Source organism: Methylobacterium sp. Leaf113 (genome assembly GCF_001423325.1).
In the GTDB taxonomy this organism is placed as follows: domain Bacteria; phylum Pseudomonadota; class Alphaproteobacteria; order Rhizobiales; family Beijerinckiaceae; genus Methylobacterium.
The window spans coordinates 57,072-112,394 of sequence record NZ_LMNJ01000003.1 but is presented as its reverse complement, the minus strand read 5'-3'; the positions used below and the strand labels follow the sequence as shown (position 1 = coordinate 112,394).

At 66.9% G+C, this 55,323-nt stretch carries 55 protein-coding genes and 2 pseudogenes (2 of these 57 running past the window's edge); 37 read left to right on the top strand and 20 right to left on the bottom strand.

The genetic code is table 11. The annotated features are described in order from the left end of the window. The 4 genes in view from ASF60_RS04125 to ASF60_RS04110 are tightly spaced (at most 2 nt apart) and all read right to left on the bottom strand, a layout consistent with a single transcriptional unit that may run on beyond the window. A protein-coding gene (locus tag ASF60_RS04125; RefSeq protein ID WP_056180811.1) for a hypothetical protein crosses the window boundary here: on the bottom strand, positions 1-597 show its 5' portion. 36 nt of this gene lie to the left of the window's left edge; the window shows 597 of its 633 coding nt (coding positions 1-597); its start codon is at positions 595-597; its stop codon lies beyond the left edge, outside the window. Next, positions 594-995: a hypothetical protein gene (locus ASF60_RS04120; protein WP_056180809.1), complete on the bottom strand. Its 402-nt coding sequence runs from the start codon at positions 993-995 to the stop codon at positions 594-596. The genes ASF60_RS04125 and ASF60_RS04120 overlap by 4 nt, the downstream gene beginning before the upstream one ends. After that, entirely contained in the window at positions 988-1,191 is a 204-nt protein-coding gene (locus ASF60_RS04115; RefSeq protein ID WP_056180805.1) for a hypothetical protein, read from the bottom strand. Before ASF60_RS04115 ends, ASF60_RS04120 begins: the two co-directional genes overlap by 8 nt. Before the next feature lie 2 nt (positions 1,192-1,193). Beyond that, the gene (locus tag ASF60_RS04110) at positions 1,194-1,520 is read right to left on the bottom strand and encodes a hypothetical protein (protein ID WP_056180802.1); all 327 of its coding nucleotides are present in this window, start codon (positions 1,518-1,520) and stop codon (positions 1,194-1,196) included. A gap of 196 nt (positions 1,521-1,716) precedes the next feature. Between ASF60_RS04110 and ASF60_RS04105 the strand changes: the two genes are divergently transcribed. From ASF60_RS04105 to ASF60_RS04080, 7 genes are all read left to right on the top strand, one after another. Next, on the top strand, positions 1,717-2,238 hold the full coding sequence (locus ASF60_RS04105) for a hypothetical protein (RefSeq protein ID WP_056180799.1): 522 nt from the start codon (positions 1,717-1,719) through the stop codon (positions 2,236-2,238). An 88-nt stretch (positions 2,239-2,326) separates the two neighbouring features. Further along, the gene (locus tag ASF60_RS04100) at positions 2,327-3,895 is read left to right on the top strand and encodes an AAA family ATPase (RefSeq protein ID WP_156633842.1); all 1,569 of its coding nucleotides are present in this window, start codon (positions 2,327-2,329) and stop codon (positions 3,893-3,895) included. Between the two features lie 11 nt (positions 3,896-3,906). Further along, entirely contained in the window at positions 3,907-4,074 is a 168-nt protein-coding gene (locus ASF60_RS24250) for a hypothetical protein (RefSeq protein ID WP_156633841.1), read from the top strand. Beyond that, on the top strand, positions 4,064-4,303 hold the full coding sequence (locus tag ASF60_RS04095; RefSeq protein ID WP_056180793.1) for a hypothetical protein: 240 nt from the start codon (positions 4,064-4,066) through the stop codon (positions 4,301-4,303). Before ASF60_RS24250 ends, ASF60_RS04095 begins: the two co-directional genes overlap by 11 nt. After that, complete coding sequence (locus ASF60_RS04090; protein WP_056180789.1) at positions 4,290-4,637, top strand: hypothetical protein; 348 nt, start codon at positions 4,290-4,292, stop codon at positions 4,635-4,637. Before ASF60_RS04095 ends, ASF60_RS04090 begins: the two co-directional genes overlap by 14 nt. Positions 4,638-4,669: 32 nt before the next feature. Beyond that, positions 4,670-5,278 carry a hypothetical protein gene (locus ASF60_RS04085; RefSeq protein WP_156633839.1) on the top strand — a complete coding sequence of 203 codons (609 nt, stop codon included), beginning with the start codon at positions 4,670-4,672 and terminating at the stop codon, positions 5,276-5,278. Positions 5,279-5,374: 96 nt separating this feature from the next. Next, positions 5,375-5,761: a hypothetical protein gene (locus ASF60_RS04080; protein WP_056180783.1), complete on the top strand. Its 387-nt coding sequence runs from the start codon at positions 5,375-5,377 to the stop codon at positions 5,759-5,761. A gap of 2 nt (positions 5,762-5,763) precedes the next feature. On the opposite strand, the gene ASF60_RS04075 is transcribed toward ASF60_RS04080, so the two are convergent. Both ASF60_RS04075 and ASF60_RS04070 read right to left on the bottom strand, forming a co-directional pair. Further along, positions 5,764-5,964: a hypothetical protein gene (locus ASF60_RS04075; RefSeq protein ID WP_056180779.1), complete on the bottom strand. Its 201-nt coding sequence runs from the start codon at positions 5,962-5,964 to the stop codon at positions 5,764-5,766. A 48-nt stretch (positions 5,965-6,012) separates the two neighbouring features. Next, positions 6,013-6,822, bottom strand: coding sequence for an IS5 family transposase (locus ASF60_RS04070; RefSeq protein ID WP_056180775.1), 810 nt, complete (start codon positions 6,820-6,822; stop codon positions 6,013-6,015). Between the two features lie 471 nt (positions 6,823-7,293). Here ASF60_RS04070 and ASF60_RS04065 point away from each other — a divergent pair, with 471 nt between their 5' ends. From ASF60_RS04065 to ASF60_RS04025, 9 genes are all read left to right on the top strand, one after another. Continuing rightward, positions 7,294-8,811 (top strand): sensor domain-containing diguanylate cyclase, encoded by a 1,518-nt coding sequence (locus ASF60_RS04065; RefSeq protein WP_056180771.1) that lies wholly within the window; start codon positions 7,294-7,296, stop codon positions 8,809-8,811. A gap of 992 nt (positions 8,812-9,803) precedes the next feature. Continuing rightward, entirely contained in the window at positions 9,804-9,893 is a 90-nt protein-coding gene (locus tag ASF60_RS04060) for a K(+)-transporting ATPase subunit F (RefSeq protein WP_036267122.1), read from the top strand. Positions 9,894-9,906: 13 nt separating this feature from the next. Continuing rightward, positions 9,907-11,622 carry a potassium-transporting ATPase subunit KdpA gene (gene kdpA, locus ASF60_RS04055; protein ID WP_056180767.1) on the top strand — a complete coding sequence of 572 codons (1,716 nt, stop codon included), beginning with the start codon at positions 9,907-9,909 and terminating at the stop codon, positions 11,620-11,622. A 1-nt stretch (position 11,623) separates the two neighbouring features. After that, a complete protein-coding gene (locus tag ASF60_RS04050; RefSeq protein WP_056180762.1) occupies positions 11,624-11,845 on the top strand; it encodes a hypothetical protein in 222 nt (73 codons plus the stop codon). A 68-nt stretch (positions 11,846-11,913) separates the two neighbouring features. Continuing rightward, positions 11,914-14,007: a potassium-transporting ATPase subunit KdpB gene (kdpB, locus tag ASF60_RS04045; RefSeq protein WP_056180759.1), complete on the top strand. Its 2,094-nt coding sequence runs from the start codon at positions 11,914-11,916 to the stop codon at positions 14,005-14,007. Between the two features lie 33 nt (positions 14,008-14,040). Continuing rightward, on the top strand, positions 14,041-14,646 hold the full coding sequence (locus ASF60_RS04040) for a K(+)-transporting ATPase subunit C (RefSeq protein ID WP_056180757.1): 606 nt from the start codon (positions 14,041-14,043) through the stop codon (positions 14,644-14,646). A 24-nt stretch (positions 14,647-14,670) separates the two neighbouring features. Further along, positions 14,671-17,391 (top strand): sensor histidine kinase, encoded by a 2,721-nt coding sequence (locus ASF60_RS04035; RefSeq protein WP_056180754.1) that lies wholly within the window; start codon positions 14,671-14,673, stop codon positions 17,389-17,391. After that, on the top strand, positions 17,388-18,083 hold the full coding sequence (locus ASF60_RS04030) for a response regulator (protein WP_056180751.1): 696 nt from the start codon (positions 17,388-17,390) through the stop codon (positions 18,081-18,083). The genes ASF60_RS04035 and ASF60_RS04030 overlap by 4 nt, the downstream gene beginning before the upstream one ends. A gap of 112 nt (positions 18,084-18,195) precedes the next feature. After that, positions 18,196-18,654, top strand: a complete 459-nt coding sequence (locus ASF60_RS04025) for a PTS sugar transporter subunit IIA (protein ID WP_056180748.1) — start codon at positions 18,196-18,198, stop codon at positions 18,652-18,654. On the opposite strand, the gene ASF60_RS04020 is transcribed toward ASF60_RS04025, so the two are convergent. Further along, complete coding sequence (locus ASF60_RS04020; RefSeq protein ID WP_056180745.1) at positions 18,647-19,081, bottom strand: fumarylacetoacetate hydrolase family protein; 435 nt, start codon at positions 19,079-19,081, stop codon at positions 18,647-18,649. The genes ASF60_RS04025 and ASF60_RS04020 overlap by 8 nt on opposite strands. Positions 19,082-19,736: 655 nt before the next feature. Beyond that, positions 19,737-19,970, bottom strand: a complete 234-nt coding sequence (locus ASF60_RS04015; RefSeq protein ID WP_056180742.1) for a hypothetical protein — start codon at positions 19,968-19,970, stop codon at positions 19,737-19,739. A gap of 215 nt (positions 19,971-20,185) precedes the next feature. Between ASF60_RS04015 and ASF60_RS04010 the strand changes: the two genes are divergently transcribed. The 4 genes from ASF60_RS04010 to ASF60_RS03995 all read left to right on the top strand — a co-directional run bounded on the left by ASF60_RS04010 (position 20,186) and on the right by ASF60_RS03995 (position 23,272). Beyond that, the gene (locus tag ASF60_RS04010) at positions 20,186-21,577 is read left to right on the top strand and encodes a TAXI family TRAP transporter solute-binding subunit (RefSeq protein ID WP_443136724.1); all 1,392 of its coding nucleotides are present in this window, start codon (positions 20,186-20,188) and stop codon (positions 21,575-21,577) included. Positions 21,578-21,594: 17 nt separating this feature from the next. Beyond that, positions 21,595-21,789, top strand: coding sequence for a DUF2934 domain-containing protein (locus ASF60_RS04005; protein WP_056180740.1), 195 nt, complete (start codon positions 21,595-21,597; stop codon positions 21,787-21,789). A gap of 119 nt (positions 21,790-21,908) precedes the next feature. Further along, positions 21,909-22,868 (top strand): magnesium and cobalt transport protein CorA, encoded by a 960-nt coding sequence (locus tag ASF60_RS04000; protein ID WP_443136723.1) that lies wholly within the window; start codon positions 21,909-21,911, stop codon positions 22,866-22,868. Positions 22,869-23,026: 158 nt separating this feature from the next. Beyond that, the gene (locus tag ASF60_RS03995) at positions 23,027-23,272 is read left to right on the top strand and encodes a hypothetical protein (protein ID WP_056180737.1); all 246 of its coding nucleotides are present in this window, start codon (positions 23,027-23,029) and stop codon (positions 23,270-23,272) included. 738 nt (positions 23,273-24,010) lie between these two features. On the opposite strand, the gene ASF60_RS03990 is transcribed toward ASF60_RS03995, so the two are convergent. Continuing rightward, a complete protein-coding gene (locus tag ASF60_RS03990) occupies positions 24,011-24,898 on the bottom strand; it encodes a LysR family transcriptional regulator (RefSeq protein ID WP_056180734.1) in 888 nt (295 codons plus the stop codon). 136 nt (positions 24,899-25,034) lie between these two features. Here ASF60_RS03990 and ASF60_RS03985 point away from each other — a divergent pair, with 136 nt between their 5' ends. Beyond that, positions 25,035-26,171 (top strand): aldo/keto reductase, encoded by a 1,137-nt coding sequence (locus ASF60_RS03985; protein ID WP_244478320.1) that lies wholly within the window; start codon positions 25,035-25,037, stop codon positions 26,169-26,171. Between the two features lie 146 nt (positions 26,172-26,317). On the opposite strand, the gene ASF60_RS03980 is transcribed toward ASF60_RS03985, so the two are convergent. After that, positions 26,318-27,073 carry an SDR family oxidoreductase gene (locus tag ASF60_RS03980; protein WP_056180732.1) on the bottom strand — a complete coding sequence of 252 codons (756 nt, stop codon included), beginning with the start codon at positions 27,071-27,073 and terminating at the stop codon, positions 26,318-26,320. Positions 27,074-27,208: 135 nt separating this feature from the next. Between ASF60_RS03980 and ASF60_RS03975 the strand changes: the two genes are divergently transcribed. Further along, positions 27,209-28,099 (top strand): AraC family transcriptional regulator, encoded by an 891-nt coding sequence (locus tag ASF60_RS03975; protein WP_056180729.1) that lies wholly within the window; start codon positions 27,209-27,211, stop codon positions 28,097-28,099. 259 nt (positions 28,100-28,358) lie between these two features. Here the strand turns inward: ASF60_RS03975 and ASF60_RS03970 are convergent, their stop codons facing one another. The 3 genes from ASF60_RS03970 to ASF60_RS03960 all read right to left on the bottom strand — a co-directional run bounded on the left by ASF60_RS03970 (position 28,359) and on the right by ASF60_RS03960 (position 31,773). Beyond that, the gene (locus ASF60_RS03970; protein WP_156633835.1) at positions 28,359-29,432 is read right to left on the bottom strand and encodes an alpha/beta hydrolase family protein; all 1,074 of its coding nucleotides are present in this window, start codon (positions 29,430-29,432) and stop codon (positions 28,359-28,361) included. Positions 29,433-29,555: 123 nt separating this feature from the next. After that, positions 29,556-30,800, bottom strand: coding sequence for an adenylate/guanylate cyclase domain-containing protein (locus ASF60_RS03965; RefSeq protein ID WP_244478319.1), 1,245 nt, complete (start codon positions 30,798-30,800; stop codon positions 29,556-29,558). Between the two features lie 58 nt (positions 30,801-30,858). After that, entirely contained in the window at positions 30,859-31,773 is a 915-nt protein-coding gene (locus ASF60_RS03960; RefSeq protein WP_056180727.1) for an SDR family oxidoreductase, read from the bottom strand. A 100-nt stretch (positions 31,774-31,873) separates the two neighbouring features. Here ASF60_RS03960 and ASF60_RS03955 point away from each other — a divergent pair, with 100 nt between their 5' ends. After that, the gene (locus tag ASF60_RS03955; RefSeq protein WP_056180724.1) at positions 31,874-32,485 is read left to right on the top strand and encodes a TetR/AcrR family transcriptional regulator; all 612 of its coding nucleotides are present in this window, start codon (positions 31,874-31,876) and stop codon (positions 32,483-32,485) included. Between the two features lie 631 nt (positions 32,486-33,116). On the opposite strand, the gene ASF60_RS03950 is transcribed toward ASF60_RS03955, so the two are convergent. Next, positions 33,117-34,109: a catalase family peroxidase gene (locus ASF60_RS03950; protein WP_056180721.1), complete on the bottom strand. Its 993-nt coding sequence runs from the start codon at positions 34,107-34,109 to the stop codon at positions 33,117-33,119. 266 nt (positions 34,110-34,375) lie between these two features. On the opposite strand from ASF60_RS03950, the gene ASF60_RS03945 reads away from it, so the two are divergent. Beyond that, positions 34,376-35,395, top strand: a complete 1,020-nt coding sequence (locus ASF60_RS03945; protein WP_056180719.1) for a zinc-dependent alcohol dehydrogenase family protein — start codon at positions 34,376-34,378, stop codon at positions 35,393-35,395. A 16-nt stretch (positions 35,396-35,411) separates the two neighbouring features. On the opposite strand, the gene ASF60_RS03940 is transcribed toward ASF60_RS03945, so the two are convergent. Together ASF60_RS03940 and ASF60_RS03935 are read right to left on the bottom strand one after the other, a co-directional pair. Further along, positions 35,412-35,810, bottom strand: a complete 399-nt coding sequence (locus ASF60_RS03940; protein ID WP_056180716.1) for an MAPEG family protein — start codon at positions 35,808-35,810, stop codon at positions 35,412-35,414. Positions 35,811-35,983: 173 nt separating this feature from the next. Beyond that, positions 35,984-37,066: a catalase family protein gene (locus tag ASF60_RS03935; protein WP_056180713.1), complete on the bottom strand. Its 1,083-nt coding sequence runs from the start codon at positions 37,064-37,066 to the stop codon at positions 35,984-35,986. A 353-nt stretch (positions 37,067-37,419) separates the two neighbouring features. Between ASF60_RS03935 and ASF60_RS03930 the strand changes: the two genes are divergently transcribed. The 6 genes and pseudogenes from ASF60_RS03930 to ASF60_RS03895 all read left to right on the top strand — a co-directional run bounded on the left by ASF60_RS03930 (position 37,420) and on the right by ASF60_RS03895 (position 42,748). After that, positions 37,420-37,824, top strand: coding sequence for a hypothetical protein (locus ASF60_RS03930; RefSeq protein WP_443136725.1), 405 nt, complete (start codon positions 37,420-37,422; stop codon positions 37,822-37,824). A gap of 124 nt (positions 37,825-37,948) precedes the next feature. Beyond that, a complete protein-coding gene (locus ASF60_RS03925; RefSeq protein WP_056180931.1) occupies positions 37,949-38,518 on the top strand; it encodes a DJ-1/PfpI/YhbO family deglycase/protease in 570 nt (189 codons plus the stop codon). Positions 38,519-38,582: 64 nt separating this feature from the next. Further along, on the top strand, positions 38,583-39,362 hold the full coding sequence (locus tag ASF60_RS03920; protein ID WP_338011492.1) for an SDR family NAD(P)-dependent oxidoreductase: 780 nt from the start codon (positions 38,583-38,585) through the stop codon (positions 39,360-39,362). Positions 39,363-39,471: 109 nt separating this feature from the next. Further along, complete coding sequence (locus ASF60_RS03915) at positions 39,472-40,554, top strand: catalase family protein (protein ID WP_056180704.1); 1,083 nt, start codon at positions 39,472-39,474, stop codon at positions 40,552-40,554. Positions 40,555-40,656: 102 nt separating this feature from the next. Next, positions 40,657-41,130, top strand: coding sequence for an alpha/beta fold hydrolase (locus ASF60_RS25065; RefSeq protein ID WP_056180701.1), 474 nt, complete (start codon positions 40,657-40,659; stop codon positions 41,128-41,130). Positions 41,131-41,396: 266 nt separating this feature from the next. After that, positions 41,397-42,748 (top strand): annotated as a pseudogene (locus ASF60_RS03895) (IS3 family transposase). Positions 42,749-42,957: 209 nt separating this feature from the next. On the opposite strand, the gene ASF60_RS03890 reads toward ASF60_RS03895, so the two are convergent. Then, a complete protein-coding gene (locus ASF60_RS03890; protein ID WP_244478316.1) occupies positions 42,958-43,674 on the bottom strand; it encodes a type 1 glutamine amidotransferase in 717 nt (238 codons plus the stop codon). Between the two features lie 331 nt (positions 43,675-44,005). On the opposite strand from ASF60_RS03890, the gene ASF60_RS03885 reads away from it, so the two are divergent. After that, positions 44,006-44,968: a TIGR03885 family FMN-dependent LLM class oxidoreductase gene (locus ASF60_RS03885; protein ID WP_056180693.1), complete on the top strand. Its 963-nt coding sequence runs from the start codon at positions 44,006-44,008 to the stop codon at positions 44,966-44,968. Between the two features lie 36 nt (positions 44,969-45,004). Beyond that, positions 45,005-46,810, top strand: a complete 1,806-nt coding sequence (locus ASF60_RS03880) for a glycoside hydrolase family 15 protein (protein ID WP_056180692.1) — start codon at positions 45,005-45,007, stop codon at positions 46,808-46,810. A 138-nt stretch (positions 46,811-46,948) separates the two neighbouring features. Here ASF60_RS03880 and ASF60_RS03875 read toward each other — a convergent pair whose 3' ends face one another. From ASF60_RS03875 to ASF60_RS03865, 3 genes are all read right to left on the bottom strand, one after another. Then, positions 46,949-47,323, bottom strand: a complete 375-nt coding sequence (locus tag ASF60_RS03875; protein ID WP_056180689.1) for a response regulator — start codon at positions 47,321-47,323, stop codon at positions 46,949-46,951. 64 nt (positions 47,324-47,387) lie between these two features. Then, positions 47,388-50,576, bottom strand: coding sequence for a PAS domain S-box protein (locus ASF60_RS03870; protein ID WP_056180686.1), 3,189 nt, complete (start codon positions 50,574-50,576; stop codon positions 47,388-47,390). A 136-nt stretch (positions 50,577-50,712) separates the two neighbouring features. Further along, positions 50,713-50,910: a type II toxin-antitoxin system ParD family antitoxin gene (locus tag ASF60_RS03865; RefSeq protein WP_056180683.1), complete on the bottom strand. Its 198-nt coding sequence runs from the start codon at positions 50,908-50,910 to the stop codon at positions 50,713-50,715. 211 nt (positions 50,911-51,121) lie between these two features. Here ASF60_RS03865 and ASF60_RS26125 point away from each other — a divergent pair. The 5 genes and pseudogenes from ASF60_RS26125 to ASF60_RS03845 form a co-directional block, all read left to right on the top strand. Continuing rightward, a pseudogene (locus ASF60_RS26125) lies at positions 51,122-51,281 on the top strand (LexA family protein); the annotation flags it as partial. Positions 51,282-51,843: 562 nt separating this feature from the next. Next, a complete protein-coding gene (locus tag ASF60_RS03860) occupies positions 51,844-52,761 on the top strand; it encodes a LysR family transcriptional regulator (RefSeq protein ID WP_056180680.1) in 918 nt (305 codons plus the stop codon). Positions 52,762-52,871: 110 nt separating this feature from the next. Next, complete coding sequence (locus ASF60_RS03855; RefSeq protein ID WP_056180677.1) at positions 52,872-54,089, top strand: CaiB/BaiF CoA transferase family protein; 1,218 nt, start codon at positions 52,872-52,874, stop codon at positions 54,087-54,089. Beyond that, positions 54,086-55,006, top strand: coding sequence for a hydroxymethylglutaryl-CoA lyase (locus ASF60_RS03850; RefSeq protein WP_056180674.1), 921 nt, complete (start codon positions 54,086-54,088; stop codon positions 55,004-55,006). The genes ASF60_RS03855 and ASF60_RS03850 overlap by 4 nt, the downstream gene beginning before the upstream one ends. Positions 55,007-55,182: 176 nt before the next feature. Beyond that, positions 55,183-55,323: the 5' end (the start) of an MFS transporter gene (locus ASF60_RS03845; RefSeq protein WP_056180671.1), read on the top strand. It continues 1,182 nt past the right edge of the window; the window shows 141 of its 1,323 coding nt (coding positions 1-141); its start codon is at positions 55,183-55,185; its stop codon lies beyond the right edge, outside the window.

The window sequence follows — 55,323 nt, the reverse complement described above, 5'->3', positions numbered from 1 at the left end:
CTTGAGCGCGGCCGCCGCGATGGCCGGGGCCTCCCGGTGCCCGCCGGCGACCGCCTGCAAGGCGAACCGATGCAGCCAGTCCTCGACTACGTGGTCGCCGCCGCCCGAATAGTAGAACACCCTCGTATCCAGGGCGGCCACGATGGCGTCGACCGCCTCGACTGAAAACGTCGGTTGGTCGTCGACGTCAATCCAGCAGACGACGTGGCCGTCCCGCTCCCAGTCGTACCCTTCATGCTTGACCGTGAAAGCCTCCCCATCCCATTTCGAGATGCCTCTGAGCAGGTGGACGGCTTCGTCGTATTGCGAGGCCCCCACGTAGAAGAAGGCCCACACCGGCCTGTCGGTCGGAATGCCCTCGTGGGCGCTCTGCCAGGTCGGACGGTTCCGGTACGCCTCCAGGGCCTTCACGGCGCAGGCACGGCACCGACGGCACCGCTTGTCACCGCAGTAGCCCTCGCCGCAGTCGGGGCAGGCCCGGCAGAAATACTGCCCCGGGGCCCAGCCGAATGGCACCAGGTCATCAACCGAGTTCCCGTCGTCCGGGATGGGGGTGTTCATCGCCCTGGAGAAGCTGGATACGAAATCCTCGGTCATGCCGTGCCCCTGATCGGTTCGGCGGGTACGAGGTCTGCCGGAAGCCGGTTGCGGTACCGCCACGCCAGGGTGGCGGCGACGTCGACCTGCCGGGGCGTGAACGGACGATTCCCGGTGGCGTGCACGGCCAGCGCGCGGGCCTGCCGCTTGTCGGTCGACCCGGGGAGGAATCGGACGTCCCTCAGGGCCTCCGCCCTGCGCTGCGCCATCTCCTGCTTGCGGGCGAAGGCCACGTAGGTCGCCAGGCGCTGTTCGGTCTTCTCGGCTTCCGTCATGGCGGCCTCCCGTTTCGCCGCGCGTAGGAAGTCCGTGGCCGCCTCCTCGTATGGCTGGTCGGCCATCGAGCGGATGTGCTCAAGGTGGTGGGCCACGAAGGCCTGAAGGGTAATCTCAGCCATGGAAGGACCCCACGGCCGGCAGGTCGGCGTCCCGGGTTGGCCTGAGGATGACGACCCGCACGCCGGGATCGGACATCGCCCGCACGATGGCGCGCTGGTACCCGTACAGGCGCAGCGGGGCCCTTGCCTCGGGAGACGTCGCCTGAGGGTAGTGCTTCTCCAGCCAGGTGATGATGTCGGGCTTGGCGTCGGCCATGTTCAGGCGGCCTCACCGTTCGGCTCACGCACCAGGCCCCACGAGCGAACGAAGGCGACCTCGACCCACTCGTCGGGGTTCGGGGTATCCATGCAGCCGCCGAGGTCGATCATGACCTGCTGCTCGATGCTCCAGCCGTCCCGGTCGTAGTCGTAGGACAGGCGGATGCCGTCGCTGGCGCGCACGCTCTCCTGGTTCACATGGATGTGCCGGCAGCCATCGACCGTGATGTTCGGATAGGTCAGCTCCACGTTCAGCGTGTCGCCATAGGCGTTGACGTGGAAGTTGCCCGGCCCGTCGCCGTATTTGGATGCATGGATCTCAGCCACGGCTTCCCCCCTCCAGGAACCCGAAGGGGGTCCCCGCACTTGGCCGGGACCCCCTTCATCTCGGCCCGCATCGGTAGACCCGAACACCTCGTGGCGCATCCCCAGATCGTAGCGTGATCGCGCCGATTCGGGGGAAGGGGGCGCGCGACCGGCGGCGCGAGGCTTCCCGAAACCCTGGACCGTGATATCCGGGGGCATGCCCATCCGCCTCGCCTACGTCGACCCAGGCCACTTCCCCGTCCCCTCCGGCTGGATCGCCGTGGGCTTCCTCGGCGGCGCCGTGGTGCTGGCGTATGACGAGGCGAGACGGCCCCACGCGGTCGTCGACGGCGTTCCCGCCCCCCTCGAACCGGCCGAGGTGAACCCGGCGCTGGCCGAGGCGGTCGAGGCGGCCGCGCTGCGGGTCTGGCCCGACGGGTGGACGCATGCCGTCAGCGACGTCTTCAAGGTCAATCGGCGCTCCCTTGCCCGCGACCGTCTCGCCACCGTGGCGCTGCCCCCGGCGGTGATGCGCGTGCTCGGCTCGATCTCGGACAGCCCAGACGCCGACGGCCTCGGGCGGATCATGTCGGCCATGGCCTGGTACGCCGACGCCTATGGCGAGGGGTCGTCGTGGCCCGACCGCGTCGAGACCGCCGTCCAGGCCGCCGCGAACGTGACGGTCGCCCTGAGGGAAGCCCGCCGGGGCAAGCCCCTCCGCCCGGTGGACGAAGGTTAGCTTTACCTCTCCTTAGGATCTCCGGGCGTAAACCTTCGGCATCACTGTGCGCTGGCGGATGGCCGTCGGCGTCTTGGAGATCCGTCCGATGCCCAGAACCCCCCTCCAAGGGGCGGTCGCGCCCTCGACGCGCGAGCTCTACGCCCTCGCTCCCCTCCTCAGAGATTCCGTCGCGGACGACTGCCTCGTCTCGACGCGAGCCTTCATTCCCGGGACGCCGTGCATCGAGGCGATGCGCGACTTTTTCCAGGACGAGGCCTGCGTCCAATGGGTGCGCGGCCTCCACCTCGCGGCCTACTGGATGCACGTCGGACGCGTCCCCGGGTCCGCCGGCGAGCGCGCGTTCGTCGAGGCGCTGGAGGCCGCGTACGACGTCGCCGCGCGCAATGCCGGCACCCCTGCGGACGCCCTGGATCTTTGGTGGTGGGAGGCAGCCGCCAGGACCCTCGTCTACCTGATCGAGATGGGCCGGGCCGAGTTCATGGAGCCGGCCCGGGAGGTGGCCCAGACGTATGCCCGGGACGCCAATCCCGGCTCGCCCGAGCACCTCCTCGCGTACGGCCTCACGCTGCTGGACCCGGCGTACCTTGCCCTGCGCCGTCGGGGCGAGCCGGCCTACGCCCGCCAGCGCGCCGTGGATCTCGCGCGCGTCGCCCTCGGGATGCGGGAGACCCATGCCGAGGCCATGGACGACGACCGCGCCGGCATCGCACGGCTGCCCGTCAAGGCGCCGACGGCCGCCGAGCGGATCGAGACGGCGCGGGCGGATGCGGTGCCTCCCGGGCACGTCATCGTCATCCCCCGCATCGGCGGGAGCACGACGGGGCAGACCGCCAAGGACGTCACGTCCCAATTCAGGGACGTGACGGGCGTCCCGCTGCCCCTCTACCGATTCCCGACGGACCGGCAGGCCTTGATCGAGGAGCACGCCGCGCAGGCCCCGCATGCACGCCGGTTCTTCGAGGGCCTCGTCGCCCTGCAGGGCCCGGAGGAGCCCCTATCGATGCGCCCGTTCGTCGTCATCGGGGCTCCCGGCGGCGGCAAGACGACGACGGTCGACGGCTTCTTCCGCAGCCTCGGCGTCCACGTGGCGCGCTACGCCTGCGACGGGTCCTCGGACAACGCGGCGGCGGGTACGCCCCGGAGATGGACGTCAACGGAGGTGAATTTTCCGCTGCGGACCATCGTCGAGGCCCGGCACGCCAACCCCGTTTGCCTCTGGGACGAGGTTTCCCGCGCGGGAGGCCACAGGCAGGGGTCTGGGGGGACCCTGCGGGACGCGCTGACGAGCTTCTTCGAGCCGGAGAACGCCCGCCGGTACCGGGATCCCTGCATCGAGGCTGACGTCGACGTCTCCTACGTCGTCCATGCCTGCACGGCGAACGCTACGGACGGGATCGCGCCGCAGGTGCTCGACCGGCTACGCGTGCTCCACTTCCCGCTCCCCGGCCCTCAGCACATGCCCGTGCTCGCCCGCCGGATGGCCCGGGAGATCGCCCGGGCCCAGGGCCTCCCCGACGATCATGGGGAGCTCGACCGAAGCGACCTTCTCGCGCTGGGCGAGAATTGGCCCGGAGGGAGCCTGCGCGGTTTGAGGCGGCTGGTCGAGGTGGCGGTTCGCGTGAAGCTCACCGCCCCGTACGAAACCCGGCAGTGAGGGAGGCGACCATGGAAAACGAGAACCCCTCCCTGGCCGCCCTGCGCGACCTGCAATTCCACGTCATGCGCTTGATCGTCATGCGCGAGCTCGACCCGGCCGACGCCATCGAGATCGGCGAGACCATCGCGCAGCGGATCGCCCTCCAGGAAGAAGAGGAGATCTCCGATGCAGCGTGAGACTTCCCTCCCGGCGATCCAGGACCGCGTCCGCGGGCTCTGGGCGTCCCGGCGCGTGTGCGGGCTCATCGCCCTGGCGTGCGGCCTCCGGATCGGCCGGATCATCTCCCTCCACGCCAAGGGCCGCCTCGGCGAGGAGGAGGCCCTCAGGATGGCAATGGAGACCGAGGCCGTCGCGCTCCTGTTCGCCCCCCTCCCGCGGATGGAGCGGTACGGTGTCTCGCTCTGAGGTGCACGCCTACTGGAACCGGACCGCGAAGGTCTGGTCCATCCGCCGGGGAGGCCTCGTCGTCGACCGACGGGCATCCCTGGTGATGACGGCCTGCCGGTTCCACGCCGGCGAATCCGCGCGGCTGCGCGTGCTCCGGACCGGCGACCGCGACGTCCATGCCTGGGTCGCCGGGGCCCTCACCGACGCGCCGCGGCCACCCTCGACGATCCGGGTCGGCTACCGCCCGTCAGAGCCCGGATTCCGGCGCCGGGACACGAACGAGATCGTCACCACCGCCGCCGGCGTCGCCTTCGAGGCCGACGGATCGGCCTGGGGGTGGTCCCTTTCGTGAGCCCCCGGCAGGATGGGGGGCAGGAGGACGAGATGGCCAAGTACCCGAACGAGGAGGCCCTGCGCCGCATCCGCGCCGCCTACGCGGACCGGGAGCGCATCAAGGCCGGGTGGACGCCCGGGCAGGACGAGCTCGCCGACGCCCCCATGCTCGTCGAATGGTCTTGGACCCGCCATCCGGATCACGGCCTCCGGTGCGTACAGGGGGCCGTCTCGTTCCCCGTAAAGCGGGACACGTCGTTCACGACGACGTCGCCCGTCGTGGCGGTCCTTGTCGACGAGAACGGAGACGGATGGGCCCGGACTTGGTCCCGCTTCTACCGCCTCGTGCGGGCCGACGACCCCAGCGCCCGCCCGGGGCTCGTCGCCACCAGGGACGTCATCGAGACGGACGCCGCGGCCTTCGAGCTCGACTACAGGGCACCCCGGTTCGCCCTGGAGCCTCACTGGCCCCTCTACCAGGGCGACGCAGAGCGGTGGAACAGGCTCCGGACGTGGTTCGAGGAGTTCTACGAGGACGACGCCGCGCAGGCGTTCGACGTCTACCTCGCACGCCGCGAGGGTTGCACCCTCGAAGAGGCGCGCATCCTCGGGCAGGCCTTCGCCGAGGGTTGGGCGGGGCAGCAAAAGACGTTCAACTAGACTGCCGGTACGTAGGATTACTTCATCCGCCCAGGGTTTCGTTTACACCTCTACTGTACGGTCCTTGCATCCCCTGATCAAAGGACCGCCCCCCCGATGCGTTCGCTAATCCTTGCCCTTGCCGTCGCCAATCCTTGCGCCGCCCTCGCCGACGAGGGCCCGTGGAGCGCGCCGAACTGGTACGTCGGCGTCGTCCAGCAGGCCGGGCCGTTCACCCACGTCACGGGGATGCACGTATCCCGGAACGCCCGGGCCGGCCGCGACGACGTCGAGTTGACGTGCTCGGTCACGGATCGGAGGTCGCCCCGGGACGCCGTCATCATCCGGCGTAAGGGGAAGGCGCTGTTCCGCCAGGGCTCATGGTGTGGGGACGCCGGTGACCTCGGCGAGTGGTGCGTCCCCTTGGAGTACGGGGCGAGCATGAAATGGTTCGGAAGGACTCCCTGCGCCGCCGGAATGGCCGAGTTCTCGACCGGGGACTAACCCTAATTGCCCTCGACGGCTTTGATAGCGTCCACGTCGGCTTCAAACGAGTAATGGCCACCTTCGATTTTCTTCCGCGCCATGGCGAAATAGCGTTCAGGAGGAGTGACTGAAACGCTACGGGCGACATCCATCCGATCCATTAACTCGCCGAGAGCCCCCTCGGCCTTGTCCACGTCACCAAGTACGGTGATGTGCGCCAACCTTCGGAAACGGTCTTGGAGCGCCTTGAACTCCGCAGCTAGAGGCTGTTATGAACCGCTTGCCAGTTGAGCGGCCTGTTTGAGCATAAGGCAGACGAAGGCGACGATGTGGAGATCGGCGAGTGTGCTGGGATAGCGCTCGTAATCCTTGACGAGGCGGCGGAAGCGCGTCGCCCAGGCGAAGGAACGCTCCACGACCCAGCGGCGCGGCAGGAGGATGAAGCCGCGCTTGGCCTCCGGGAGTTTGACGACCTCCAGTTCGATGCCTTGCTCGCGGGCCGCCTTGGCTGGCTTTTCCCCGGTATAGCCCTGGTCGACATAGGCCAGATCGACGCTATCCCCGGTAGCGGCCTGCACGGCCTCGGCCAGATGCCCGACCTGGGCACGGTCGTCGACATCGGCGGGGGTGACGTGCAGGGCCAGGAGATGGCCCAAGGTGTCGACGGCCAGATGGACCTTCGAGCCCTTTTTGCGCTTGGCCCCATCGTAGCCGGCCCGCTCGCCACTCTCGGGCGTCGAGCGAAGGGTCCGACTGTCGAGGATGGCTGCGCTTGGCTCAGGAGAACGCCCGGAAGCTAAGCGCAGGAGCGCACGCAGATCGTCGGCCAGTTGCTCGAGGCAGCCTGCCGCCAGCCAGCGCTGCGCCTGCTGATAGACGGCTTCCCAGGGCGGGAGGTCGTGGGGCATCCACCGCCAGGGTGCACCCGTCTTCACCACGTAGCGCAATCCGTTGAACGCCTCGCGAAGTGAATACTCACGCTGCCCCGCATCCTCGCGCAGCAGCGTCAGGTACGGCGCGACCAGCGCCCATTCATCATCGGAAACATCGGACGGGTAGGCTTGGCGCGAAGAGGTCATGCCTCCTCATCTGGATTCCCGATCGCCTAGGTCCATAACAGCCTCTAGTCGTTCCGCCCACCCGGCTCCGCGTCAGTAAGCGAGGGGACGTAGGCGCATCATCCGCATCGACCGGCCTCGACGGCCTGCGGGGAGTTCCACTGGGAGAATTCGGTGCAGCCCCTCAGAACGAACCGGCGGCCCTTGCATGTGGCATGGCCGGCTTGCCGCAAAGGCTTGTGCTTGGATCGCTCCGGGACGCCTTCGAGTAAGGCGTCAACCCGTGATGCTTTCCGGTTCGATAGCCGCGGAGGCTGGGTATCCGTAGACGGTGATCCATGGACCAGACGGGCGCGATCCTGATCGTGACGATGCAGGAATCGTTAGCATGGATTGTTTTGGTGCGCCTTTTACCGGTCCCTTCAAAGGCCCGTTAGGCCCTGGCATGCCAACAATACATTCGCCGGGAACCCCGCTCGCGAAAGGCCGTCGATGTCCCTGCCGCCCCGACTTGCGCGAGGGCTTCGCTCCGCCCGCACGTGGATCGCGCTCGGCATCCTCGCCCCCCTCGGCATGCTCGTCGTCTCCGGGGTGATGCTGCTCGATCTCCGACAGGACGCCTGGGACAAGGCCGGGCAGACCTCGCGCAACCTCCTGCAGGTCATCGAACGCGACATCGCCCGGAACGTCGAGCTGATCGACCTCACGCTCCTGGCCGTCCAGGACAACCTGCGTGCGCCCGGACTGGCGAAGCTCGACGCGTCCATGCGCCAGCTCGTGCTGTTCGACCGCGCAGCCACCGCCAAGGATCTCGGCGTCCTGTTCGTCCTCGACGAGAACGGCGACATCGTCGAGGACGCCGCGGTCTCACCCCCGCGCAAGGGCAACTATGCCGACCGTGACTACTTCCAGGCCCACAAGGCCAACCGGCACCTCGGCCTGTTCATCGGACGCCCCATCGTGTCACGCCTGACCGGCGAGCGCATGGTCAACTTCACCCGGCGCATCGACAAGTCGGACGGCTCCTTCGGCGGGTTGGTGCTGGGCAGCCTGAAGCTGACCTACTTGGGGCGCCTCTTCGACCAGATCGGCCTTGGCCGGGACGGTGCGATCAACCTCTACCTGAAGGACGGCACGCGCATCACCCGACACCCCTTCCTGGAGGCCGACGTCGGCGTGAACATCGCGGGCTCCAGAACCTTCGACCGCTTCGCGCGGGAGGGAACGGGCGCCTTCGTCGAGATCTCCGTCCGCGACGGCGTGCGCCGGCTCTACACGTTCACTCGCGTCGGCGAGCTGCCGCTGATCCTGAACGTGGCGCTTTCGGTCGACGAGGTCGAGGCCGGGTGGCGGACGAAGGCCGCGGTGATCGGGTCGGTCGTCCTCGTCCTCTGCGGGCTGACCGTCGGCCTGTCCCTGCTTTTCGGGCGTGAACTCCGCCGCCGCGCCGCGATGCAGGCCGAACTCGCCCGGCTCTCGGAGACCGATACCTTGACCGGGCTGGCCAACCGCCGTCGCTTCGAGGAGGCGTACGCCCGAGCCTGCGCCGATGCCGGGCGTACGGGCAGGCCGCTGTCGCTGCTCGTCGTCGATGCCGACCACTTCAAGCGCTACAACGACCGCTACGGCCACGCGGTCGGCGACGAGGTGCTGAAGGCGCTCGCCCGTTGCCTGTCCGCGAGCGTGCACAGGCCCGAGGACCTTGCCTGCCGTGTCGGCGGCGAGGAGTTCGTCCTGCTGTTGCCGAACACCGACAGGGCCGGGGCCCGCTGGGCCGCGGGGGAGGTGCACGCCCAGGTCTCGGGCCTGTTCGTTCCGTCCGCCAGCATCGGGGCGGGCGCCGTCACCGTCAGCATTGGCTCGGCCACCGGCGTCGCCGATGCCGCCGACCTCTACGGTCGTGCCGATGCCGCACTGTACGAGGCCAAGGCGGGCGGGCGGAACCGCACGTGCTACGCCCCTTTCTGCGGGGACGCGGCCGGGAAGGTGCCGGCGCTTCGACTGGCGTGACGGTAAGCAGGGACGGTCCCAGGCCGCGACGCGTCAGGCTGGCAAGCGCGACCCCGTCGACGCAAATGCTCTTCTCGACCGCATCACGGACTCGTACATCCCGCCTCGGCGAAGCACGCCCTCGGCTTACGGCTGCCTTGCGCTTCGGGTGACTGCAGACAGGTCGATGGCAGCTTTGCCTATCGGTCGGTCCTGCCGCACGGCGTGCCCTTATGACTTACCTATACGGAGGCTCACGTCTTCGTCTTGTTTCCTCATGGGCAAAGCGAGACGTCTCGCGCCACCGGGCATCCGCTCGGGTGGAGCACATCAATGCGTATGTTTCGGGATATCGCCACCGAATGCAGGGCTGACCGCATCTTCGCTGCCTTGGTCGCCGCCCTGGGCGCTTGGTCGCCCCTATCCGTCACACTCCTGGCCCTGAACCTCCTCGACCTGTTTCCACGGCCTTGAGCATCGGTTCGCGTGCCGGTTTCCCGGATCGCCTGACCAGTCACGGCCTTCGGTCGAAAATACCTTCGACGCCGGAGAACGCCGATGCGCATGTGGCCGTCGAACTTCGGCGGATCAGCGGTCGGTGCCGTGCCTGCGGCATCGCATTCGGAGGCTTCCTGAGGCAGGACACCGGGGTCATCCAGGTCGACCGTGGCCAGTGGCGTGCCTCATGCCCAGGCGCGGGACGCCTCTCTACACCCTGCGCCTGCCGGGGTCTTCAGGACAGCCTCCGCCGGATGAGCGCTCCATAACGCCCAGGGCTGCGCGGAGCCGGCCAATCCTAATGCAATACTTATAAAGTCGGCCTTGCGTCCCTCTCGAACCCTAATGCGGTTCCGGGCCACATCAGGGGGCGAGCGCGACCGGTCACGGTACCGGCCCGCCGAACCGGAACGGACGCTTCATGCTCGACCTCGTCTTCATCGCCGCGGGCCTCGCCTTCTTCGGCCTGGCCGCCGGCTACGCCGTCCTCTGCGAACGCCTCTGAGACACCCGCCATGACCCTCGACCTGACGCTTGGCGCCCTCGTGACCCTGGGGCTGCTCGGATACCTCACCTACGCCCTCGTCCGCCCCGAGCGGTTCTGAAGGAACACCTCCCATGACCCTCAACGGCTGGTTCCAGATCGCGCTGTTCTGCGCGGTCGTCGTCGCGTTCGCGCGCCCATTCGGCGGCTACATGACCCGTGTGTTCACGGGTGAGCGCACACTTCTCTCGCCCGTGCTCGCGCCCGTCGAGCGCGGGCTCTACCGCGTCGCCGGCATCAACGGCGCGCAGGAGCAGCACTGGCTGGCCTACGCGCTCTCCATGCTGGCCTTCCACGTACTCGGGTTCCTTGCCCTGTACGCGCTGCTGCGCCTTCAGGCGGTTCTGCCGTTTAACCCGGACGGGCAGAGTGCGGTCGCGCCGGACCTTTCCTTCAACACCGCGGCGAGCTTTACCACCAACACCAACTGGCAGTCCTACGGCGGCGAGACGACGATGTCGTATCTCACGCAGATGTTGGGCCTGACCCACCAGAACTTCCTCTCGGCCGCGACCGGCATCGCGCTGGCCGTCGCCCTGGTGCGCGGGTTCAGTCGCGCCTCGGCCAAGACCGTGGGCTCGTTCTGGGTCGATCTCACCCGTACCACCCTCTACGTGCTGCTGCCGCTCTGCGTCGTCTACACCCTGTTCCTGGTCTCCCAGGGCATTCCCCAGACGCTCGGCGGTGCGGTGGACGTCACCACGCTGGAAGGCGCGAAGCAGACCCTGGCGGTCGGGCCCGTGGCGAGCCAAGTCGCCATCAAGATGTTGGGCACCAATGGCGGCGGCTTCTTCAACGCCAACGCCGCCCATCCGTTCGAGAATCCGACGGCGCTGTCGAACTTCGTCCAGATGATCTCGATCTTCGCGCTGGGCGCGGCGATGACCAACGTCTTCGGGCGGATGGTCGGCGACGAGCGCCAGGGCTGGGCGATCCTCGCCGCCATGGGCGTGCTGTTCCTCGCCGGTGTCACGGTCGTCTACTGGGCCGAGAGCGCGGGCAGCCCCATCCTGAACGGGCTTGGCCTGACCGGCGGCAACATGGAGGGCAAGGAGGTCCGGTTCGGCATCGTCGCCTCGGCCCTGTTCGCGGCCATCACCACCGCGGCCTCCTGCGGTGCGGTCAACGCCATGCACGACTCGTTCACGGCGCTCGGCGGCATGATCCCGATGATCAACATGCAGCTCGGCGAGATCATCGTCGGCGGCGTGGGTGCCGGCCTCTACGGCATCCTGGTCTTCGTCATCGTGACGATCTTCGTGGCCGGCCTGATGGTCGGGCGCACGCCGGAATATCTCGGCAAGAAGATCGAGGGACGCGAGGTCAAGATGGCGATGCTCACCATCCTCTGCCTGCCCCTGATGATGCTGGGCTTCACCGCCCTGGCGACGGTGGTCGCGGCAGGCCTCGCGGGACCAGCCAATGCCGGCCCGCACGGCTTCTCGGAGATCCTCTACGCCTTCACCTCGGCGGCGGCCAACAACGGCTCGGCCTTCGGCGGGCTCACCGCCAACACCGCCTTCTACAACACCACGCTGGGCCTCGGCATGCTGTTCGGCCGGTTCTTCGTCATCGTCCCGGCGCTCGCCATCGCAGGGTCGCTGGCGGCCAAGAAGACCGTGCCGGCCTCGGCCGGGACCTTCCCGACGCATGGTGGCCTGTTCGTCGGTCTGCTGGTGGGCGTGATCCTCATCGTCGGCGGCCTGACCTTCTTCCCGGCGTTGGCGCTGGGACCCATCGTCGAGCACCTCGCGGGCGGCCTCGGCCAGACCTTCGCGGCGGGAGGCTGAGATGCAGCACCTCTCGCTACCGCACCGCGTCCCGAAGCGGTCGTGCAACCGCCGTGCGCTTTCCGTCCACCGGCCCCGTCCCCCGACCTGGGACCGGGTGCAGCGGAACCGCCGTGACCTCCGTCTCTCGGACGTCATCCTCGGCATGCTCGGGCTCACCCTACTCGGCGCCCTCGGCATCATGGCCGGGGCGGTCCTCCTGGGCCGCACCCTCACACCCTGAGCCTCGCTCGGCGACGCGCGACCGCGCCGCCGCCCAAGATGCCTCCCCATTCAATCCGGACACCCGCAATGGCCCGCCCAAACTCGACAAGCCTGTTCAGCGCCGCCCTCGTCGGTCCGGCGCTCATCGGCGCCCTGACCAAGCTCGACCCGCGCAAGATGATCAAGAACCCGGTCATGTTCGTGGTCGAGGTCGTGGCCGCGCTGACCACCGTCCTGTTCATGCGTGACGTCCTGACAGGCGGCGCCAACCTCGCCTTCTCCGGCCAGATCATCCTCTGGCTTTGGTTCACCGTGCTGTTCGCCAACTTCGCCGAGGCCATCGCCGAGGGACGCGGCAAGGCCCAGGCCGACAGCCTGCGGCGTACTCGCACCGAGACCATGGCCAAGCGCCTGAAGGGCCCGGGCCGGCAGTTCGAGACCATCCCAGGCAACGACCTCAAGGTCGGCGACGTGGTTCTCGTCGAGGCCGGCGACATCATTCCGTCGGACGGTGAGGTCATCCTCGGCGTCGCCTCGGTGAACGAGGCCGCCATCACCGGCGAATCCGCGCCCGTCATCCGCGAGTCGGGTGGCGACCGCTCGGCCGTGACCGGCGGTACCCAGGTTCTGTCCGACGAAATCCAGGTGCGCATCACGGCGGCCGCCGGATCGACCTTCGTCGACCGCATGATCGCCCTCGTGGAGGGCGCGTCACGCCAGAAGACCCCGAACGAGATCGCACTCAACATCCTGCTCGCCGGCCTCACCATCATCTTCGTGTTCGCGGTGGCGAGCATTCCGAGCTTCGCCTCTTACGCCGGCGGGTCGATTCCGCTCATCGTGCTAGTCGCCTTGTTCGTGACCCTGATCCCCACCACCATCGGCGCGCTCCTGTCCGCCATCGGCATCGCCGGCATGGACCGTCTCGTGCGCTTTAACGTGCTGGCGATGTCGGGCCGTGCCGTGGAAGCAGCCGGCGACGTCGACACTCTCCTCCTCGACAAGACCGGCACCATCACGCTCGGCAACCGGCAGGCCACCGAGTTCCGTCCCGTGCGCGGCGTAACGGAGCAGGATCTCGCCGACGCCGCCCAGTTGGCGTCGCTCGCCGACGAGACGCCGGAAGGTCGCTCCATCGTCGTGCTGGCCAAGGACAAGTACGGTATTCGGGCGCGCGACATGGGAAGCTTGAACGCCACCTTCGTGCCGTTCACGGCGCAGACCCGGATGAGTGGCGTCGACCTCGACGGTTCGTCCATCCGCAAGGGCGCCGTCGATAGCATCATCGCCTCGGTGAGCCAGCAGCCGATGGCGACGCGCGGCTCCAGCGCGGCCTTGGCCTACAGTCCGGGCATCGCCGACGAGACGGTGCGTGAGATCCAGGCCATCGCCGAGGACGTTGCCAAAGCGGGTGGCACGCCGCTCGCCGTGACGCGGGACGGCCGGCTTCTCGGCGTCGTCTACCTGAAAGACATCGTGAAGGGCGGCATCCGCGAGCGCTTCGCGGAACTCCGCCAAATGGGCATCCGCACGGTCATGATCACTGGCGACAATCCCATGACCGCCGCCGCCATCGCGGCGGAAGCCGGCGTCGACGATTTCCTCGCTCAAGCCACGCCGGAGGACAAGCTGGCGCTGATCCGCAAGGAGCAGGCGCAGGGCAAGCTCGTGGCCATGTGCGGCGACGGTACCAACGACGCCCCCGCGCTCGCCCAGGCCGATGTCGGTGTCGCGATGAACACCGGCACGGTGGCGGCCCGCGAGGCCGGCAACATGGTCGACCTCGACAGCGACCCGACCAAGCTCATCGAGATCGTCGGCATCGGCAAGCAGCTTCTGATGACCCGCGGAGCCCTGACCACGTTTTCCATCGCCAACGATGTCGCCAAGTATTTCGCCATCATCCCGGCGATGTTCCTCGTGCTCTACCCGCAGCTCCAGACCCTGAACGTCATGCGGTTGGCCTCGCCCGAGAGCGCGATCCTCTCGGCGATCATCTTCAACGCGCTCATCATCGTCGTACTGATCCCGCTGGCACTGAAGGGCGTGTCCTACCGCGCGGTCGGCGCCGGCGCCCTGCTGCGCCGCAACCTCCTGATCTATGGGCTTGGCGGCATCCTCGTGCCCTTCATCGGCATCAAGGCCATCGATCTGGCCATCACCGCCCTGCACCTCGTCTAAGCCCCATTGAACCCCGACATCAGGCCAAAATCCATGCTGAACCAGCTTCGCCCCGCCCTCGTCCTGCTGATCGCCCTGACGGCTCTCACGGGACTCGCCTACCCCCTCGCGATGACCGGCCTCGCCGGAGCCATCTTCCCGGCCAAGGCCGCCGGCAGCCTGATCGAGCGCGACGGCAAGGTCGTCGGCTCCAGCCTGATCGGGCAGTCCTTCACCAGCGAGCGCTACTTCCAGGGCCGCCCCTCCGCCACGAGCGCGGCGGACCCGGCGGATGCCACCAAGACCGTTTCGTCGCCCTACAACGCAGCGAACTCCTCGGGCTCGAACCTCGGCCCGACCAGTGCCGCGCTGGCCGAGCGCGTGAAGGCCGACCTTGCATCGCGCCAGGCCGAGAACCCGGGCAAGCCCGTCCCCGTCGACCTCGTGACCACCAGCGGATCTGGGCTCGACCCCGACATTTCGCCCGAGGCCGCCCTGTTCCAGGTGCCTCGGGTCGCCAAGGCGCGCAGTCTGTCCGAGGATCGAGTTCGCTCCCTGGTCGAGAGCGAGGTCCAGGGCCGGTTCCTCGGCGTCCTCGGCGAGCCCCGCGTCAACGTCCTTGCCCTGAACCTCGCCCTGGACAACGCGGGGTCGAAGTAAGCTCGCCGTACGATAGGCCGCTCCATGTCGACGCCCCATCACGATCCCGACCGCCCTTCGCCCGACGCACTGCTTGAGGCCGCGCGCCGGGAAGAGGGCCATCGCGGCCGGCTCAAGGTGTTCCTCGGGGCGGCGCCTGGGGTCGGCAAGACCTACGAGATGCTCACCGTCGGACGGGCACGTCTCAAGGCTGGCACGGACGTGGTCGTCGGGGTGATCGAGACGCATGGCCGTGCCGAGACCGAGGCCCTGGTCGAGGGCTTCGAGATTGTGGGGCGCCGTGCGGTTCCGTACCACGGCGCCGTCCTGGAGGAGATGGATCTCGATGCCCTCCTTGCCCGCCGGCCGGCTCTGGCACTGGTGGACGAGCTCGCCCACACCAACGCACCCGGCTCGCGCCACCCGAAACGCTATCAGGACGTCGAGGAACTCCTCGACGCCGGCATCGACGTCTACACCACCCTCAACATCCAGCACGTCGAGAGCCTCAACGACGTGGTCGCCCAGATCACCCGCATCCGGGTGCGGGAGACCGTACCCGACGGCGTCCTCGACCGGGCGGACGACATCGAGGTGGTCGACCTCAACCCGAACGACCTCATTCAGCGCCTGCGCGACGGTAAGGTCTACGTGAAGGGGAACGCCGAGCGCGCGCTGAAGCACTACTTCTCCCGAGGCAACCTCACGGCCCTTCGCGAACTGGCGCTCCGCCGCACCGCCGACCGCGTCGACGACGAACTCCTGAGCCACATGCGGGCCAACGCCATCGCGGGCCCCTGGGGGGCGGGCGAGCGCGTCCTCGTCTGCGTCAGCGAGGATACGCGCTCGGCCGGGCTCGTGCGTCATGCCAAGCGGCTCGCCGACCGGCTGCACGCGCCGTGGACGGCCATTACGGTCGAGGGCCCCCGCAGCCTCTCCCTCGACGAGGCCGCGCGCGACCGCATCGCCGACACCCTGCGCCTCGCCGACCGCCTCGGTGGCGATGCCGTGACGATTCCGGGCGGACGGCGCGTGGCCGACGACATTCTGGCCTATGCCCGCTCGACCAACGTCAACCACATCATCCTCGGCAAGGCCGACCGGTCGCCGCTGTTCGAGCTCCTCAACGGTTCGGTGGTGCACGACATCGTCCGGCGCTCGGGCAACATCAGCATCCACGTCATCACCGGCGAGGCGATCAAGGCCGATCCCGTCCCACCGAAGACGGTGGCCACGGCGCCTTCCGCGCGCGCCTTCATTCCAGGCCACTATGGCCTGGCGCTGGCTGCGACGGCCCTGGCGCTCGGGCTCGCGCTCCTGTTGCAGCCCTATCTCGGCGTCGAGAACGCCGACCTCATCCTGCTGACCGCGGTGGTGGCGGTGGCAGTGCGCTTCGGGCTTGGCCCCTCGCTCACCGCGGTCCTGGCCGCCTCGCTGTCCTACAACTTCTTCTTCCTGCCGCCGGTCTACACCCTGACCATCACCGACCCGACCAACGTCGCCGCGTTCCTGCTGTTCACGGTGGTCGCCGTGGCCGTCTCCAATCTGGCATCCCGTTCCCGGCGCGAGGCGGTGGTCTCGCATGGCCGGGCCAGGGCGACGGAGCAGCTCTACGGCTTCAGCCGCAAGCTCGCCGGCTGCGGCACCCTCGACGACGTGCTCTGGGCGACCTCGGCCCAGATCGCCGCGATGCTCCGGGTCCGCGTGGTGATCCTGCTTCCGGATCAAGGGACGGTCTCGGTCCGCGCCGGCTTCCCGCCCGAGGACACCCTCGACGCCGCCGATCTTGGTGCAGCCAAGTGGGCCTTCGATAACGAACGGCCGGCAGGCAGGGCCGCCGACACCCTGCCCGGCGCCAAGCGCCTGTTCCTGCCCATGCGCACGGGGCGCGGCATCGTCGGCGTGATCGGCCTCGACGCCGACGGCACTGGGCCGATCCTCTCGCCCGAGGACCGCCGCCTGTTCGACACGCTCGCCGACATGGCGGCGCTCGCCATCGAACGGGTGCGCCTGGTGGAGGACCTCGACCGGTCCGAGCGTGCCGCCGAGACCGACCGCCTCCGCCAGGCCCTTCTTACCTCGATCAGCCACGACCTGCGCACCCCGCTGTCCTCGGTGCTCGGTGCGGCCACGACCCTGCGCGACCTCGACGAGGCTTTGCCCCGCGACGCCAAGGTCGACCTCCTCGCCACCATCATCGCGGAATCGGAGCGGTTGAACCGCTTCATCGTCAACCTCCTCGACATGACACGGCTGGAGGCGGGTGCCGTGGCCGCGAGCCTCACCCCGCAGGACGTCGGCGAGAGCGTCGACACCGCCTTGCGCCGACTGGGACCGATCCTTTCCGGGCACCGGGTGCACCTGGACCTCCCGACCACCCTGCCGGCCCTGAGGCTCGATCCCGTCCTGTTCGAACAGGTGCTGGTCAATCTCCTCGACAACGCCGCGAAGTATGCCCCCGAGGGCTCCACCGTCACCGTCAGGGGCGTAACCGAGCAGGGCCAAGTCCGGCTCCAGGTCCTTGACGAGGGCGACGGCCTGCCCGCGGCCGACGTGGAGCGCGTGTTCGACAAGTTCTACAGGGTCCGCAAGTCCGACAGCGTCCGGGCCGGGACGGGGCTCGGCCTCGCCATCGCCCGTGGCTTCGTCGAGGCCATGGGGGGCACGCTTACCGCCGGCAACCGCGGCGACCGCCTCGGCGCCGCCTTCACCATTATCCTGCCCGTCCCGTTTCCGGGACGCAGCCAAGCGGACCTCGCCGCATGAGCGTGAACATCCTCGTCATCGACGATGAGCCACCGATCAAGAAGCTCCTGCGCATGGGCCTCGCCACGCAGGGCTACGAGATCTTCGATGCGCCGGACGCCCGCGCCGCCCTCGACGTCCTGTCGCGCGAGACCGTCGACCTCATCATCCTCGACCTTGGCCTGCCCGACATGCGTGGCCACGACCTGCTGCGCCTCATCCGACAGGACCACCGCGACCTCCCGGTGGTCGTCCTGTCGAGCCGCGACGACGAGGCGGGCAAGGTCGAGGCACTCGACCTCGGGGCCGACGACTACGTCACGAAACCCTTCGGCATGGGCGAACTCCTGGCCCGCATTCGCGCGGCCCTGCGCCACCAACTTGCGGTCCAGGGCGAGCGCGCGCTGTTCGAGGTCGACGGCCTCAGCGTCGACTTGGTGCGCCGTCTCGTCCGGGTGCGCGGCGCCGAGGTGAAGCTCACCCCGCGCGAGTACGACTTCCTGCGCGTGCTGATCCAGCATGCCGGCAAGGCCCTGACACACGCCCAGCTCATGAGCGAGGTCTCGACCTCGTCCGACCCGCAGTACCTGCGCGTCTACATGCGCCAGCTCCGCCTCAAGCTGGAGGCCGACCCCGAGCGTCCGTGCATCCTCCTGACCGAGACCGGCGTCGGGTATCGCCTGCGTGCACCGGAAGACGATCTTCGGGTCTGAGGGGCGCTCGTGACCGGAACGCCAGCTTGAGACGAAGCCATCCCCACCCAATTCCATTCGCCGGAGCCTACGCTGTGAACGTCCCTGTCCCCGTAAAACCTGGCCCGTCGGCATGACCATCGGCGAACTCGTATCGCCGGAGAACGTGGCCGTCGGGGTGCGCGTATCCAACAAGGCGGCGCTTCTGGATGAACTCGCCCGGCGGGCCGGGGATGCCTTCGGCCTAGATGTTATGACGGTCCGCCTCGCGCTTGAGAAGCGCGAGGGCCTCGGCTCGACCGGCGTGGGCGACGGCATCGCGCTGCCGCACACGCGACTTGATACGGTCCATCGCCCCTGCGGCCTGTTCCTGCGCCTTCGCGAGGCCATCGCTTTCGACGCGGTCGACGAGCGTCCCGTGGACCTCGTCTTCCTCCTGCTTCTCCCGGCAGCGCCCCAGGGCACACAGCTGAACGCGCTCGCCTGCGCCGCCCGGCGCCTGCGTCAGACCGAGACCGCGGACGCGATGCGCGGGGCCCGGGACGCCGCCGCCCTCTACGCCCTCATGCAGGGCGGCGTTCCTGTCAGATGAGGCCGAGGGACACCGCGCCGAGGTTCTGGAACTCGGCGCGAACCCGTTGACCGGGGACGACCTGGACCAAGCCGGTGCAACTGCCCGTCGCCACGATCTCGCCGGCCTCGATGCGGCGACCACGGTTCGAGAGACGCCGGGCCAACCACGCAACGCCGGCGACCGGGGTCCCGAAGGTATCCGCCCCGCGCCCCCGGGCGACGGTATGGCCGTCGAGGCTCAAAGAGATGGCCGTTGCCGCGAGGTCGGCCGCGCGCCAGTCCGGTACGCGGGGCCCGATGACGTGGATGACGTCGAGGCCCAGATCGGCCGTCGCCGTGCAGGCGTTCAGAGGTGTGCCATGGGGAAACCCGCCGGCCGAGGAGGTGCAGTTCGAGATGGCAGGCGAGGCAGGCGTCGGCAGCCTCGTCCTCGCCGGCCGCCCCATCCGCCGGGCACTCGAAGGGACGCCCCAGGACGAAGCAGAACCCCGCCCCGGCGCCGATGGTCCCCTGCGGCAGTAGGAAGGTGGTGCCGTCCTCCAGCATGGCTCCCTGCATGAGCGGGGCGGCCACCGGTTCGCTACAACCGAGAAGTCGGCTGGTCGCGGCGCTGGTGGCGCCGAGCGCGTAGCCGATCTGGGCATCACCCAGGATGCGCAGGATGGCCTCCTGCACCTCCTCGGCGTCGGCCATTCCGCCCAGGCGATGGAGACCGGCGTCACGGCTCACCCGACCGGCGCGATGGGCCGACGCGATCTCGCTCGCGATCCGGTCGATCTCCTCATGTGCGATCCTCATCGTCTTCGATCCTGGATGGGTACGCCTGCATGCCGGGAACGGTGAAACCCACGTCCTCTCGTGGCGCGGCCTTCTCGCCGCCGGAGCCCCCGTACGGCGAAGTGGTGGATCAACGCCACAGCCGGCCAGCCGAGGCAGAGCGTCAGCATCGTCCCGGGAGCGGGAAGGCCCGACGCCCAGGCGGTCCCGGCAAGGAGCGAGAGAACGCTAGCCGTGGCGAGGAACCGCGTGACGAGATGACGGGCCCGCCGCGCCCGGAGACGCCGGGCGCCAGTCCCGGTCGTATGCGCGACGGCACTCATGTCACAGCCGAAGCTCGACGCGGTCGGTCGAGACTACGACCGCATCCGGGCGATGGTCGGTGACGTCGGTTGCGTAGTGCAGCGCGTCATGCCGGGTCCGGAACAGGCCCCCGCCCAGGCCATGGACCTCCATGGCGACCCAGTGCCCCTGGGGGTCCTGGCCAACGATGAACCGGGTCGATGGGGACGGGGCCGCCTCGGAAACGATGGCGGCGACCGGAATGGTGACGGGCATGGAACGGCTGGGGTTCGCGCGATCCATCGGTGGACCGCCCCCATAAGCTGGACCCACCCGCATAAGGGTTCGAGCGGGAGCCCGGGGCTTCCGCATAAGTGTCCCATGAGGATTCCGATGAAATTTACGGGCATCCGGCGACGCTCACTCGCAAGGGGCTCGTCATCTGCCCACCTCTGCCCGGAAGGCCAAAGGCCGCTTGGGGGGATGTGCACTTGAACGGGAAGCGTTCGCTGGCTTGGCGCGTGGCATGGTTCTGCGCGCCGGTCCTGGCATTGGCCATCGCCGGCCTCGCCTATGCCTACCTCACGCATCCGACCACGCTCGTCGTCGCCGTCGCGCCCAACGGCGGCAGAGAGCCGGCGCTGCTGCGTGCCTACGCGGAGGCGCTGACCAAGGGCAAGGCCTCCATCCGGCTGACCCTCGTTCCCTTCGGAGGGGTCCGAGAGAGTGCCGAGGCGCTGCAGGACGGCAAGGCAGACCTCGCCGTGGTACGGCCGGACGTCCTGATGCCGCGCAACGGGCTCACCCTGGCTGTCCTGCGCGAGCAGGCGACCCTCGTGGTCGCACCTCGCAAGGCCGGGATCGATGCGTTCCCCGGCCTTGCCGGCAAGCGGCTCGGCATCTTGGCTCCCCGCACGGCCGACCATGCCCTGGTGCGCGGCCTTATGGAGCGCCACGGGTTGGAGGTGCGTAACAACGCTCCCGATGGAGGCGCATCCCCGAAGGCGGTGTCCCTCGTGCCCGTCGAAGAGGCGGACCTTCCCGCGTCCCTCGCCGCCAGGCGCATCGACGCCGTGATCCTTCTGACCACGCCGATATCGGCGGCGGCCCAACGCATCGTGGGGCTCATCCGGGATGCGGACGGGAATCGCGAGGCGGCGCTGTTCGGGATCTCGGATATCCCGGCGACCCTGGCCCGGATGCCGCGCCTCCAGGCCGTCACCGTCCCAGCCGGACTGTTCGACGGCGAGCCGCGCCTACCGGCGGAGGACATCGCGACGGTGGGCGCCTCCTATCGGCTGATGGCCCGCGCGACCCTGTCGCGCAGCATCGCCGCCGAGGTGACCCAGCATTTGTTCGAGATGCGCTCACTCCTCGCCGAGGCGACCTCCGCGGCGGAGGATGTCACCCATCCGGCCTACGACACCACGGTGGGCGCCACCAGCGCGCGACTGCCCATTCATCCTGGCGCCATCGACTACTACGAGCGCGAGCAGGAGAGCTTCATCGAGCGCTACGAGAGCTGGATCTACCTCGTGGCGATCTTCGGCGGCGGCCTTGGATCGGTGGTGGCATGGCTACGCCAGCGGGTTGGACGCATCCGGCGCGAGCGCATCGAGGTGGCGACCCTGCGATTGCTGGAGATCCGCTCGAATGCACGCAGCGAGACCGATGCGTGCAAGCTGGAAGGGATGGCGGCCGAAACGGACGACCTTGCCGCCAGCGTCGCCCGGCACGCGATGAGGCGGACGACGGAGCCACGGACGCTGGCGGCAGCCACGCTCGCCGTCGACGCGGCACGATCCACGATCCGAAGACGCCTCGGACGAAGTGGGAAGGAAGCGGCGGCAAACGAAGTGGCTGGACCGGCGACGGAAGACTGAGGGGGAGGGGGGATAGGATGACGACGACGAACCAGGTCCACTTCGAGCGCATTCGCGAGCGTGCCTATGAGCTCTGGGACCGGAACCACAGGCCGGAAGGGCTCGACATGCAGTTCTGGCTACTCGCCGAAAGGGAACTCAGGGCGGCAGGGATGAACACGACGGAACAAGCCGAGGATGGCGATGTCCCTCACGAAGGATGTGCGGCATGAGCCTCGGCGTGGCGCCCAGGGACGGGATGGGCAATGCCAGATCCCCGTCGACATCGACAGGCAAACTCATCCCTGAGGCTACGAGCGTCGCCACCGGGAGCGGGGAAGTCCCAGGCGTCGTGGCGTCCGGGGTCTACGCTGGCGGATGCCGGATCGCGGACATCCGAATCGACGAGGCCGGGGAGTGGTCACGCCGGCCCGATCACGTCGTATGGATCGGCCTCTACCAGCCCTCGATGGAGCTCCTGGAGCAAGTACAGGCCCAGTTCGGCCTGCATCGCCTCGCCATCGAGGACGCCCGGCACGCCCACCAGCGCCCCAAGGTCGAGCGATACGGCGAGGGCCTCTTCGTGGTGGTGCGCACGGCCCAATTGGTCGAGGGGCGCATCGCGCTTGGCGAGACCCAGATCTTCGTCGGCCGGGGCTACATCGTCACCATACGTCACGGCGCATCGGCCTCATACGCACCCGTGCGGGAGAAGACCGAGGCCTGCCCCAGGCAGCTCGCCCACGGCGAGGACTACATCCTCCATGCGGTGCTCGACTTCATCGTCGACAACTACCGACCGGTCATGGAGACCGTCATGGCCGAGGTGGAGGCCATCGAGGACCGCGTCCTCAAGCGTGAGCTCCTCCCGACCGAGGTCGAGCGCCTGTACCTGCTGCGTCGCGACCTCCTGCGCCTGCGCTCCGCCGTGGTCCCTTTTGTGGAGGTCTGCCGGAAGCTCGAACACGATGACATGGTCGCCATCGACGAGGAGATGCAGCCCCTGTTCCGTGACGTCTCGGACCACCTGCGCGGCGTCCAGGAAGAGATCGACGCGATGCGCGAGGTGCTCGCCTTCGCCTTCGAGGCCAGCCTGATGCTGGGCCAGGCCCAGCAGACGGTCATTACTCGCCGGCTCGCGGCCTGGGCCGCCATCCTCGCCGTCCCGACCGCCATCGCCGGCATCTACGGCATGAACTTCGAGGTCATGCCGGAGCTGAAGTGGCGTTACGGCTACTTCGTCGTCCTCGGAGGCATCTTCACGGCCTGTGCCGTCCTGTACTGGCGCTTCCGGAAGAACGGCTGGGTCTAGTGCAAGTTAGGCCTGCGTGGCGTGGTTTGTCTCCCCTCGACGGTTCGCAGCCCTGGTCGATTCGAGGGCCTACCACGTGCTGCGGGTGCAACTGCCAAGCAGCCGGATGCGTTCTGGAACCCGCACCCGGGTTTGGCCGGATGCCGGTAGGATCAATCATGTCGGTACGTTTCGGGCTGGGCATCGCGCTCGCCACTTTCATGACAGGCGCCGCGTTGGCGGCTCCCATGTCACCAGAGGAGAAGGCCGTCCTGCAGCAACAGTGTGCCGGCGATTTCACGACCTTTTGCGCGGGCCTGCCGCCGACGGACGGTCCCGAGACGCAGGCTTGCTTCCAGAAGAACATGTCGAAGCTGTCGCCCGGGTGCCAAACCGCCATCAAGGCTTATCAGAAGAAGAGCTGAGCTCGCCACGGCTCCACTCTCATGCGCGTCATGAACACGACCGTACAACGGTTGCCCGGCGGGTCCGGCAGACAGGCTTGGCCATCCTGACAATCCGCCCTTGAAGCCATGAATGAGCGAGGGTCGGGACGTTGCATCCAGCTACGTCCCAACCCTGTCGCTGTAAGTGAGCCTCCGGTCGGTACGGTAAGGATACACCCGTTCACGCATCGCCGGACGCTCACCGCGATCCGCAGCGGCCGAGTTTCCACACCCCCGACGGAGCGGAGACGCCACTTCCGGAGAGTTGTCCCAGCCGCTCGCGGTGCGCGATGAAGCGCTTGGCGAGGTTGAGAAACCAAACCCTGGCGACCGCCTAGCCTTCCGCCGCGACCGTGCCGTCCTCGCGATAAGGGGGCATCGTCGTCCTGACCTTCGGGTCGACGCCGTTGGCGCCGGTCTCGGATACGAGGACCCACTCCTTCGCGGGGGGGACCCACCTCGGTGACCTGATGGTCGCCCGTATGGCGTCTGCCACGGACCATACGGGCACCCGTAAGTGGTCAGGCTCCAAGGCAGAACTGGATCACCCGAGGCGTGAGGGCGACGTCGGCTTCTATGCACGGCCGGCCGTAAGCAGACCTTCTGAACTCGACCCAACCCAGACGTAACAGTCACTGCGAGTACCGCCCGAAAGCAGTCATAGAGCCGAGGGAGGCTGGACGGGAAAGATCGGGGCGGAAGTGGGCATCGGGTCGTTCACATGCGCATGGCTTCGACGAAGGCTTGGAATGCCGCGCTGGGCTGTCGACGGCTCGGATAGTAGAGGTGGTTCGGCGGCAGGACCGGTGCCCAACCCGCGAGGACCTCGACGAGCGCGCCGCTCTCCATCTGTCGTTCCACATGCGGCCGCGGCAGGCAGGCGACACCGAGGGCGGCGTCCGCGGCGTCGCGCATCACGTCGACGTCGTTGGTGACGAAGGACCCAGGCACCGCACGCCCGAACCGATGTCCGTCCCGCTCGAACTCCCAGACGTGGATCGTGCCCGAGGAGGTGTAGCGGTAGCAGAGGCAGCGGTGCCGGCCGAGGTCATCGGGCGCTTGTGGGGCATCGTTGCTTTTGAGGTAGGCGGGCGCGGCCACGAAGACGAGCGGCACGGGGTCGCTGATCCGTACCGAGATCATGTCACGCTGCAGTTCGCCCTCATGCCGGACCCCGCAATCGAAGCGTTCGGCCACGATGTCGACGAGCCCGTCGTTGACCACGAGCTCCACTGCAACGTCGGGGTAGCTGGCGGCGAACGGCGTCAGACGCGGGAGGACGACGTGCACGGCCGCTGGCCGATGCGCGTTCACTCGGATGCGGCCGGCGGGCCGCTCACGGTTCATGGCCAGCGCGCCGAGCGCCCCTTCGACAGAGGCCAGGGCCGGGCGGAGGCTCTGCAGGAGGTCAACACCCGCCTGCGTCGGAGCGAGTGAGCGCGTGGTCCGCTCAAGGAGACGGATGCCGAGCTTTCCTTCGAGAGCACGCATGGTGTGGCTGAGGGCGGAGGCGGAAAGACCGAGGCGCACCGCTGCCCGCGCGAAGCTGCCGGCCTCGACGATGGCGGCGAACACAGCGAGCCCCGACCAGAGATCGCGATCCATTCCTGAGAATCCTTCAGCAACCCGTGCGGCTTTCCCTGTCTAATCCGCATGCTGGTTACGGTCCATGTTCGCCCTGCTCACCCCGGGAACTCCCTCCCGGCCCCCCGGGGCCGTTGAAGGGAGACCCGCTCCGTGCATGCTCGTGACAGAAAGCTTCCTGATGACCCTCCACTCCTATCGCGCTCTCGGCAGGTCCGGGCTCCTCGTGAGCCCTCTCGCGCTCGGCACCATGACCTTCGGCACGCCACGGTGGGGCTTGGACGAGGCAGACAGCCGCGCGGTGTTCGACCGCTACACCGAGCTCGGCGGCAACTTCGTCGATACGGCCGACGTCTACGCAGGCGGCCGGTCTGAGGAGATGGTCGGTGCCTTCGTGGCGGAGCGTGGTCTCCGGGAGCGATTAGTCATCGCCACGAAGTCCGGCTTTGCCACGGGCCAGGGCATGCACCAGGGAGGCAACGGCGCACGGCACGTCCGGGCGGCGGTCGAGCAGTCGCTGGCCCGCCTGCGGACCGACTTCATCGACCTGTACTGGGTGCACGTCTGGGACGGCATTACGCCGGCCGAGGAACTGTTGGAGACGATGACGGCCCTTATCCGGGCAGGCAAGATCCGCTACTGGGGCCTGTCCAACACGCCGGCTTGGTACGTAGCCGAGATCGCCACGCTGGCGAGGCTGCGCGGCCAGCCCGTGCCCATCGGGCTGCAGTATTTCTACTCGCTCGTCGAGCGCGGGGTGGAGAACGAGCACGTCCCCTTGGGACAAGCGTTCGGCCTTGGCCTCGTGCCGTGGAGCCCGCTCGCCTATGGCCTGCTGGCGGGAAAGTACGACCGTGCCGAGGTCGAGGCTGGCCCTGCGCGGCGCGGGGGAGTTCCGAACCAAGGAGTCGCGAATGACCAAGCGCGCCCCGAGGGAGACAAGCGGCTCGACGGCGACAATCCCTTCGGGGACATGCTGTTCACGGACCGCAACTGGCGGATCGTGGACGTCTTGAGGCGCGTCGCCGAGGAGGCGGACCAGACGCCGGCCCGCGTGGCCTTGGCCTGGGTCGTCGGACGACCGGGTGTCGCCTCAACACTGCTAGGGGTGAGCCGGGCCGAGCAGGTGACCGACAACGTGGCAGCGCTCGGTCTCACTCTCTCGGCCGAGCATGCCGCGGCGCTCGATGCCGTGAGCGGTGGCAGCGAGAACCTCCTTTACAGCTTATCCCGACCACCCCTCCGCAACCAGGTCGTGTTCGGCGGTGCCGAGGTTCAGGGTTGGCAAGCATGAACGGCGCTTCGCCACGGCAGAGTCGCGGGCTCCTTACAGGGAAAGCTCGCGAGGCCCCTTGGTCAAACATAGGCCCTCCTGTCCCGCCATGTCGGGAGGGGGGGCGCCTCGGACTGGCCGTGCCCGCCGTGACGCCCGCAGTGCTGTCAGATGCCCTGGCCGCCGGAGACCTCGATGCGCTGCGCGTTCACCCAGCGGTTCTCTTCGGTCAACAAGCTCGCGACCATCGGTCCGATATCGTCCGGCACGCCGACGCGGCCGAGCGCTGTGAGACCTGCGAAGAGCGTATTGAGGTCATCATTGTCGCGCACAGCGCCGCCGCCAAAATCGGTCTCGATGGCGCCAGGGGCCACCGTGTTCACCGCGATCCCCCGGCTTCCGAGCTCTTTGGCCATGTAGCGGGTCACTACCTCGACCGCGCCCTTAACGGCGGCGTAGGCACCGTAGCCGGGTAAGCAGACCCGGGTCAGGCCCGACGAGAGATTCACGATGCGACCACCATCCGCGAGGAGTGGCAGCAGGGTCTGGGTGAGGAAGTAGACGCCCTTGAAGTGAACGTCGACCAGCCGGTCGAACTGCTCCTCGGTCGTTTGCCCGATCAGGGCGTAGTCGCCATGGCCGGCATTGTTCACAAGGTGGTCGAAGGTGTCCCGGCCCCAGGTCTCGCGCAGGGCCGCCTGCAGGAGCTCGGCGAAGGTGGCGAATACGCCGACGTCGCCGGTTTCGAGCTGCAGCGCGACCGCCTTATGGCCCATTGCCTGGATCTCCGCGACGACCGCTTCGGCCTCGTCTGCGCGGCTGTGGTAGGTGAGGACGACATCGCCGCCGTGGCGGGCGATGCTGAGCGCGGTGTTGCGGCCGAGCCCGCGACTGGCTCCGGTGACGAGGGCGATCTTGGTCATGGGACGGCTCCGTTCGTTGGGCTAGCCGGGTATGCCGCTCCAGATCCAGCGCGTGTTACCGGAACCTCTCAAGTTCTTGCCTGATCCTACGAAGGATGATGCGTTCTTGCGGGCAATCGCCTACACTTTCCTTCCATGACGCCCCTCCTTGCAGCCGTGCGCCGTTACGCAGAGGCCCACCACAGCGCCACCGGAGTGGCCGTCACCTCCGTTCCGGGTCTCTCGACCGTGCGCGCGACCATCCCCAGCGGACTGCTCCATGACATCTGGCGGCCGCTAGTGTGTCTGGTTCTGCAGGGAAGCAAGCACGTCACCGTGGGCACGCGAAACTTCGCGTTCGGAGCCGGTGACTCCCTCCTGATCACGGCGGACGTGCCGACGGTGAGCCAGATCACCCGCGCCAGCGCCGCGGCCCCCTACCTCTCACTCGTGCTAGAGCTCGACCCTGCGGTCATCGCCGACCTGGCCGCGCAAATGCCGGCCGAGACGCGAGCCGATCACGTGCCGGTCCGGGTCGATCAGACCGAGGCGGAGACCGCCGACGCGGCCCTGCGCCTGATGCGGCTCCTCGACCGGCCGGCGTCGCTTCCGGTGCTGGGTGCGCAGCTCGTGCGCGAGATGCATTACTGGCTGTTGGCGGGACGCCACGGGGCCGCCATCCGCCGTCTGGGCTGGCCAGACGGCCACGTGGAGCGGATCACCCGCGCGGTCGCAATACTCCGTGCCGAGTTCGCCGGTCAGCTTCGGGTCGAGCGGCTGGCCGCTGCGGCCGGGATGAGCCCGTCTTCGTTTCATCAGCACTTCCGGGCTGTGACTTCGCTCTCACCGCTGCAGTTGCAGAAGCACCTGCGCCTGATCGAGGCGCGTCGGCTGCTGGTCTCGGAAGGCCTGTCGGCGAGCGGTGCCGCGTTCGCGGTCGGCTACGAGAGCATCCCACAGTTCACACGCGAGTATGGTCGCATGTTCGGGTTGCCTCCCGTTCGAGATGCCAAGGCCATCAGAAGCCTCGCGGCAGTGGCTGCCTAAGCGGGTGATGAACCGATCAGCGGGCAGACCGCCCGGGACGAGGCTGCGCAGCCCACCCATCATCGCCCGAAGATGCATCGATTAGCCGGTGAACGCGACGGGCGGCTGGTCATTTGCAGCGTAGATTGAACCCTTCCTAAGCGCCCAACACTTCACTCTCACGCATCGCCACTTGAAAGCTGCCCGACCGTAAATTACCCAACCCAGCCGTTGAGCAGGTTGCTCCAGCAACCTCGTCGGCGGTGATGCGGCGTGGGCATCAGGCCCGACGTCTACGATCCGCTTGCCTGACCGGAACTTGAAATGGCATCGGTGCTGCGGCCAGGATTGGCTTCCAGATCGCATTCCAATTCTCCATCGGAGCGGGATCGGAGCGATGGACGATATCGAGGAACGCCAAGCAGGCTTCCATCGTCGCGCGCTTGACCAAGGGGTTCAGCGGCCCGCCGTTCCTGAGTGATCGGTCAGTGAAGACGCTGTGCGAGCCGCCCTCGAACACGATGAGGGCCTTCCGTGCCGTTGGAATGGCGTTGAAAACGTCGATGCGGTCTTGGACCGGTGAGAAACGGCCGGGGATGCGGATTGTGTCCTCCGTCGTGGTCACGTGGAGGGTGGGGACATCGACCGAGGCAAGGACCGCCGCGAGGTCGGTCTCGCCGTAGAAGGGGGGCGCCGAAATGACGATGCTCGCCGTGAAGCGAGGGTCCCGGAACCCGATGGGCTTCCCGTTGCGGATCACCTGGGCGCCGGTCAGGATCAGGGTCGTGTTCGCCCCATACGAATGGCCAGCCGCGACGATGCGCTTGCTGTCGATGGCGGCATGGAAGGGATTGTCACGGTGGAGCAGGCGGTCGAGGCCGAAGCTCACATCCCGCGTCCGCTCGATGGCCTCGCGCTCGTCCGCAGCACCGTCGAGGCGGTCGAGGAGAAGAATCGGATTGCCTGCCCACAGCGTCTGGTCGCTGCCGACATGCTGGATGTGCAGGCTCGCGGTCCCGCGCGTCGACCATCCCTCGCCCAGATAGCTGTAGCCTTTCCGGGAGCCGCCGAGCCCGTGTGAGAAGACGATCAATGGGACCGGTCCCTTCCGGGTCGCGGCGGCCGGCCAGTACAGTCGCGCTGGGACCGCACGGTTGCGTGTGGGATCGACCCATTCGAAGTCGATGACCCGGGCTTCCTCGGACGCCGGCAGCGCCTGCGCCGACAGGGACGAGAACCAGGCTCCGGCACCCGCCGCCAGGATCGTCGCACCGAACCGGCGGCGGCTGAAGCCATGTGTGACCGGTTCCAGCAAGGCGTTCGACCGTATCGGTATATCGGCATTGATGGTCATGGACGTCTCACGGTGTTTGGCGGCAGATTAATCGGGCGGGAGCCTTGTAGCTTTCGTCGGACGCCTTCAGGGTCGGGGATGGACGTTGATCTGTCATCCCGCGGCGCTTACGGCACGCCTCGCTCAAGACAAGCGAGGGGAAGCTGCAACCCCGCGCCCATGATGGTGTTGAACAACGTCCTTGCCGACGACCGCGAACCTTCGCCGTTCGGCAAGGGCGTGCACGACTATCTCCCCGCTACGCCCCCTCAGGACATGCTGCCCCAAGGCCTCCGCCTCGATGCCGTCCGGCAGCACGGGTATCCTGCAGAGGACGGCTTCCGAGACCAGCACGGACCGCTTCGTCTCCCGGCACAGGCCTTCCAGTCGCGCGGTCGCGTTCATGACGTCGCCGAAGTAAGCGATCTTGTGCCTGTCGATCCCTATCTCGGCCGTGACGACACTGCCGCCATGGAGCGCCGCGCGGAGTTCCGGGACGAGCCCAAATCTCCTGATCCATCGGTCGCCGTCATCGCGGAGCATTCGTTGGATCGCGAAGACGCAATCGATGCACCTGGCCCGCTCGATGCCGCGCATCAGTGGCCAGGAGATGATCACCTGGTCGCCAATATAGTCGTCGATCTGACCGCGATGGTGGCGAACCGGTTCGGCAATCGTCTCGAACACGTCCTTCAGCAGTTCCTGCGCCGCGAAGTCGCCATGCTTCTCCGCATAGGCGGTCGAGCCGACGAGGTCGAGGAACAGGAAGATGCGCTCCTCACTGCGCGGGCGGTGATAGCGTCCGAGGATCAGGTTGGTGAATGTGCTGCGGCCTATGAGGTCGCGCATGCGCAATACGCCGATCAGGAGCGCCGATACCGCCATCGCGTAGATGACGGCCTGGGGCCGAGGTAGCACGACCTCCGCCAAGCTCTTGTCCGTCAGGCCTAGGGCTCGGACCACGATGCCCATCACCCCCATTCCTACGATGATCACAAGGAGCAGGCTCATCTCCGCCGCGGCAAAGTAGGCCAGGGAGGGCAGGCGCCGGAGGCAGGTCGTGTACCGCGGGAACAGTGCACCGCGCTCGTAGGCGATGGCGAGGACGCCGATGCACGTGCCATACGTCACGCCCAGTACGGCCGGGCCCTCGTGGAACAGAATGCCGTACAGGGCACCGAACGCGGCGCTGGCGGCAGCGATGGCGATCCAGAATGTGAGCGAGCCGTTCGACATCGTTTCCATCCAAGTGGGAGTTGCTTTGGAATGGCCGAGGAAAGTCCAGGGCATGGGATCTTTCGTCTTGTCAGATGCGTGACCAATCAGCGGCCCCACCACCAGCCCAGCCAGGGTCGCGGCCAAAGGTGTCCACCATTTCGATCCCAGCATCCGGCGGCTCCTATGCTTCGCTACGTATCATCGGGACGGTTCGCTCGATGACCAGGATCTACTGGAATACCGCGCCGGATAGACGTTCGGACTCGATCCATAACCGAGCGGCAACGGCCTCGTCCCGAGCTCGGACTGGAATGGCGGCGGGGCCCGGTGCGCCGCGGGTCTCGCCCAGTCGCGTTGGGCCGTAGTACCCTCCGCCCGTCGCGAGCGGCGAGGATGCGGCATACAGCGTGGGCAACGCTCCCTGCGCTGACGGCTGGAATAGAAACCACATGTAGGTCCGCATGATACCGGTGAAGCTCCCGCGACCTGATCCGTTCGGTAACAGGTCGGTCCGGGAGATCCCAGGATGCGCCGCAAGGCTGGTTATCCCCCAGCCATTCGCGTCGCTGCGGCGCTGCAGTTCGAGCGCAAAGATCAGGCAGGCGAGCTTGGACTGGCCGTAGGCCGCCATCGGGCGATAGGTACGCTCTGCCTGCAGGTCGTCGAAGTCGATGCGGCCGCTACGGGCCGCCACACTGGACAGCGTGACGGCCCGGGGCTTGTGCGCCCGCCGCAGCAACGGCAGCAATTTGGCGGTGAGCGCGAAGTGTCCGAGGTAGTTCGTGGCGAACTGCAACTCGAAGCCGTCATTCGAGACCTTGCGCTTTGGCGGGCTCATCACGGCGGCATTATTGATCAACAGGTCGATGCAGTCGAGATCGACAGCTACGCGCTCGGCGAAGGCAGTCACGGAAGCAAGGCTTGCCAGGTCGAGGATTTCGAACCGGACCCTGGCCTCTGGTGACTTTTGCCGTATTGCCAGGACAGCTTGCGCGCCCTTGTCTGCGTTGCGCCCGGCAATAATGACTTCGCCCCCCGCCTGCGTCAGTGCAAGCGCATCCTCGCACCCGAGGCCGCCCGTCCCCGTTACGATGGCAACCCGTCCCGACTGGGACGGCAGGTCTCTGAGCGTCCAGTCAGGCATCCGGGTTTCCCTTAAAGAAATCGAAATCGCACTCGGTGCAAAAACATATTCGCACTGAGTGCGACTTTGCAAGTGCGATATCGCATGCGAGAACGCGGGCATGGATATCGTGTCATCGAAGCCTGATGGCCTGCGCGCGCGTAAGCGTCAGGAGACGCTTGAGCGGATCGCGGAGACGGGTCTGAGGCTGTTCAGCCAAAACGGCTACGAGGCGACGACGCTCGACGCCATCGCAGAGGCAGCCGGCATCTCGCGTCGGACCTTCTTCTACTACTTCAAGTCGAAGGAAGAAATCCTGCTGGATTGGCAGATGCGGGGGTTCAGCGCCTCCCTGCACAAGGCGATCCTGGCCCAGCCTTCCGACAAGGTGCCGGTGGATGCGGTCCGCGATGCCTTGCTGACGCTTTCCGCAGGCTTCCGCACCCAAGAGTTCATCGGCATCGACCGTGTCCTGCGGTCCAGCGAAACCCTTAGAGCGCGTAAGCAGGCAACCTATGGCCTGCATGAGCAGTCACTGCATGCCACGCTTGTCGAGCGGTGGCCGAGTCCTGACCGTAGCACTTCCTTGCGCCTTCTCGCGATGGCCTCGCTCGGCGCCATGCGCTTGGCCATCGAGGACTGGATCCAGGCGGGCGGGGATCGGCCGCTGGACTCCTTCCTACACGCTGCGTTCGATGGGATCGCAGCCGAGTTCTGCCGACCCCTGCAATAGCTTCGCACACACGCGCCGAAGGTTCGGACTGCCGAGATCCGACAGCTCCGGTACGTCCCCTACATCACCTTCGCCGCTTGGAAGCGGACAGTCGCAAACCCACCCAACCCGGTCGTTTAGCGGACGGACGGGTCCCGACCCAACCCGGCCGTTCTAGCTTTCAAACCAGATGCTCCAAAGCGGACGTTGAAAGGTCTCGGAGCCAATCCTGCCGAGTCAAATGCCACAGGACGAGAAGATGTGGAGGCCACTTAGCCATCCCTGTCCCGGGAACGTCGTCAAACCGCTTCCGTTGACAACACGGAGCAAGTGCGCGGATCACCGGAACAGGAGTTAACGCATCATGAGAGCATCTCGATGTGCAATCTATCTCGGCACGGCGCTTCTCACTGGTATCGTGGGAAGTGTTCATGCGGCAGAGGACAAGGCAGCCTCTTCAAGATCGGAGACGCATGACCAGGGCAAGACCGATACGTCCGCGAACAGCGTGGGGGCGGGTGGTTTGACGGGTTCTGGCGCGACACAGGACGGTGCCCGAACCGGGATCTCGGACACCTCCCGTCCGACCGGATCGTCCGGTCCGGCAGCCGGAACGGCTCGTTAAGTAGCCGTTCCATTTGCTTTGGATTTGCTACTGCGAACGCCGGCCGAACGATACAGCATAAGCCTGGACGCGCGCATCGATGAGAGGGTCGTCCGACACCTCGATGCCGTCGGTGAGCGCGTTCGGCATGAACAGCAAGGACTTCTCGATTTCGGCGCTATTTGGCACGGCTTTGGTGACCGTCAGTGTGCCGAGATCGACCGTCTTTCGGCTGTCCGGCCAAGGCTTGGTCGCGTCATTGGTCGGATCGCCCGCTTCAGCAAGTTGCGCCAGGACCCGGAACTTCGCCGGCTCCTTGGCGACGCGGGGCCCGATTTCCGCCATCAGGTAATCCGGCTCGCGCTTGCCGGCCTCCTCGGGCGAGAGGATCTCCTCGCCCTGGACGGGCACGAACCGGAAGCGGAACGGCTGGCGCTTGCCGTCCTTGTCGACGAAGACGAAGGCGTTCACACCGTTATAGGTTTGTCGCGCAAGGCTCGACGGACTCTTGGCCGTTGCGCCGGCCGTGGCAGCGGCGGGATGGGTGGCGACGAAGTTTTCGAGGGCCGTCGGCTTCTTCGCATCCGGTCCACTCTCGGAGACGGCCTTCAGCAAGTCGCGGAACTCCTCGCCGGTGGCGACTGGGAAGAAGGCAAGGGAGTTCAGGACAACGTCCATGTCGGAACCATCGACGAGCTTGAACTTCAGTGACATGCCGTGGGGATTGGCGTTGGCTGCGCCATCCGCGATGGTTGGAACGCCGGTCGCGTCCGAGAAACGAATTGTCACCGGGACTGCCGGCCCTTGGAACAACGAGGCCTTGCTGAGCCGTGTGGCTTCGGCCGAGGGCGTGAAGCTGCCCTCCGCGACGACGCCCTTGGCGTGGTTGGCACGCTTGCCGGGATGGTTGCCGAAGAGCTTGTTCATCACGTTGATGGTCTGCTCAGCGGTAGTCGCCTCCTCGGCCAGGACCGGGTTGGCAGCCGCGACAGCGAAGGCCACGCTGGCGGCTAAGGCGTACGGGATGGTCTTGGAACGCATGACGATCCTCTAGGCAGCGTCGGGGCTGGACGCACCGACCGGCTGGGTTCAGACTCGTTCTTAAGCGCGAATGACGACGGCCGACAATGCCGGGGTTGCTTCGCGTCCGGCCATCGGCAACTCATTCTCATCGAGGCACGATCACCCGATCTCGACAGTTGTCGAGCCCGCTGCCACCATCTCGGCCCGGGCCGGGACCTCCATTACCGGCGTGGATCCCCCCTTCAGGGCCGGTGCATCGCGCCGGCGAGACGGACAGGTTCAGAATGACGGTATCGGCATCCCGCGCGATGATCGTTCAACCCGGCGGCGGCTTCGACGCCGTCGGCTTCGGCGAGCGACCGGTTCCGGAGCCCGGCCCCGGTGAGATCACCGTTCGCCTGCGGGCGAGTTCGCTCAATTATCACGACTACGCCGTGGTCAGCGGCATGTGGGGGCCGAGCGAGCCGCGCGTGCCCATGTCGGATGGGGCTGGCGAGGTCGAGGCTCTGGGTCCGGGGGTCGACGCCTTCGCGGTGGGCGACCGCGTGGTCAGCACCTTCTTCCCGACCTGGACGGAGGGCAGCCCCCAGGTCGAGGGATTCGCGACCGTGCCGGGCGACGGCATCGACGGGTACGCCCGCGAGCGCGTCACCGCCTCCGCCATGGCGTTCACCCACGCGCCGCGGGGCTGGGACCATGCCGAGGCGGCGACGCTGACGACGGCCGCGCTTACGGCCTGGCGGGCCCTGCACGGAGATGCGGGCCTGAAAAGCGGCGATGTCGTCCTCGTTCAGGGCACCGGTGGCGTCTCGCTTTTCGCCCTGCAATTCGCCAAGGCCGCCGGCGCCACCGTGATCGCCACCTCGTCCAGCGAGGAGAAGCTCGAACGCCTGCGCGCCTTGGGTGCGGACCACGTCCTGAATTACCGGTCCGACACCACCTGGGGCGAAACGGCCCGGCGTCTGACCAACGGGCGCGGCGTGGATCACGTCCTCGACGTGGGAGGTCCGGCGACCCTGGAACAGTCGATGGCCGCCGTGCGAGTGGGCGGCCACATCTCCGTCATCGGCATTCTGACGGGTGTCACCGGACCACTTCCCCTGGTACCGGCCCTGCTCCGGCAGATCCGCCTGCAGGGCGTGCTCGTCGGCAGTCGACGCCAGCAGATCGAGATGGTCCGCGGCATCGAAGCCTGCGGGCTGCGTCCGATCGTCGATCGGCGCTATCCCCTAGCGGACCTCGTCGCGGCGTTCCGACACCAAGAGAGCAACAGGCATTTCGGCAAGATCTGCATCGAGATCTGATCCACCGCCGCGCTCCTCAGCCGATGCGCAGCAGGAGGGCGATGGCCGCCACGGCGATGACCGCGAAGGTCGCCAGGATCCCACCCCCACGGCAGGCGAATTGCCGTGGGGAGTTCTTCGGAGCGAACATTCCGAACGGGTGCAGCACGCGTGCGGCGAGCATGACGATCAGAAGGCTGCGCACCAGAGTCGGGCTGCCCCCCCCCGCTTCCAACAGGGCGACGAGGAGGAGCGCCAGCGGCACGTACTCCCCGAAATTGCCCTGCGCACGGATGCGCTTCTCCAAGTCTCGGTTTCCACCATCTCCATGTAGGACATCGGCGCTCAGGCGCCCGGCGACGACCCACGACGACAGGCCGACATATAGAAGAGCGAACACGGCCGCGTAGAAGGCCGTCAGAGCGGGGAAGGTCATAGGATCGGTCCCTCGGGGGTTGTTCGAAGCGGGATCCCGTAGGGGCGCCTGTACGGTTCTCGTCAGAGCGTCGGGGCTGGAACGCCGTCTGGGCAACGACCGGGCATTCGGTGCGCTCGGTCTCTAATATCTCGCAAGCAAGTGCATCGCGTCCAAGACCCCGCCGCTGGATCTCAGCGCTCCACGCCGGGTTCGTGGATGGGGCATCCATTGAAGCGCTGGCGAAATTCGGCCGAGTGCTTGTACGGGGCGTTGCGGGCGCGGTTGATGTTGCCCAAGGGCTGATGGGCGGCGAGCCCCGTCCAGATGCTGAAGCGCATCTCTTCGTCGACCGCCTGGACGCGCGACGGATCCCAGCTGTCCTGCGGCCCGACGGTGATCAGCCCGACGCGTTGGAAGGGGGCCTCCGCCTCGTTCCACTCCACCGTCGGATCCTCGACGGGTTGGCGCTCAAGGTCGCGACAGAGTTGGACGCGGAACTCCCAGACGCCCTCGATGCCGCGCATCTCGGACTGCACCGTCTCGCGGATCGCATTGGGACGACCGGACGCATCGATTTCGTTTCCGGTCAGCGCGGTGAGTGCTGGGGCAACCGGAGCGACCGAGAACTTTGCGATGTAATCGCCGTACCGGAACGGGGTGACGCTGTAGTAGGTCTCGCCGAGGGGGTCGACGTTGGGTGCACCACCCAGGGACGCCAGCGTCGTGCTCTCGACGCCCACGGCCTGGAGCGCCTTGTTGACGCCTCGCAGCACCGTCGAGGCCGCGATCTTCAGGCCCTCGGCCCGGTCCGTAGTGCCAGCCAGCAGCTTCAGGCTTCCGAGGAACTTCTCGGCGCTCGGGGCTTGGAAGACCTTGCCATTGACCATGATGAAATTCTGGGTGGCGCCTTCGGCGCCGGCCAGGCGCTCGCCCTGGACGTCGAGGACCTTCAACGCGAGACCCCGCGGCAGGGAGACGGCGTCGGGCAGGATATCGCCCGCGTTGGTGGACAAGCGCATGTAGACCCTGTGCGTCCCGGGCCGAGCGAACAGGCCCTGCGCGAGTTCCGCGGGCAGGCCGCCATCGATCCGGAGCTCGCCCTCCAGGATGCCGTGCGACTTCGCATGCACCGATCGCACAGCATGTCCGGAATCCTCGGCCACGGTCTGCAGGATCTGGTCGAAGGTCTGGTTGAGTTGGTCGATCGTCACTCCTTCGTCGGCCTTCACCTGTTCGACGTCGGGGCTGTAGCGGACTGGCGCTTGCAAAGTCATAGGCTCCGGCTCGATGCAATCTCGAGGTGAACAACGTTGGTTTTGGTTCGTTCCAGGCTCGAGGATGGTCAAAAATCGGTGAGCGGCCTGGCTCAGGGGGGTCCATTGAGCGCATCGACCGTGCCCATGATCCTCAAGGCCTGATCGGCCATTGGGATCGAGGTGCACAGTCAAAACCGCTCTGCCAAGCTCCGTTCGAAGCGTTCGGCCCCAATACTCGGTTGGGTTGCGACATGACGACAGCCCGGGAACCGCATTCCCGAATCCAACTTTGTCCCATTGAAAATCGCGATGTCGCCACGCCGAGCACATATCCTCGCGTGGCAAGAACCCCCGAAGGTCAGCTTACGATGATTCAGAGGTTCGCCCTATCGATGGCGTTCGCCTTTAGCCTTGCCGCTCCAGTCCAGGCACAAGCCATCGCCTCACCGGCCCCGGCTACAAGCTTGATACACGGCAATTACTGCGGACCTGGCAACAACGCTCCGGCAGCCCCCATCGACGCCCTCGATTCCGCTTGCGCCCGTCACGATGCCTGCACGCCCGATGGCGGGCTGGCGACGAAACCATGCAACCTTCGCCTTCAGCGCGAGGCGGAGGCGATCGCCCGCGACCCCCGTCAATCGGAGGATCTCCGCGCCATGGCGGGCCTGGTTTCGGTCGGCGCCTACATGATGCTGTCGTCCCGCGAGCCTGAGGCACCCGGCAACCACCACCTTGGTCGGCCGGCGAAGAGTTGGGCGTCCTACGGCCGGTAACGCAGCCGCGGCACCATCGCAGAGTGGATCTGCGCTTCCAGCATCACCAACGGCCTGGAAGCCTGTCCGGCCATTGAATCCTTCCTCGGCCAGTCCCTCCATCCAAACGAACGAGATGAACACCATGACTCTAAAGGGCCGAAAGATCGCCATCCTGATCGCGCCGCGCGGGACCGAGGAGCCGGAGTTCGTTCAGCCACGCGAAGTGGTGACGAGGGCTGGCGCCAACGTGACGGTGATCGGGCTGGAAGCCGGCGAGGCCGAGACGTTCAACAACGACCTGGACCCGGGGGGACGCTATGCCGTCGATGCGATCATCGAGGGGGCCTCCGCCTCGGGTTTCGATGGCCTGATCATCCCCGGCGGCTGCGTCGGCGCCGACACGTTTCGGGCGAGCAAGGCGGTCGTCGCGTTCATCCGAGAGTTCTTCGAGCAGGGCAAGCCTGTCGGCGTGATCTGTCACGGGCCCTGGACGCTCGTTGAGGCGGATGTCGTGAAGGGACGGACCCTGACGTCCTTCCCGACGCTGCAGACCGACATCCGGAACGCGGGCGGGACCTGGGTCGATCAGGAAGTCGTCACCGACCAGGGCCTCGTCACGAGCCGCAACCCCAAGGACTTGCCGGCCTTCTGCGCCAAGATCGTCGAGGAGTTCGCCGAGGGCCGCCATCCGGCGCAGGCCCGGAGCGCCTGAGCGAGCCGGGTACGATCCGACAGAGGCACGGGAAACGGGAGCCACCGCGCGTTGTGCAGGGGGGCTGGAGGGAGATCAAATAGGACGATTCTCAGGCAAGGTGGTGTTGGTCACGGGCGCGGCTTCGGGCATCGGGGAGGCCGCTGCACGGCGCTTCGGACACGAGGGCGCGATCCTCGTTCTGGCGGATCAGAATGCGGAGGGACTGAACAAGGTGGCCGGCAGCATCGAGGCAGCCGATACCCTTGCGGTGGTCGCCGACCTTTCCGACGCGGAACGGTGCCAGGACGTCGTCGCGCAGGCCGTCCAACGGTTCGGGCGCCTCGACGTCCTCATCAACAATGCCGGCAAAGACCATCTCGGCCGCGTTGACGAAGGCGACATTGACGACTTTTCGACCATCATCGAAACCGACCTTTACGGCGTCTTCTACATGACGCGGTTCGCGCTACCCCATCTCCGCGAGAGCCGAGGGTCCATCGTCAACGTGTCGTCCGTCTCGGGTTTGGGCGGCGACTGGAATCACAGCTTCTACTGCGCTGCGAAGGGCGCGGTGACGAACTTCACTCGGGCGGTCGCGCTCGACGAGGCGAGGAACGGCGTTCGGGTAAACGCCGTCAATCCGTCGCTGGTCTACACGCCGTTCACGGCCGGCATGCAGGAGCAGCCCGAACTCGTCGCCAAGTTCGAGGAACGTATTCCGATGGGACGCGGGGCGAAGCCCGACGATATCTCCGGCGTGATCGCTTTCCTGGCGAGTGAGGACGCGCATTTCGTCACCGGCGTGAATCTGCCGGTCGACGGCGGTCTGTCCGCCTCGAACGGTCAGCCGAAGCTGAATTGATGGCCGTCGGCGGATCCATCTCATTCCGGCGGAGTGAGCTTGACCAGAGCATGGCCGACGATCCGTCGATCCCGATCGACATCCACCCTCATACCCAGCGAGGCTGAGCATGACCTACCTGCGATACACACCCGATATCGAGACGCCCGCCGCGGGCGAGCAGGAGACCATCGACGGCATCATCAAGGGGATGACGCAGCAATCGGAAACGGTCGAGGCCCGCGAACACCATGCTGTGCGCGCCAGCCACGCCAAGAGCTCGGCTTGCGTTACCGGTGAGCTGACGATCGCCGCCGGCCTGCCGGCGGAGCTGGCGCAGGGCCTGTTCGCTACGCCCGGCACCCATCCCGTGGCGGTGCGGTTCGCGCAGGGGCCGGGCGAGACCCTTGGGGACCGCGTCTCGACACATCGCGGCATGTCGATCAAGGTTTTCGACGTGCTTGGCGAGAAGCTGCTCGGCCACGGCGTTGATACCCAGGACTTCGTTCTGGCGACCGGGACCACATTCCCGTCGGGTACGGCGGCGGGCTTCCTGCGGGATGGCGCCGTCATCGGTAAGGCGACCGGGTTGCCGGAGGGCGTAAAGAGCGCCGTCGCGTCCGCCGCGCGCAACCTCAACCGGGTGCTGCACGCCTTTGGCACCGAGAGCGCGATGGCGGATTTCTTCGGCCACCCTTACAGCCATCCCCTGGCGGACAGCTACTTCAGCCAAGCGCCTATTCGGTACGGCGACTATGTCGCCAAGCTCGGAGCCGTGCCGGCAACGGAAAGTCAGCGTGCCCTTACCGCGTGGCGGCTCGACCCACACCAGGACGAGGACGGCTTCCGCCATGCGACGGTCGCCTTCTTCCGTGAGAACGAAGTGGTGTTCGAGCTGAAGGCCCAACTCTGGGCCGACGCCGAGCGGCAGCCCATCGAGGACGCTTCGATCGACTGGCCCGTCGCAATCAGCCCCTACCGCACCGTCGCAACGCTGCGCCTGCCTCGCCAGGATGCCTACGCACCGGATCGCGTCCGCTACTTCGACGAGGTGATGACCTTTCGTCCCGCCCATAGCCTTGCGGCGCACCGGCCACTCGGTTCCATCATGCGCGCGCGGCTTCAGGTCTATGAGGCCTTGAGCGCCTTCCGGCATCGCGAGAACGGCGTGGCGGAGGAGGATATCGCGCGAATCGACCGGATTCCGGCCTAGGACCGACGTTTCGAGCGTCGGCATTCAGCGCCCTGCCAATGGAGCCTCCGCGTGCGCGAGTGACGGGTCGAAACCAAACTCCCGACTCAAAACGTCCACCTGGTGGGTCCAGCGGACGGACCGACCGTCCTTCTGCTCCACGGCTGGCCGGACGATGCCACTGCCTGGGCAAACGTGGCCGAGCGCCTGAACGAGGCGGGCTTTCGGACGGTGACGCCGGAACTGAGGGGGGTCGGTCGTACGCGCTTCCGCTCGGCTGACACGCCGCACACCGGCAACTCCGGCATCCTCGCCAACGACGCGGTGGACCTGATGGATGCCATGGGCATCGAGACCTTCATGGTCGCCGGCCACGACTGGGGCTCGAACGCCGCCGAGGCCATGGCGGTCGGCTGGCCCGAGCGCGCCACCCCCATGGCGATGCTCTCGACCCCCCTCGCGCCTGGTGGAATGCCGACCCGGGCGTTCCCGCAGTGCCAGCGCCAATGGTATCACTTGTTCCAGGCGACCAAGCGCGGACGGGAGGCCGTGCGGGCCGACCTCAAGGGGTTCGGCCGCATCATGTGGGGCAACTGAGCCCGCCGGGCCGGTACGACGAGCCCAACTTCGAGCCGGTCGCTGCCTACTGGGAGAACCCGGACTTCGTCGACGTTACGTTGCACTCCTACCATGCGCGCTGGGACGAAACTGAACCGGACCCACGCTCGGCCGAGCTTGAGGCCAAGGTGAAGGCGACCCAGACCCTGTCGACGCAGACTGTCCGACGTCAGCACCTGTGGGACAGATTGAGGGTCTTTACGAACGGAGGATGGCTGGTTCATCGTAGCCCCTGAGGAGCGAAGATGAAGCAGACATCCGGACCGGCCAAGAAGCCGGCAGAAGCGGTGATCAAGGACATCCGTCGGGCCACACGTCGGCAGTTCTCGTCCGAGGAGAAGATCCGCGTGGTACTGGAAGGCTTGCGTGGCGAGGACAGCATCGTCGAGTTGTGCCGACGTGAGGGGATCGCCGCCTCGATGTACTACGGCTGGTCCAAGGAGTTCCTGGAGGCAGTTAAGAAGCGCCTGTCCGGCGACACCGCTCGTGCGGCCACCACGCATGAGGTGCGGGATCTGCGCCGCGAGACGGGGGCGCTCAAAGAGGTCGTGGCTGATCTCGTGCTGGAGAATCGCCTGCTCAAAAAAAGCATGAGCGGGGCTGGGGGCGACGAGGCATGAGGTACCCGGCCCCCGAGAAGCTGGAGATCATCCGGCTGGTCGAGCAATCCCACCTGCCGGTGCGTGCCACCCTGGACAAGCTCGGCATCACGCGCTCGACGTTTTACCGCTGGTACGACGCCTACCAGCGCGGCGGCCCCGAGGCGTTGAATGACCATCCCTCGCGGCCGAGCCGGGTCTGGAACCGCCTGCCTGCGGAGATCCGCGAGCAGATCGTGGCCCTAGCCTTGGAGCAGCCTGAACTCAGCCCGCGTGAGCTGGCGGTGCGCTTCACAGACGAGCGTCGCTACTTCGTCTCGGAAGCGACCGTCTACCGGTTGCTCAAGTCTCAGGACCTGATCACCAGCCCGGCCTATATCGTCATCAAGGCCGCCGACGAGTTCCGCGATAAGACCACCACGCCCAACCAGCTTTGGCAGACGGACTTCACCTACCTGAAGGTCGTTGGCTGGGGCTGGTACTACCTGTCGACGGTGCTGGACGACTTCTCGCGCTACATCGTGGCCTGGAAGCTGTGCACGACGATGCAGGCCAGCGACGTCACCGCCACGCTCGACCTGGCGCTGGGTGCGGCTGGGCTCGATCAGACGCGGGTGATGCATCGTCCCCGCCTGCTGAGCGACAACGGTCCAAGCTACGTCGCCAGCGACCTGGCTGACTAGCTCGGCATTCGAGGCATGACCCACATCCGCGGTGCGCCATGCCATCCTCAAACGCAGGGCAAGATCGAGCGTTGGCATCAGACGCTCAAGAACCGCATCCTGCTCGAACACGCCTACTTGCCCGGCGAGCTGGAGACGCAGGTTGCCAACTTCGTCGAACACTACAACCATGCCCGAGCCCATGAGAGCCTGAGCAACCTCACGCCCGCTGACGTCTACTTCGGACGCGGCGAAGGGATCCTGGCCGAGCGGGAACGCATCAAGCGTCAGACCCTCATGGATCGCCGCTTGCGCCACCACGCGCAGGCTGCCTAACCTCTCACCCCAGATGGACCAGAGCCTCCGCTCCTGAACACCGCTGAATGTCCCAAATCATCTGACGACGGACATCTACGTCGATACCCCGTTCCACCAACGTTGGAAGGGCTAAATCGCGCGAACTTCGAAACGTGACCATTCGGCCCAGGTAAAGGTTCCGCCGAGCGTTCCGCGAAGCGCCTCGGCATCCGTTCTGTCTTGGGATGTCAGCGACGACGTTCAAGGGATGGGATGACGAGCGCCTCAATGAAGTTGCGGAGCTCCGTTCGTCGAAGGTCCTCATCGGTGACCTGCTCATCCAATCCGAGCCGCCACGCCAGGTCGCGTCGACCGGGCTCACGGTGGAGGGCCTCGACGAGATCGGCATGTTCCTCGACTTCGCGCTGGCTACGCGCCAACCCGCTCTCGACTAGGTCGTCCGCTTGCCGCCTGAGGGCCCCCGTGACCTCGTCGAGGCCGATCTCCGGGTGGTACTGCACCCCCCAGAACGTGCCGCCGTCGTGTCGGATCTCCGCAGCCTGGACAACGGTGGACCGATTGAGCGCCAGTAGCGTCGCCCCGTCAGGCAGGGTCTCGACCTCGTCCGTATGGATACTCGGTGCGTCGTACGAGCCGGGCCGTCCCTTCAGTAGCGGATGGCACCGTCCGGCATCGGTGACGACGATGCGTCTGGCAAACCCCGCCTCGGGACCGTTCCGATTCCTACGGACCGTGCAGCCGGCTGCGACGGTCGCCATCTGCAGGCCGGCGCAGGAGCCGAAGGAAGGTGTCCCGGACGAGAACAGGGCATTCATGAACGCGAGGGAGCGCCTGACCTCCGGCGTATCCTCGTAGAGAGACAGGGGCGAGCCCGAGAGGAAGACCGCATCGTATCCGCCCAGGCTCTCGCCCTCCGGGAATGTACTGTCCGCGTCAGCGGGCATGACGTGATGGCAAACGGCCCCTGGCGCAAGGAGAGCTAGGATCTCGACGTAGGTCTCGCCCGACGAGCGCCCAACACTGCCACGGCGCTTCTCACGGGCTTCCGGAGGCTCGCTTTCAGCGACGAGGAAACAAAGTCCTGATGTTGATGTCTGCAAGGCCGTGGCGCTCCGGGGAGCCATTCCCCGGGGACCCGAACTGCTGGCAGAAATCTGCGTTCCGGATCGGGCGGACCTGCCGCAGGCGATGAGGACGTGTCGAGTTGAAGCACTCAGATGCAGGAACGTCGGGTTCCAGCCGCCGTTCGCTTTCCGTTTAATCGGGACAACCAACTTGGCGCGCATCGGCTATCACGCTTCCCACGAGCAATACGCGCCCTCCACGCTTTTATCGCATGTCCAATCAGCCGAGCGTGCCGGCTTCGCCTGTGCGATGTCGTCGGAACACTTCAAGCCATGGAGTAACGCCCAGGGCCACGCCGGTCATGCCTGGTCCTGGCTCGGTGCCGCGCTCGCGACCACGCAATTGCCGTTCGGCATCATCACGGCGCCTGGGTATCGCCACCACCCCGCCGTCCTCGCCCAATCGGCTGCGACCCTGTCCGAGATGTTCCCGGAACGCCTCCGGCTGGCCCTCGGAAGCGGCCAGCGGTTGAACGAGGACATCACAGGCATGCCGTGGCCGGAGAAGGCCGAGCGCACCGCCCGTCTTAGTGAATGCGCCGCGGTGATCAGGGCCCTGTTCGACGGCGAGACCGTGACGCACCGGGGCCGGGTCACGGTGGTGGATGCCAAGCTGTATTCCCGCCCGGCCAAGGCACCCCTCCTGCTGGCCGGCGCTGTTACTACAGAGACGGCCCGTAAGGTCGCGACATGGGCCGACGGTCTCGTCACGGTCGGCATAGAGCCGGGCAAGCTCCGTCCCGTCGTCGAGGCCTTCCGCGACGGCGGGGGCGAAAGCAAGCCAGTTTTCCTCCAGACGAAGGTGTGCTGGGATATGGACGACGGGCGGGCCCTCTCCGAAGCCCACGGGCAATGGGCCGCCAACATGCTTGAGGGCGACGCCAACTGGGACCTGCGCACGCCGGAGGACTTCGAGACCGCGTCGCGCTTCGTACGTCCCGAGGACGTTCACGGTTGTGTCCGCGTGTCCTCTGATCTCGGGCGCCAGACAGCATGGCTCGCCGACCTCGCGGAGATCGGCTTCGAGGAGATCATCGTCCATCAGGTCGGCCGCAACCAGGATGCCTTCATCCAGGCATTCGGCAGCCGTGTTCTACCCCAGCTTCGCGCCTAGTCGCCACGCACCCTTCGCCATCCTCGGAGCCATCGATTGCTGAAGCCGTTTCCCCGCACTGGCGGGCCCGTCGAACGCGAGGACGGATACCTTCCCCTCGAAGCCTATGCTGCCCTCGGTGAGGGCCGGTCCGTGGCCCTATCCGGTGCCGACGGCTCAATCGATTGGTGGTGCTGCCCGAACCTCGATTCCCCACCGCTCTTCGACCGTCTGCTGTCCCCACTTGAGGGGGGCTACTTCTCTGTCACGCCCGATGCCCCGTTTACCGCCGAGATCGGCTACCGCGACGGAAGCAACGTCCATGAGACCGTGTTCACCACGGCGACCGGAAAGGCGCGCCTGACCGAGAGCCTGAACAGCGGGCCGGCCGGGCGGTTGCCATGGGCGGAGCTGGCACGTCGCATCGAGGGGATTGAGGGGCGTGTCCGCTTCAGGATCGAGCTCGTGTTCGGAACTCGGGGCGACACGGCCGGACCATTCCTCTCGTCGAACGCAAGTGGCACGGCCTTCCACGTCGCCGACCTTATGGGGCTATTCCGCTACAGCGAGGGCATCCGCATCGATGGCGAGGATGACCATGCGATCAAGGCCAGCGTCGAGGTGTCGGCGGGGCAGCGCGAGACGGTGGCCATCGTCGCCGGCGAGCACGAGCCACTCGTCGTCGCCCCGGTCGCGGACATCGACCGACGCATCGATGGATCCTGTGATGCCTGGCGCAACTGGACCGAACGCCTTGGCTACGCGGGGCGGTACCCGGAACAGGTTGGACGCAGCGCCCTCGCCCTCAAGCTGCTGCTCTACTCCCCCACCGGCGCCATCGCCGCCGCGGCGACGACCTCGTTGCCGGAAGGTATCGGAGGTAAGAAGAACTACGATTACCGCTACGCCTGGGTTCGGGATGCCGGCTACGTCATCAAGGCGTTCCTCCGCCTCGGGGCTCATGCCGAGGCCAGCGCCGCGTTGACTTGGCTCGTCCGCCACTTGGAGGAGCACGGCGCCCAGGTCCTCTTCACCCTGAACGGGGAGATGGTCTCGGAGGAGGAGGAACTCGACCTTCCAGGGTACCGGAACTCCCGCCCGGTCCGAACGGGCAACGCAGCAACTGACCAGCACCAGCACGGCATCTACGGCGACATCTTCGAGACGGCGGAGCGCTTCGTTGCCGGGGGTGGCATGCTCGACCTGCGCAGCGGTGCGTTGCTGGCGCGTCTTGCCGACGAATGCGCCGAGAAGTGGAAGATGAAGGATGCTGGGATCTGGGAGCTTCCAGAGCAGCAGCACTACACCGGCTCCAAGATCAGTTGCTGGCAGGCCCTGGCCCGGGCCGTCGAGATGGCCGAGAAGGGCTATCTGCCGGGCACCTGCAAGGACCGTTGGGTCCGGGCCCGCGACCGCGTAGCGGACTGGATCGAGGACCATTGCTGGTCGGAGGCGAAGCAGGCCTACGTGATGTATCCCGGCAGCGATAAGCTCGATGCCTCCATGACCCTCGCTGTCCGGTTCCGATATGGGAGCGCCGACCGGTTGCGGGCGACCTGCGAGGCCATTGACCGGGAGCTCGGTCGGGGTCCCTATCACTACCGCTACTCGGGCGTGGATGCCGAGGAAGGTTGCTTCCTCGCCTGCACCTTCTGGCTCTGCGAGGCGATGGCCCTTCTCGGGCAGAACGATCAGGCGTCGGTGAAGTTCGAGGCGGTGGTCGCAGCATTGGACCGGAACTCCGGCACCTATGCAGAGATGGCCGATCCCCAAACAGGCGGGTTCCTCGGGAATTTGCCACAAGGATTGACCCACTTGGCCCTGATACAGGCGGCAGCGACCCTGTCGGGACTGGACCTTTAGAACTATGAACCAAATGCCGGCTGGCGAGACCTTCGGTGCTTAACCGCGGCGGGCCTCGCCATCCGACGATGATGGGTACGAGGTACTTTGCCATCGCCCCAGAGAGAGGATGGCCAGACAGCGTGAGCTGGTAGTTGATCAGACTGCGTGTTCTATCGCTTGGATGACGTCCGAGGCGTTATATGGCTTGGGCACGTACAACCCGTGGTCCGGAACCTCCTTGTCCGTGAACCGATGCCGTCCCGAAGTCAGAACCAGGCGGATGTCTGGCCAATTCTCGTTGACCCGCTCGGCGAGGGTGACGCCACACATGGTTCCTGGCATGTCGACGTCGGTAAACAATACGCCGATGTCGGATCTCCGATGCAGGATGTCCCAGGCCTCGTCGGCGTGACGGGCCGCAACCACCGTGAAGCCCGCATCCTCAAGCATATCGACGGCATTCGAGCGTACGAAATCGTAGTCCTCAACCACGAGGACGACCGATGCTTCGAGGGGGCGCTTCGTCGGCATGAGCGTTCAACAGACAGGCAACGCTTCGGTTGCAATCCCTGGGCGGTAGCTTTTCCGTTACCGCCTACCGTCCGGTGTCCATCACCCGGCGGCGCCGCGTCGTGACCTTGCGCAGGATGCGCGAGAGCTGCTCGACCGAGTACGGCTTGTGCAGCAGGTCGAGGCCGTCAGTGCCGTTCTGCGCCAGGACGTGGCTGTAGCCTGACGCCAGGACCACCGGCAGGTCGACGTACCGAAGCCCGATCTCCCGGGCCAGCTCGACGCCGTCCATGCCGGGCATGACCACATCGGAGAACACGACGTCGAAACGGTCTGGCGCCTTCGCGAGTTCAGCCAGGGCCTGCCGTGCGTCCATCGCCCAGACCGTCTCGTAGCCGAGGTCGTGCAGCGTCTGGGTCGCGAAGTTGCCGACATCCCGGTTGTCCTCGACGAGAAGCACCCTGGTGCCGTGTCCGTCCATCAGGGGCGCCGGGTCCGCATCATCGACGACGGCCGGCGCATCCTTGGCGGCGCGGGGCAGGTAGAGCGTGAAGGTCGTCCCCTCACCGATGGCGCTCACGACGCGGACCTCTCCGCCCGACTGCTTGGCGAAGCCAATAACCTGCGACAGGCCGAGGCCGGTGCCGTGCCCCACCTCCTTGGTGGTGAAGAACGGCTCGAAGATCCTGTCGAGGATGCCGGCGTCGATGCCCGTGCCCGTGTCCGAGATCGACAGGGCGACGAAGCGTCCGACGACCCTGGCATGGCTCCGGTCGCCGGGAATCGCAGCGACGTTCCGGACCGAGATGGTCAGCTTCCCCTCGCCGTCCATCGCGTCTCGGGCGTTCACGGCCATGTTGACGATGGCGGTCTCGAACTGGCTCGGGTCCGCGTCGATGAGGCAGGCCTCGTCGGGCATGCGCGTCACGGTGCGGATGCGCGATCCCGTCAGGGTGCCGATCATCTCCTCGATGGTCTCGACGCTTCTGGCGGCGTCGAACACCTCGGGCTTGAGCGCCTGCCGCCGGGCGAATGCGAGGAGCTGTCCGGTCAGCTTGGCTGCCCGCGTCACCGTGTCGGAGATCGCACCGATGTATCGCTGACGCCGTTCCTCGGGGAGGTTCGGGCGCTTCAGCAGGTCGGTCGACGACATGATGACGGTGAGCAGGTTGTTGAAGTCGTGGGCGACCCCGCCGGTAAGCTGACCGACGGCCTCCATTTTCTGGGCCTGGCGAAGCGCGTCCTGAGCCCTGTCGAGCTCTGCTGTGGCGCGCACGCGCTCCGTGATGTCCTGGGCGTGGTGGAACGCGCCGAAGATCCGTCCGTCACCGTCCCTTAGCGGGGTGTACGAGACTTCCCAGTACGGCTTGACGATGCTCGGGTCGCCGAACTCCTCGACAACGGTGAACACCTCGCCGGCCAGGGCCCGCGCCATCAACGCCCGCATGACGTGCGCCTGGTCCTCCGTGAACAAGTCCGGGAAGACGTCCCCGAGATTGACGCGATAGCCGAATATCCGATGGAATTCGTCGCTGTGCGCCTGGTTGAAGGCGATGAGGCGGAAGTCGTGGTCGAAGGCGCAGATCGGCGCCCTGTCGGTTTCGACGATGGTGGCGAACAGGTCGCGTTCAGCGGTGCGCGCGGCGAGCGCCACCTCCCGTTCCTTCTCGACCGTGACGTCGCGCCCGGTGCAGTAGACCAGCCCGTCCTCGGGCACGCCGATCCACGAGATCCAACGGTAGGACCCGTCCTTGCGGCGGTAGCGGTTGGCGCATCCCACCGCTGGCTGGCCGTCCTCGATCCGTTCGAGGCCGGCCCGGGTGCGCTCGACGTCGTCGGGATGAAGGAGATCCCAGATCGGCGTCCGCGCGATCTCCACATCCGACCATCCCAACAAGGTCTGCCAGGCCGGGTTCGAGGTCACCAGGTAGCCGCGCCGGTCCAGGGCGCACATCAGGTCGGGGGTTAGCGTCCACGTCCGCCCTCGGGCCTGGGTGCGCTCGACGACCTGACGTTCCAGGTCCGCGTTGAGGGTACGCAGGTCGGCCTCGGCCTGCCTCAGCACGGTGACGTCGTGAAAGACGCCGATCATCCGCAGGTGCCCGCCCTCGTCCTGCAGGGGCTCGCTGGAACTCAGGATCGTGCGCGTGGTGCCGTCGGGCCTGGTGACGCGATAGTCGGCCACGACCTCTGTGCCATCGACGGCCGCCGCCTCGGTGAGGGCATGGGCACGTTCGACGTCGACCTTCTCCAGGCGGGAGAACACCTCGTCCTGGTGCACCGGTCCCTCCGGCGCGAGCCCGAAGATCTCGCGGCTCCTGTCGTCCATCTCGACCGCGCCGGTGACCGTGTCCCACTCGAAGATGCCGAGGCGTGCGATGTTGATGGCCATCGATAGGCGGGCCTGACCCTTGCGAGTGGCCGTCAGGGCGGTTTCGAGACGCTCGTGCCCGGTGGAGAGCGCCTCTTGTGCCCGTGTCCGACAGAAGGATGCGAAGATGCGGCCGGACACGTCGCGGACGAGGGACTCCTCCTCCTGGGTCCAGCGTGCCGGCAAGGCCCGCTCGACGTGGACGATGGCGGCGAGGCCGTTTTCGATCATCACCGGCACGCACAGGGTGGTCCGGTCCGGTTCGCCCTGACGATATGGGCCAGGGGCCCCGGTTGCGGCGTCGACCCGCACGCTACGACCGGCCTGAAGTGCGTCCATGACGCCGGGTCCAGGATCCGTAACGCAAGGAATACGGTCATCTCCGCCCGGCCACGTGCCGGCCGTCTCAAACTTACTGGTTGCAACATCGTACTCGGCGAAGCCGCATCGGTCCGCCCCCAGGTGCCGACCGAGCCTCTCGCATCCGTCCGCGATGAGGCGACCGGAGGTGTCGCTCCCACGCAGGGCGTCACTGAGTTTGAGGAGGAACCCGCTGCGTTGACGCGCACGAACCCTGTCGGTCGTTTCCGTCGCGAGGCAGAGGACGCCCGAGACTTCGGAGCCGTCGTGGACGGGTGAGAAGGAATACGACCACCATGTCGCCTCCTCGTTCCCATGCCGTGCCATGGCGATGGGGTCGTCCACGAAACGCCCCGCCTCACCGGCGAAGGCGCGCTCCAGCGCCGCCCGAACGGCGCCCCAGGCATCGGGCCAGACCATGGGAAGCGGCTGGCCGAGCGCTCCGTCGAGGCGCGTGCCGAGGATCGGACGGTAGGCGTCGTTGAAGAGGAACGTCCGCTCCGGTCCCCAGACGAGGTACATGCTCTCGGGTGAGTTCAGCATGTTGCTCAGAGTGACGCTGAGCGCCGCCGGCCATCCATCAATCGGACCAAGCGCCGTAGATGACCAATCGTGCGAGCGGATGGCAACGCCCATGGCTCCGCCGCCGACCGGGAAACTGGAAGCGTGTCGCATGGTGTCAGCGGGCCTTGCGGTCGGCGTCGAGGAGGCGGGCCTGCTCCTTGAGCAGGAAGTCCGGCTCGCTTTGCTCCAGCATTCGCAGGGCCGCCCTCACCACCTCGCTGACGCTTCCGTAACGACCGGAATTCACGCGCTCCCCGAGAAAGGCGTGCTGTTCGGGCGTGATGGAGACGGTGACGGTTTTACGGACGGCCATCGTCCACGGATACCACGTTCACACATCTGCTTACAGCTTGGCATTGCGTTTACGGCAAAGCTTGCGTCACGTTCGCGAGAGGCCTTGCACCCCATCGACGGGCAATCATTGCACCGACCCTCAATCAGCCTTTCGCCAAGCGTGACCGCTATACGGAACGCCACGAACGTGTTCATGTGTTGCTCGCGAGTGGAATTCGCGGAGGGGCGCCATGCAGGTTAGCGGCGTCACCGTTGGCTACCCATGCCGGTGCCTTTCCTTGCCAGGCTGGTCCGGGCCAGCTTCCCAACCCCGCCGACGACTTCATCGAAGAAGAGATCGACCTCCAGCGCCTGCTCATCATCAATCGCCCTGCTACCTTCCTGGTCCGGCGTCCGGTCGCGGCATCCTGGAAAGCGCTTCCAAGATCGTGGCCGATGCGGAACCGTGTCTGGACATCTATGGCGCTCCTCGACCCCCGCGTCCTCACTGCGACGCTTCTACAGATCGCGGAAGCGCTTCGTTAGGCGGCCCACTTCCGCGCGGGTCGAACGTCCGGTCCTTCTATCCCATGTCCTGAAGCGGACCGGCCAAGATCCACCCGACCCGGTCGTAGACGCGACCGGCCGGTCCCGACCCGACCCGACCTTCTCATAGACGTGCGTCCTCGCTCCGCTTGAAAACGGTCATTCTTAGCGCCGCCGATATGCCGATGAGAGCATGCGTAGAACAATTGCAGGTAAGCGAAGGCAGCCGGATCCAGCTAGCCCTACGCCTTCACCTTAGTCAAACGTGAGCTTCCAAGGGCGCTTCATGACGCATCAGGCCGAGCCTAGTCGGCAGACGCTGATCGTCCACCCGAGAAGATTGACGATCTCGAAATCTAGCAGAGACACCTATTCCGTCGGCTATTGAGGTCAGAAACGCCAACCCAAAAACGTCAACGGAACGGTCATGCCAGTGGGACCCACGTCGTCCAACCTGAACCGCCTCGACCTGAAGACGCTGCGGCTGTTTGCGGCGATCTGCGAGGAGGGGACGCTCAACGGCACGGCACGGCGCGCAGCCATCGCGCCATCCGCGGTCAGCAAGCGCCTCGCGGAACTGGAGCGCCTTTTTGGGTGTGAGTTGCTCACACGTGATCCCAAGGGGATGCGCCCGACGCTGGCCGGGGAAACGCTCCTGCACCATACCCGCCGGATGCTTGCCAGCGCCGAGCAGATCACCCTCGAACTAGCCGAGCATGCGCGGGGGGTGCGTGGTTTCGTACGGGTTCTGGCCAACCTGTCGGCCATCGTGCAGTTCCTTCCCGAGGATCTGCAGGCGTTCCTGGCGGTCCAGGCCGATATCCGGGTCGATCTGGAGGAGCGGCCGAGCTCCAGCGTCGTGGCCGGCGTCGAGGAGGGCGCCGCGGACCTCGGCATCTGCGCCGGGAACACCGACACGCGCTCGCTCCGCCCCATTCCCTATCGCCGCGATAGGCTCGTCCTCGTCCTGCCCGCAGAACATCCGCTGGCCGGGCGGGATGCGGTCGCACTCGCCGACACCCTCGACTTCGACCACGTGGGCTTGCATCAAGAGAGTTCGATCTACGGGACGCTCCGCGACGAGGCGCGGCGCCTCGGCCGCCCGCTGCGCCTGCGCATCCACGTGCCGGGCTTCGACGCGATCTGCCGGATGGCCCAGGCCGGGATGGGCCTCGGCGTCGTTCCCGAACGCATCCACGCGCTGCTGGGCCCGCAGATGAACCTGACGGCCGTGCGGCTTTCAGACCCCTGGGCCCAGCGCACGCTGAACCTTGTGGTTCGACACGGGGCCTTGGCTCCTGCTGCATCCCTTCTCCTCGATCATCTCCACGAGACGTTCCGGTAGCGGAAGGGCGCCAGCGTTCACCTCAGGAGAATGCAGGTTCGCGCAATACGTTTGGACACAAGACGGTCGGCACAATAAATCATCTTCCAACAACGTTGGAGGAAACGCCGATGCAAAATGCAGCCGCCCCGTCGGCAATCGGCCCACTTGCCGGTATTCGCGTTCTTGAACTGGGTCAGCTCATCGCGGCGCCGTTCGCGACGAAGATGCTTGCCGAGTTCGGAGCCGACGTCATCAAGGTCGAGTCCCCGACGGACGGCGACCCACTGCGCAAGTGGCGCAAGATGCACGAGGGAACCTCCATTTGGTGGTACCTGCAGTCGCGCAACAAGAAATCGATTGCCGTCAATTTGAAATCGCCGGACGGCCTCGCCCTCGTGAAGGATCTCGCGCGAAGCGCCGACGTGGTCGTCGAGAACTTCCGTCCCGGTGGCCTTGAGAAGCTCGGCCTCGGCTGGGACGTGCTCTCGGCGTTGAACCCGAGGCTCATCATGGTCCGCATCTCGGGCTACGGCCAGACGGGGCCCTACCGCGACCGTCCGGGCTTCGGCGCCATCGGCGAGTCCATGGGCGGCATCCGCTTCACCACCGGCAGCCCGGACAGCCCGCCCGCCCGCGTCGGCGTCAGCATCGGCGACACCCTGGCCTCTCTCCACGGGGTCATCGGCGCCCTGATGGCCTTGCTGCACGTCAAGACCGCAGGCGGCCAGGGTCAGGTCATCGACGTATCGCTGGTCGAGAGCGTGTTCAACGTCATGGAGAGCCTCGTGCCGGAGTACGACCTCCTCGGCGAGGTCCGTACCCGCACCGGAGGAGCGCTGCCGGGCATCACGCCTTCGAACACCTATCCGGCCGGGGGCGACGGCTTCGTCGTCATCGCCGGCAACTCGGACCCGATCTTCCGCCGCCTGATGAACGTCATCGGCCGGCCCGACCTTGCTGACGACCCGGCGCTCCGCAACAACGACGGCCGCTCGAAGGTCGCCGGCATGCTCGATGGCGTCATCGCCGACTGGACCCGGGCGCGCACCGTCGACGAGGCGCTGGCGGCCCTCGACGCGGCCGACGTGCCCGCGGGCCGGATCTACTCGGTGGCCGACATCGTCGCCGACCCGCACTACCAGGCCCGCGACATGATCCTCGACGCGGAACTCCCCGGCGGCACCAGGGTGAAGATGCCCGGCATCGTGCCGAAGATGTCTGGCACCCCAGGCGCGGTGCGCTGGCAGGGGCCGGCGCTCGGCGCCCACACGGACTCCGTCCTCGCCGAACTCGGACGTGACGCCGAGACCATCGAACGCCTGCGTCGCGAAGGAGCCATCGGATGACCGACGCCATGCTGATCCAGGAAGTCGCGACCCGCGACGGGTTCCAGATCGAACCCCGCTACGTCGAGACGGCCGACAAGATCGCCCTGATCGACGCGCTCTCGGCCACGGGTTTCTCGCGCATCGAGGTCTCGTCCTTCGTCTCGCCCAAGGCCGTGCCGGCGCTTCGCGACGCCGCCGAGGTCTTCGCCGGGATCGCGCGGCGGCCCGGCACCGTCTACGTCGCCCTGGTGCCGAACCCGAAGGGCGCCGAGCGGGCCCTGGCAGCGTGGGTCGACGAGGTCAACCTCGTCGCCTCGGTCAGCGAGACCCACAATCGCGCCAACATGGGTATGAGCCCCGACGCGTCGATGGAGGGCTTCGCCAGGATCATGGAGACGGTGAAGGGCGCCGACGTATCAACCAACGCCACGGTGGCCACGGCCTTCGGCTGCCCGTTCGAGGGCGACCAGCCGGCCGACAAGGTGATGCGCCAAGTGGAGCGCTACCTCGCCTTCGGCATCGCCGGTGTGACCCTTGCCGACACCACCGGCATGGCCAACCCCGCCCAGGTCGAGCGGCTCGTGACCCGTGCGCTGGCCGTCGTGCCGGCCGAGCGGCTGACGCTGCACTTCCACAACACCCGTGGCCTCGGCCTAGCCAACGTGCTCGCCGCCTACCGTGCGGGCGCACGTCGGTTCGATGCCGCCCTCGGTGGATTGGGCGGCTGCCCGTTCGCACCCGGCGCCACGGGCAACATCTGCACCGAGGATCTTGTCAGCATGGCCCACGAGATGGGCATCGAGACGGGTCTCGACCTCGACGCCCTGATCGGCCTGTCGCGCGACCTGCCGCGCCTCGTCGGCCACGACGTGCCGGGGCAGGTCGCCAAGGCCGGCCGGCCCTGCGAACTGCATCCGGTGCCGAAGGCGGCCTGACGCGCGAGCGAACCAAGCTGCGCCGGCGGCGGGACGCTTTCCCGCATCCGAGCCCGACGTCGCCCGGAAGCTGACGGAAGCCCTCGCAAGAAAGGGCTCCGGAATCCCGTGAGGCCTACGACCTGCGCCAAGCGGGCATGGCCGCCCACGGCCCGTCCCCATCCCAGGAGGAAACCATGACCGCCGCCACGACGACCCCGCTCGCGGGCACACAGGACATCACCGAGGCCAGCGTGGTCCGCAAGGTCGCGTGGCGGTTCATGCCGCTGATCATGGTCTGCTACATGTTCGCCTTCTTCGACCGGATCAACATCAGC

What these genes read in the sequence shown, in the direction of transcription:
- ASF60_RS04095 (WP_056180793.1), top strand. Translation starts at nt 4,064, where the DNA reads ATGCAGCGTGAGACTTCCCTCCCGGCGATCCAGGACCGCGTCCGCGGG.
- ASF60_RS04105 (WP_056180799.1), top strand. Translation starts at nt 1,717, where the DNA reads ATGCCCATCCGCCTCGCCTACGTCGACCCAGGCCACTTCCCCGTCCCC.
- ASF60_RS04085 (WP_156633839.1), top strand. Translation starts at nt 4,670, where the DNA reads ATGGCCAAGTACCCGAACGAGGAGGCCCTGCGCCGCATCCGCGCCGCC.
- ASF60_RS03850 (WP_056180674.1), top strand. Translation starts at nt 54,086, where the DNA reads ATGACCGACGCCATGCTGATCCAGGAAGTCGCGACCCGCGACGGGTTC.
- ASF60_RS03945 (WP_056180719.1), top strand. Translation starts at nt 34,376, where the DNA reads ATGACGGTATCGGCATCCCGCGCGATGATCGTTCAACCCGGCGGCGGC.
- ASF60_RS04020 (WP_056180745.1), bottom strand. Translation starts at nt 19,081, where the DNA reads ATGGGGCGGCCGGCGAGGACGAGGCTGCCGACGCCTGCCTCGCCTGCC.
- ASF60_RS03940 (WP_056180716.1), bottom strand. Translation starts at nt 35,810, where the DNA reads ATGACCTTCCCCGCTCTGACGGCCTTCTACGCGGCCGTGTTCGCTCTT.
- ASF60_RS24250 (WP_156633841.1), top strand. Translation starts at nt 3,907, where the DNA reads ATGGAAAACGAGAACCCCTCCCTGGCCGCCCTGCGCGACCTGCAATTC.
- ASF60_RS03890 (WP_244478316.1), bottom strand. Translation starts at nt 43,674, where the DNA reads ATGCCCGCTGACGCGGACAGTACATTCCCGGAGGGCGAGAGCCTGGGC.
- ASF60_RS03980 (WP_056180732.1), bottom strand. Translation starts at nt 27,073, where the DNA reads ATGACCAAGATCGCCCTCGTCACCGGAGCCAGTCGCGGGCTCGGCCGC.
- ASF60_RS03875 (WP_056180689.1), bottom strand. Translation starts at nt 47,323, where the DNA reads ATGCCGACGAAGCGCCCCCTCGAAGCATCGGTCGTCCTCGTGGTTGAG.
- ASF60_RS04070 (WP_056180775.1), bottom strand. Translation starts at nt 6,822, where the DNA reads ATGACCTCTTCGCGCCAAGCCTACCCGTCCGATGTTTCCGATGATGAA.
- ASF60_RS03985 (WP_244478320.1), top strand. Translation starts at nt 25,035, where the DNA reads ATGCTCGTGACAGAAAGCTTCCTGATGACCCTCCACTCCTATCGCGCT.
- ASF60_RS04060 (WP_036267122.1), top strand. Translation starts at nt 9,804, where the DNA reads ATGACCCTCGACCTGACGCTTGGCGCCCTCGTGACCCTGGGGCTGCTC.
- ASF60_RS03860 (WP_056180680.1), top strand. Translation starts at nt 51,844, where the DNA reads ATGCCAGTGGGACCCACGTCGTCCAACCTGAACCGCCTCGACCTGAAG.
- ASF60_RS04080 (WP_056180783.1), top strand. Translation starts at nt 5,375, where the DNA reads ATGCGTTCGCTAATCCTTGCCCTTGCCGTCGCCAATCCTTGCGCCGCC.
- ASF60_RS03950 (WP_056180721.1), bottom strand. Translation starts at nt 34,109, where the DNA reads ATGCGTTCCAAGACCATCCCGTACGCCTTAGCCGCCAGCGTGGCCTTC.
- ASF60_RS04100 (WP_156633842.1), top strand. Translation starts at nt 2,327, where the DNA reads ATGCCCAGAACCCCCCTCCAAGGGGCGGTCGCGCCCTCGACGCGCGAG.
- ASF60_RS04115 (WP_056180805.1), bottom strand. Translation starts at nt 1,191, where the DNA reads ATGGCCGACGCCAAGCCCGACATCATCACCTGGCTGGAGAAGCACTAC.
- ASF60_RS04065 (WP_056180771.1), top strand. Translation starts at nt 7,294, where the DNA reads ATGTCCCTGCCGCCCCGACTTGCGCGAGGGCTTCGCTCCGCCCGCACG.
- ASF60_RS03995 (WP_056180737.1), top strand. Translation starts at nt 23,027, where the DNA reads ATGTCGGTACGTTTCGGGCTGGGCATCGCGCTCGCCACTTTCATGACA.
- ASF60_RS04050 (WP_056180762.1), top strand. Translation starts at nt 11,624, where the DNA reads ATGCAGCACCTCTCGCTACCGCACCGCGTCCCGAAGCGGTCGTGCAAC.
- ASF60_RS04030 (WP_056180751.1), top strand. Translation starts at nt 17,388, where the DNA reads ATGAGCGTGAACATCCTCGTCATCGACGATGAGCCACCGATCAAGAAG.
- ASF60_RS03965 (WP_244478319.1), bottom strand. Translation starts at nt 30,800, where the DNA reads ATGCTGGGATCGAAATGGTGGACACCTTTGGCCGCGACCCTGGCTGGG.
- ASF60_RS04015 (WP_056180742.1), bottom strand. Translation starts at nt 19,970, where the DNA reads ATGCCCGTCACCATTCCGGTCGCCGCCATCGTTTCCGAGGCGGCCCCG.
- ASF60_RS03855 (WP_056180677.1), top strand. Translation starts at nt 52,872, where the DNA reads ATGCAAAATGCAGCCGCCCCGTCGGCAATCGGCCCACTTGCCGGTATT.
- ASF60_RS04035 (WP_056180754.1), top strand. Translation starts at nt 14,671, where the DNA reads ATGTCGACGCCCCATCACGATCCCGACCGCCCTTCGCCCGACGCACTG.
- ASF60_RS03970 (WP_156633835.1), bottom strand. Translation starts at nt 29,432, where the DNA reads ATGACCATCAATGCCGATATACCGATACGGTCGAACGCCTTGCTGGAA.
- ASF60_RS04120 (WP_056180809.1), bottom strand. Translation starts at nt 995, where the DNA reads ATGGCTGAGATTACCCTTCAGGCCTTCGTGGCCCACCACCTTGAGCAC.
- kdpA (WP_056180767.1), top strand. Translation starts at nt 9,907, where the DNA reads ATGACCCTCAACGGCTGGTTCCAGATCGCGCTGTTCTGCGCGGTCGTC.
- ASF60_RS04005 (WP_056180740.1), top strand. Translation starts at nt 21,595, where the DNA reads ATGACGACGACGAACCAGGTCCACTTCGAGCGCATTCGCGAGCGTGCC.
- ASF60_RS04025 (WP_056180748.1), top strand. Translation starts at nt 18,196, where the DNA reads ATGACCATCGGCGAACTCGTATCGCCGGAGAACGTGGCCGTCGGGGTG.
- ASF60_RS04040 (WP_056180757.1), top strand. Translation starts at nt 14,041, where the DNA reads ATGCTGAACCAGCTTCGCCCCGCCCTCGTCCTGCTGATCGCCCTGACG.
- kdpB (WP_056180759.1), top strand. Translation starts at nt 11,914, where the DNA reads ATGGCCCGCCCAAACTCGACAAGCCTGTTCAGCGCCGCCCTCGTCGGT.
- ASF60_RS03865 (WP_056180683.1), bottom strand. Translation starts at nt 50,910, where the DNA reads ATGGCCGTCCGTAAAACCGTCACCGTCTCCATCACGCCCGAACAGCAC.
- ASF60_RS03915 (WP_056180704.1), top strand. Translation starts at nt 39,472, where the DNA reads ATGACCTACCTGCGATACACACCCGATATCGAGACGCCCGCCGCGGGC.
- ASF60_RS03925 (WP_056180931.1), top strand. Translation starts at nt 37,949, where the DNA reads ATGACTCTAAAGGGCCGAAAGATCGCCATCCTGATCGCGCCGCGCGGG.
- ASF60_RS03975 (WP_056180729.1), top strand. Translation starts at nt 27,209, where the DNA reads ATGACGCCCCTCCTTGCAGCCGTGCGCCGTTACGCAGAGGCCCACCAC.
- ASF60_RS03990 (WP_056180734.1), bottom strand. Translation starts at nt 24,898, where the DNA reads ATGGATCGCGATCTCTGGTCGGGGCTCGCTGTGTTCGCCGCCATCGTC.
- ASF60_RS03960 (WP_056180727.1), bottom strand. Translation starts at nt 31,773, where the DNA reads ATGCCTGACTGGACGCTCAGAGACCTGCCGTCCCAGTCGGGACGGGTT.
- ASF60_RS03955 (WP_056180724.1), top strand. Translation starts at nt 31,874, where the DNA reads ATGGATATCGTGTCATCGAAGCCTGATGGCCTGCGCGCGCGTAAGCGT.
- ASF60_RS03935 (WP_056180713.1), bottom strand. Translation starts at nt 37,066, where the DNA reads ATGACTTTGCAAGCGCCAGTCCGCTACAGCCCCGACGTCGAACAGGTG.
- ASF60_RS03870 (WP_056180686.1), bottom strand. Translation starts at nt 50,576, where the DNA reads ATGCTGAACTCACCCGAGAGCATGTACCTCGTCTGGGGACCGGAGCGG.